We start from the raw sequence: 57,671 nt of genomic DNA on the forward strand, positions 1-57,671 counted from the left end.
AAGAAAATTAAGAGATTATCGAAAAACCCTTCTTTGCGATCTTTGCGGAAACTTATTACACCTTTGCGGTAAAACTTAGACACAAAAAATATATACCGCAAAGAAAAAGAAGAGTTACGCGAAGAACGCAAAGGTAGTTACACTTCAAAAACACGTTAATAAAGCGCTATTCAAACATCAAAAATTATTAAGAACTTTTCTTTGCGATCTTTGCGAAAACTTCATCAACCTTTGCGGTAAATTTAAGTGCTATGAAAAGATTCTAACCGCAAAGAAAATTAAGAGATTATCGAAAAACCCTTCTTTGCGATCTTTGCGGAAACTTATTACACCTTTGCGGTAAAACTTAGACACAAAAAATATATACCGCAAAGAAAAAGAAGAGTTACGCGAAGAACGCAAAGGTAGTTACACTTCAAAAACACGTTAATAAAGCGCTATTCAAACATCAAAAATTATTAAGAACTTTTCTTTGCGATCTTTGCGAAAACTTCATCAACCTTTGCGGTAAATTTAAGTGCTATGAAAAGATTCTAACCGCAAAGAAAAAGAAGAGCTACGCGAAGAACGCAAAGCAATTCCCAAATAACCAGTTAGCCAAACAACTAATCAACTATATAATTCCTTAATGTTTAAATAAAGCCAAGCTATTTATTGAAAAGCAAATTCCTGCAATAAACAAACGCACAGCCCCGCCAAGCGCTCATACTGCACAGGCCTTAACCACAAGGCTGGTATCCGCTCATGTCGGGTTTAGAAGGCAAGTGCCGTGCACAGGTTTTAATTAAATAAACCCGATTGATGCGGAAATACTTTTTGTTTTACCTGTCATCCTGATCCCGAAGGTTCGGGAGAAGGATCTCTAAGTTAACATGCTCCAGCAGTAGATTCCTCGTTCCTCGGAATGACAGCACAAAAATCAAACAAAAAGATTGCAGCGAAAGCGGGGCTACCGCAGCCTACGAAACACCAAATAACCTTTTCCAAACCGCCTTTTGTCAGCGCAATTCAACAATGCGAACAAGCGACCTAGCAAACCACCAACCAACCAATTAATTCCTATATTTACCGCAAACCAAATGGCATTTTACATGTTGCTATTTAAGTGAAGTGATATACTTTTTAACTTTACACTTTTGACTTTCAACTTAGTTTGATATGGAACACAAAAAGAAAATCGTAATTATTGGCGGTGGTTTTGGCGGGATCGAGTTGGCTAAAAAACTGAAAAGTGAAAACGTTGACATTGTCATTTTAGATAAACATAATTACCATACTTTTCAGCCCCTACTCTATCAGGTGGCTACTGGCGGACTGGAAGCTGATTCGATTGCTTTTCCTATCCGAAAGATTTTTAAGGGGCAAAAAAACCTCAAATTCCGTGTGACAGAGGTAAAAACGGTGGTTCCTGAAGAAAACAAACTAACAACCACCATTGGCGACATTGAATACGATTACTTGGTAATTGCGACGGGTTCTACCAGTAATTTTTTTGGGCAAACTGAGATTTCTCAGAACGCCATGCCCATGAAATCTATTCCCGAAGCACTTAACCTGCGCAGTTTGATTTTACAAAATCTTGAAGCAGCCATTATTGCGAAGGATCCTGAAACAGAACACGAGCTACTTAATTTTGTGGTGGTTGGTGGTGGTCCAACGGGTGTAGAAACTGCTGGGGCCATTGCCGAACTTAAAAAGCATGTACTTAAAAACGACTATCCTGAGCTTGACCTGAATAAGGTAAATATCTATTTGATAGAAGGTTCTCCAGAACTGCTGGGTGCCATGTCGGTACAAGCCCAACAAAAATCGAAAGCCTTTTTAGAAGAACTTGGCGTAACCGTGTACACTGAGGCACGTGTGCAGGGCTACGATGGCAAAACACTCTCCTTGGTGGATGGCAGAAACATCGGCTCGGCCACGGTAATTTGGAGCGCTGGGGTTAAGGGGGTGGTTTTAGAGGGTTTAAATACCGAAATTATCGTGCGAGGAAATCGTTTAAAGGTCAATGATATTAACTTGGTAGAGGGCTATCAAAATATTTTTGCCATTGGCGATGTAGCGGCCATGATTACCGATGAAACGCCTAACGGGCATCCTGGAGTAGCTCCCGCAGCTATACAGCAGGGCAAGCAATTGGCCAAAAACTTGGTGAACATTATCGAAAACAAACCGACTACGCCTTTTAAATACTTTGATAAGGGCGCCATGGCCACCGTGGGCAGGAACAGAGCGGTAGTTGATATCAATAAAATAAGATTTCAAGGAATATTTGCGTGGTTTACTTGGATGTTCGTACATTTAATGACCTTAGTGGGCTTTAGGAACAAACTGGTGGTATTTGTGAATTGGGTATGGAGTTACTTTAGCTACGATAGAGGTACCCGATTGATCATTAGACCGTTTAAACCTTATAAAGAGTACAAAAAAGCGCATGACCCAGAAAAAACTTGAAGCCAATAAAACCATTGCCCTTGTAGCACACGACCACCGTAAAGATGATTTGATTAAATGGGCTGCCACCAACAAAGAGGCACTTGCCCAGCACAATTTAATGGCTACAGGAACCACTGGTAGGTTGATAGAGGAACACCTGAACTTGCCTGTAAGGAAGTTATTGAGCGGTCCGCTGGGTGGCGACCAACAAATTGGGGCATTGATTGCGCAAGGTGAAATTGACGTTCTGATCTTTTTTTGGGATCCCATGGAGGCGCAACCTCATGATCCTGATGTGAAAGCTTTATTGCGTGTAGGCATTGTTTGGAACATTCCAATGGCCTGCGATGTGGCTACGGCCGACTTTCTCATCTCTTCGCCGTACATGAACGGCACTTATACCGCTGCACTTACCGACTATGATGAATATAAAAACCGAAAACTCTGAAAAAGCCATTAAACTGGTAGAATGTCCTCGCGACGCCATGCAAGGCTTGCATGATTTTGTACCTACCGAAATTAAAGTACAATACTTAAACTTGCTGCTTAAAGTGGGTTTCGACACTCTCGACTTTGGCAGTTTTGTTTCGCCAAAGGCTATTCCGCAAATGCGGGATACGGAAGCCGTGCTGGCCCAATTAGATTTACCTAGTAAAACGAAACTACTGGCCATTGTGGCCAACTTAAAAGGGGTAGAAAATGCGGTTAAACATGCAGAAATTAGCTATTTGGGCTTTCCTTTTTCTATCTCCGAAACTTTCCAACAACGTAATACCAATTCGAGCATTGCGCAATCCTTAAATACCGTCGAAGAAATGCTTGAACTTTGCCAAAAGCACAACAAAGAAGCCGTGGTGTATCTTTCTATGGGGTTTGGCAATCCTTATGGCGATGAATGGAGCACTGATATTGTGACGCATTGGGCTCACCAACTGGTAGAAAAAGGCGTGAAAATTATTTCAGTAGCCGATACGGTTGGTGTTTCAACCCCTGAAAAAATAACAACCATCCTCCCTCCTTTGGTACAGCAATTTCCAGCTATTGAGTTTGGTTTGCACTTACACAGTACCCCACAGCAGCGTTTAGAAAAAATTGAAGCTGCTTTTAGTGCTGGCTGTACCCGTATGGATAGTGCTTTAAAAGGTTTTGGTGGCTGCCCTATGGCTGCTGATGATTTGACTGGCAATATTGCTACGGAAGACGTAATCTATTATTTGAACGGACAAGGCACCAAATTAGGTTTAGATCTAGAGAAATGGCAGGAAGCAATGTTGTTTTCTAGCCGTATTTTTCATTAGTTTTTCGGGACCTAATGGCTATCAATCATTATATGCTGCATCCAGATCGCTTCGATGCTGCATCCAATTGACTTCCATGCTGCATCCAGATCGCTTCGATGCAGCATCCAGCTCATCTCCATGCTGCATCCAGTTCGCCTCCATGCAGCATCCAGTTCGTCTCCATGCTGCATCCAGCTGACTTCCATGCTGCATCCAGTTCGTCTCCAAGCCTTATCTAGCTTTTTTAGGCGAAACAGCAGGTGTTTTTAGCATTGCTATTGGAAACCTATGGAATACGTAAACACATTATTTTTAGGTGCGGTATTTTCCATTAGTCATTTTCTGTGGTATCTGCTTGGTTAGTGCGAGTTAACGACAGCATTTTATTACCATATTTTTCTAAGATATAAATGGTTACTGGTTTTAAAATTTTGTCCCCATTTACTGGATGTTTACCTTTTGAAGTAAAAAACTCAACTTCATTGTTAATTTTCGAATACCAAACCCTCTTCAAAGAGTTAAACGTCATGGTATCTGGCAAGGTAATTTTCTTAAAATGATCTAGTTTTTGCTGATTCAATGCTATGACTTGTGCGTCTTTAATTTGAACATCACAATCTACGGCCTTATATTCGGTGCCAGTCCAATACATGCATCCATCTGGAGGCACTCCTTTCCAATAAGCAACGCCCATGATAAGCCCTAGCGTGGCAACAATACCTGTGCGTTGAATGAAGTTTAGTTTTTTTATGCTTTTTTGTGGCTTATCCAATAACCCTATAGGTGTATTTTCTTGAACAACGGGAACATCCACTAAATTCTTTGCAGAAGAAGAAGCTCCTATTTCCTCTCTCGCTTCAACATCATTATTTTCTTTACTTGTTTCTCCATTCAATCTCTCTAGCTCACTATTTCGCCACGTTTCAAACGGTCTCGGCTGAAAATCTATAAACCAAGCAACAAATTCAACCACTCTTATGGTTGGTTCATTTGTTTTCCCAATTAGGAAATTTTGTACAGGTTTGAACTTGTCTATATCTAATTTTCCATTTTGTTCTCCATTTTTAGTGAAAAAACGGAGAATATCAGCTCCCTCCCTACCATTTTTGTCAAATGCTGCAGCTTCATCTCTCAAGCTAGACGGCGTTGGATTAGCCAAAACAATGCTAGTTCCTTTCGATTTTAAATATTCGGCATAAACTTCTGCCTGATACTTTTCATACATTTTAACAGAATTTTCAGTCAAAAATAAACCAGAATTTCTGGAATTTTTACGGTTTTCCAGAATTCCGCAAGGAACAATCAGAACGAGCGGAATTCCTTCTTTAAAAGCGCTTTAACAGCCACATCTTTGCTTCAGAAACAAGTCGTACATCGATTAGCTATCGAGTAAATGTACAAAACTAGTTTCAAAAAACGAGCGGATATCGCGGTAGTGAAAAACCGATTTGGGAAGCAGTTATAAGCTCCCGCGATTGAACCTCACCACTTCCCAAAAATTTCAGAAGGCCTTCTGAATAACCCGCAGTAAACCTAGCGCATGGTGCGCTAGGAACTGCAATTATTCTAAAACTTTTTAAATCGAGGGAAATCTCATGTACTTACCAATTTTTATTGCCATTCTTTTAGGTTTTATGGCACCAAGCAACAATACATCTACCAACAAAAGAGGCTGTGTTTATGTAAATACCAACGAACCACCTAGATATTCGACGTTTGACACAGACACGACTTCCACAGGAGTTGGGGGCGGTACTGGTGGCGACACAGGGCATGTTCCTCCACCAAGACCAAAACCATAATCTAGAAATAAGGCGGGGCAACCGCCTTATTTTTTTTCAAGAGTATTCAAAAAACAGCATGTAGCATTTTTTTTTATAATTTAGATAATTAAAAATAGCACTCTTGAAACCACTTATATTTCTATATTGTTCATTACTATTTCTATTTTCTTGTTCAAAAAATAAGATTGAGAAAATCCAAAAGGAGGACAATCCTTCACTTAGTAAAGCTTTTCAATATTATGATGAAAAAAAAGTTGACAGTGCTTTTTTTTATTTCAATAAAGCCAAAGGAGAATTAATTCAAGAAAACGATAGTCTAAATATTGGTGTAAGCTTGTTGTATATGGCAATAATATCCACCGATCAGGGAGATCATTTTGGAGCTCAAGAAATTGCATTAGATGCTCTTAAATATTTAGATAAAAATAAAAAAGAAAATTTTCCTTATCTACAATCATGCTTTAACACACTCGGTGTAGCCTATACAAAACTCAACGATTATGCTAAAGCGATAAATTTCTATACCATTTCTTTGAATTATGCAAAAGGATCCTCTTATTATTCTACCATAGAAAATAATATAGGGAATGCTTACAGTGAACTCAAAGACTATAAAAAATCGTTGGCTATATATAGTAGAATTCTAAATGAAAAGCCTAAAAGCGAAGAAGATTACGCAAGAGCTCTAACCAACATGGAAATTACCAAATGGTATCAAAATCCATCGTATAAAGCTTCTAATGAACTATTAAAAGCAATGCTTATTCGTAAACGAATTAAGGATAACTGGGGATTGAATTCAAGTTATAAACATTTAGCAGATTATTATTCCAAATACAAACCCGACTCTGCACTTTTATATGCGAATAAAAGATACCAAATGGCACAGCTAATCAATAACCCAGATGACAAATTAGAAGGGTTAGAGAAATTGATCAGATTAGCACCAACTGTCAACAGTAAAATTTATTTCGAGCGATACCAAGAACTTAATGATAGCATTTTAGCTGCACGTAATGCCGCTAAAAATCAATTTGCAGTAATACGCTATGAAGCAGAAAAGCACAAAAACGATTTTCTAAAAGCGGAAGCGGAGAATACTAAGAAGCAAAATAAAATAGTGCTACAATATTTGGCACTAGTTATACTACTCCTATTAATTGGCTTTGGCTATTTCTGGTACAGAAGACGTAAAAAAATACTTCAACAAGAAAAAGAAATAGAGGTTAAAAATACTGCCCTTACTTTTTCTAAAAAAGTGCATGATCGTGTAGCCAATAAAGTTTATCATGTAATGACAGAAGTAGAATACAGTCCAGCGATCAATAAAGAAAGTATCTTGCAAAAACTTGATGTACTTTATAATATTTCAAGAGACATTTCACACGAAACAACTGACTTAGAAGAAGACAAAGCTTTTAATCGTCAACTTTTGGAATTGCTAATTTCCTATCGTTCCGAAGATAGAGAAATCAACATTATCGGTAACCATGATGAGTTATGGTCCAATATCTCCGAAGAAGTGAAAGATGAAGTCTTCAACATTTTACGAGAGCTCATGACTAATATGAAAAAACATAGTCAGGCTACGGAGGTTACTATTCAATTTCAACAATCTGCTCAACATATTCAAATTACCTATATCGATAATGGCATTGGCATCCAAGAAAATGCTAAAAAGGGTAGTGGGTTAAAAAATACGGAAATCCGTATGAATAATATTTCTGGCACTATTACTTTTGAAACAATCCAAAATGAAGGATTAGAGATTTCAATTTCATTTCCTATTCAATAATTAAAAGTATTATGTTTCAAAAAGTATTGATCGCCGAAGACTTTCCTAGTGTTAATTATTCTGTTCAGCGAACCTTAGAAGAATTAGGCATTGCACATAACATCAAAAACCATGTATATTACTGCGATCATGCGCTCGCACGTATCCAAAAAGCATTGAACGAAAATGAACCTTACGAGCTACTAATTACCGATCTATCTTTTGATGATGATGCTACACCGCAAGAAATTAAGGATGGTGCAACGCTAATCAAAGCAGTAAAAGCCTTACAACCAGATTTAAAGGTTTTGGTATTTTCAATAGAAAACAGATTTGCCGTTGCCCAAAAACTTTTTAATGAGTTGAGGTTGGACGGTTACGTGCCCAAAGGACGTAGTGATGCTCGTGACCTACAGCTTGCCATAGAAACTATATACGAGAATAAAAAACATCTTTCGGGTAATTTGAAGAAAGTACCGAGCGATGATATAGTTTATGATTTCACTACTAGAGATATTGCTATTATCACACAAATCTTAGCAGGTGCCACTCAAAAAGAAATCGCTGAGTATTTAGAAAAAAATAATATCACTCCATCAGGATTAAGCAGTATTGAAAAAAGATTAAAAGCCATTAAGGATGATTTAAATTTCAATAATAATCAACAGCTCATTGCTTATTGTAAAGACTATAATATTATCTGATTTACTAGAATAATTTTCTTCACCTCATCTCTCTCGCAAGGATTAAATGCATTAGACAAAATCCAGCTATACGATAGTTGGATTTTTTGTTTATAGCCCATTGATTTTCTCAGTTCTCAAAGATTTCAAAATCATTTCTCCATTTACGGTTTCCCGTAAATATCTGTTTCTAAGCCTAGCTACATTTGGATAGTTAAACAATTTAATTTTTAATTATGAAACAACCAATCGGTACAAAAGCGAGAACTGGAGAGAACTGTCCAGAATCAGGTGTATGGAAAGTAGTTGGGGTTCCCTCTACAACAGCTCCTATTGCTAAAGGTAATAGAATGCCTCCATATGATGGAAAAGCTGTTACATGGGAATTAATCAGCTACGCCTAAACTATCACACTCTATAGGCTGGGTTTCTCCAGCCTATAATTTTTCCATTATCAAAACATTAAATATTATGCAAACACAAGAAGAAACATTATTCTATAAAGATCACAATGTTACAGTGACACAATCAAGATATGTCACTAATTCCAAAACATATGCAATGAGAAACATATCCTCTGTTCATGTTTTTGAGATAGTAAAGAATCATACCCTACCAGTTGTGTTAATAATTGTTGGTGCTATAATGCTAATCACAGATGGGGGCAAAGTAATAGGAGGAATAATAGCACTAATTGGTTTTTTAGTGATCATCTTCAACAAGAATCAATACGCAGTTAGAATAAGTACCAATTCCGGTGAAGCAAACAGCATAGTTTCTAGAGATAAAATCTACATACAAAAAATTGTTGACGCATTGAATGATGCAATTATACACCGAGGCTAAAATAAAATCCAATGGACCTTAAACTAAAACTAGAACAGCTTCATCAGCGTGTGATCCACCTAAAAGATCAGATCAACACCGAAGAAGCGACCAAAAATGCTTTCGTGATGCCTTTCATTCAAATTTTGGGCTACGATATTTTTAACCCTACAGAAGTGGTACCAGAACATATCTGCGACATTGGCACCAAAAAAGGCGAAAAAGTAGATTATATCATCAAAAAAGACGACGAACCTATCCTCATCATCGAATGTAAGCACTGGAAAGAAAGTGCAGACGCTCACAACTCTCAACTACATCGCTATTTTCATGTTTCTAAAGCGCGATTTGGCGTACTCACCAATGGCTTAACCTATAACTTTTATACCGATCTGGAGAAGCCAAACATCATGGACGAGAAGCCTTTTCTAACCATCAATATTGAAGATTTAAAGGATAACCCCATTAAAGTATTGGAAAGCTTCACCAAAAAAGACTACCATTTAGAAACCATCCTCGACTCTGCAGAAGCCTTAAAATACATCAAAGCCATTCGAAAAGAATTTGAAAAGGAAATAGAAACCCCATCTGACGAAATGGTAAAACTATTGGTGAGCCGTTTTTTCGAAAAGCCACTGACCGCCAGTCGCATGGTTGCCTTTAAAGAATATACCAAAAAGGCTTTGGCAACTTCTATCAACGACTCGATCAGCTATCGTTTAAAATCTGCGCTGAACATTAACGAGAAAATTGAAGTACCAAAAGAACAAAGAGTAGAACCTGTAGACGAAAACAACGATCAGCCTAAAGTGATCACTACGGATGAAGAAGTGGAGGCTTTCCATATCGTCAAAGCAATTTTAAGAGAAAAGATTTCTGCCGAACGAATTGCGGCCAGGGACACTCAATCTTACTTCGGTGTATTGCTAGACGATAACAACCGTAAACCTTTGTGCAGGCTACATTTTAATAGCGCCAATAAATACATTGAGCTATTTCACAACGGGAAAGATGCTGGCGAGAAAAGGCAATTGGCTAATCTTGATGAGATTTATCAACACAGGGACGAACTCCATCTCACCATTCAAAACTATCAATAATGAAAGCGCTGTTTGTTTTCTGTGGCATCTGCTGCTTCATGGCTTTGGCCAAATGGCCAATAGAATACTATACTTTTTTAAGAATAGTGGTTTCGTTAGGTGCCATCGCCGCCATCTACCGCTTCCTTATTCAGAAAGACCATTGGTGGGCAATCATTTTCGGGATTATCTTATTCCTTTTTAACCCTATCCTACCCATCTATTTATACAGAAAAAGCCTTTGGATGCCACTGGACATTATTGTTGGTTTATTGTTTTACGCATTGGCTTTTCTAAAAAAGAAAGAAATAAACATCACTAAAAGCCCAGCTAAAGCAACTCCTGCGAAAATTCATACCAGAGATCGAATTATTTCACCTAAAAAATCAAATCCTTAACATGGAAACCATACAAATATCAGAAAATTTAAAAGCCCATTTTCTACGCCTTTATCAATTGGCTATCTGCGACGACAATTTCAGTTCGCTAGAGCTCAAAATGCTCTACAAATTCGCAGAAGAAAGAGGAGTTACGGCCAAGAATCTAGACGAGATTTTGCTCAAACCAATCGATTCAAAAAACATCATTCCACAAGCATTGGAAGAAAAAATTGACTATTTATATGATCTCACCGTAATGATATGGGCCGACCAGCAAATAGATGACAACGAAAGATCTGCCTTGGAAAAATACATTAAACTTTTCGGCTTTGTGGAAGAAAACGCCACAGCAATAGCTGACTACTTTCTGGAAGCCATACAGAATGGAAAATCCAAACACGAAATTATTAATGAACTCCAAAACTAAAATGTGATGACTACACAGATCAAAAACATCTTTCGGTTAAAATCAATCTTACCGACCACAACTTCCAATGAAAAGCCAGAAATCAATACCGAAGAAGTAGAAGAAGCAAGACGAAGAACCTATCATGAAACAGGTTTTAGAGACAGTTCTAGAAATATGGGAACGTCACAAGTACTTTCTATTTGTTTGGATGCCATTTATGCTAAATTTCAGAATGAAGAGAAATTGTTGGTAGATAAGCAAAGACAAGCCAAAGAGCCTTATATCAATGAACAGAAAAATAAGGAAACGGAAATTAAGGCACTTACCGTGAGTAAAGAAAATAAGGAAGAACAGATCACCAGACTGAACGACAATATTAAAACGGTTAAAGAAAACATAGAGTCGTTAAAATTTGAGATTAATGATTTACCACGGAATCCAGAAGCGTATCATGTAAAAGCCGAAAAAGGTGCTACCACCAAGTTTTGGGTGGGACTGATTATTCTTATTCCAATAACACTCTATTTGTTTACTTTTTATGTGTCTACCTCATACTCTGCTTTCTTTAAGACCTTTGATCCTGAAAGCAATTTAATGGCCAATGTACTGGATCCAAAAGCTTTTGAAAAAGCATGGGCAGACGGACCACTAGAAGGGGCCTTTGTAATGCTAATTCCCTTTGTGTTTCTGGGCTTAGGATATCTTATTCACATGTATAGTGAAAATAAAAGTGTTGCCAACTACTTTAAAATTGGTATCCTATTCCTTACCACTTTTGTATTCGATGCTATTTTGGCTTACCAGATAGAAGAGAAAATCTATGAGCTGAACAAAACATTTGAATCTGCTCCTTTTGATTTAGCTATTGCGTTTACTAAAATCCAGTTCTGGGGCATCATCTTCGCAGGTTTCGTCGTGTATGTAATCTGGGGTCTTGTATTCGATTTCATTATGAAAGAGCATAAAGAAAAAGATAGAATTAAGCACCAACAACATAAACGCCAGCAAGATATTCTTATTCATCAAGAAAAAATCAATGATTTCAACAAAGAAAAAGACACGCTGATTAAAGAATTAGACAGCATCAAAGAATTGATTGCGAAAGCTCATGGAAGAATTGCCGAATTACAAAGAATTATTGATGCTGTAATTATCCCAACCAAGGAATACGCTCTATATGCCTCAGAATATGTGCAAGGCTGGGTAACCTTTATTACCGAAAAACTATTTGTTTCACGAACTGAAAACCAAAATTTAGTGAAAGAATGTATGGAGGTTTACAACGGGCATTGCGAGAGCGTTGGTGCGACCGCCGATTCTCAAAATTCAGTTTACTTATCAGTAGTTTAAATTTACGAACATGAAAGCAAAATTACTCATACTCCCTTTATTGGCACTTTTAGTAACGAGTTTCAAAGCTGCCAAAGAACCAGTGCCACAGAAAACATCTAACAATCTTAACATCAGCTTACTGCTGGATTTATCTGACCGCATAGACCCAAACAAATATCCTGACCTTTACCAGAGGGACTTGCAATACATTAAGTTTGTGCAAAAAGCATTTACCAATCATATCAAGGGTAAAAAAATCATCCAGTTAAACGATCAGATGCAGGTTTTCTTTGATCCAGCACCACAAAACCCAACCATCAATGCGCTTAGCCAACAATTGAAAGTGAATTTCAACAAGCAATCGAGCAAGAACGAGATCAATAACGTAGAAAAAACGTTCTCTGAAATTCCAGCTAAAATATATCAGTCGGCAATTAAGGATAAAACATTTATCGGTTCAGACATTTGGAGATTTTTCAAGAACAACGTGAAAGATTACTGTGTCAAGGATAATCATCGTAATATTCTGGTAATCATTACCGATGGCTATATGTATCACCAAAACAGTAAATTCACTGAAAAAAATAAAAGCTCGTACATTACTCCGTCATTTATCCAGGCAAAAAAATTAACCAATTCAAATTACAAGGATCTTATCGAAAAAAATAGATTAGGTTTCATTCCTGCAACGGATAATTTACAGGATTTAGAGATTATCGTACTCGGTATCAATCCCTCGAAGAAGAATCCTTATGAAAATGATGTGATTAACCAATACTGGTCTGATTGGTTTAAGACAATGAGCGTGAGAAAATTCTATCTAAAAAACACGGACTTAGCTACTAATCTCGAACCAGTCATCCTTAAAATCATCTCAGGATAACCAGTAAAATTTATGAAATCATTCCTTTTTATAGCCACATTAATAATCGCCTTCAATAAGTTTCAAACCAAGCCAACTGTTTATCTTTGCGACAACGGAAAAACCAATAAATATCATCTATCTAAACAATGCCGAGGAATACGCAAGTGCAATTACAAAATTGTCGAAATCAGTTTGGAAAAAGCCAAGAAACAGGGTTATGGCCTATGTGGCTACGAGTATTAACCACATTGGTGTTACTATTGCACTGCAATTTTGCTTTCAGTCAGTTCAAACCCGTTCCCGCTTGGCAAAAGGCGCTTAGTAAAACCAGCTTTACGGCAAAAATCATCCGCATTTTAGACGGTGATACCATGGAAGCACTTTACCAAAACAAGCCTGTTAGAATTAGATTGTCGCATATAGACGCTCCAGAACACAAGAAAAAACAAGCTTTTGGCGTACAGGCGAAAAAGGCATTATCCAATTTGTGTTTTGGACAAACAGTTACCGTTCATAGTGAGAAATTAGATCGCTATGGACGGTTAATTGCCGTAGTGGTCAACAACAAAAAACAAATTGTTAACCAAGAGATGATCAAATTGGGAATGGCCTGGCATTTCAAGAAATATTCTAAAGATAAACTGTATGCTCAATTAGAAGCACAGGCCAGAAAACAACAAAAAGGTTTATGGCAGTTACCAAACCCAGTACCACCTTGGGAATGGCGAAAAAAAAGAACCTTACTTAGTGCCAACAACCTTCAAGGCCCTGTTCAAACTGCGCAAGGTAATCCCTAAATAAGCGGCCATATCATCCTTACTGATCTGTATGCCTAGTTTCTGCTGCAAATCCAAAAGTTTACCCAATCCGTGGTCAACCGTATACAACTGCTGAAAAGATGCCCTACTACTTGTATTCACGATACGCTCGGCCAATTCGTGTAGTAGTAGCTTGTTTAGTGTAAGATCTTTGGCCAACAACTCCTTAAAAACAGCCACAGGAATGGCATAAGCTTCCAAAGAAGTGAGTGCCGAAACATTACAAAGGCAATTGTTATTCCTCAATGTTTCTATCTCTCCCAAAATTTCCCCATCCCCCATAAACTCCAGGATATAGTCTTTCCCGTTCTCCTCTAAAAAGTAACACTTTGCAATCCCCTCTTTTACCACAAACACTTTAAGGCAAGTCTCACCCTGTGTAAGCAATAAATCCTCTCTTCTAAAACGCTGTAAAGTAATGGATGGATAACGTTTGCTTTGGTAAAGCGCATCCACGTAAGATAAAAATTCGGTGTTTGTTCTCAGCATATCAAGGTTGGGACATTTGTCCTTTTTTGCTTCAGGTATTTCCTTCACCTTTGCAACACTTACAAAGATAATGCGATGGCAAAGTATCGCAAATAAAATAATTAAGCCAAATGAAGAATCAAATTACCACCATTGCGTTTGATGCCGATGACACCCTTTGGGAAAACGAACAATATTTTAGACAGGCAGAAGATAAATTTTCCAAATTGTTTGAACACCTGATTGCTGAAGATGTCACTAAACAACTGTTCGATATTGAGATGAAAAACCTCAAAATGTACGGTTATGGTATTAAAGGCTTTATGCTGGGCATGATAGAAACACTGGCGAAACTTAGCGGCGACAAAGTCGATACCGCACTGATCTCAAAAATATTCGAAATTGGGCACGAACTTTTGAACAAACCGATCATCCTGTTAGACGGTATCGAAAAAACCCTGCAGCACCTATACGGAAAATACAGATTGGTAATGGCAACCAAAGGTGATTTACTGGACCAAGAAAGAAAATTGGAAAAATCTGGTTTGGCAAAATACTTTCACCATATTGAAATTATGAGCGACAAACAGCCCGCCAATTATCGTAAACTTATTCAGCATTTGGACTGCAAGCCTGAAAACTTTTTGATGGTGGGCAACTCTCGGAAATCGGATATTTTGCCTGTTTTGGCCATCAATGCCTTCGCGGTGGAGGTGCCTTATCATACCACCTGGATACATGAAATGCATGAAGAGGAAATTGTACATCCAAATTTCATTAGTGTGGAGAGTATTGATCAAGTGATTCCGTTGCTGTAATAATTTGCCACAGATGCACAGATAAAAAACACGATAAGCGATTTAAACACGCTAGTTTTCGATCCACCATCTCAGCCTTCATAGAGAATGGGCGAATTAAATTACCCTTCACTAAAAGAGTGCCTAAAGGCTGAGGTAGTCAATATTCATCTGTGCATCTGTGGCTAAAAAATTAAAAAAAGATATGAAAACAATCAACATAGAAACATGGAAAAGAAGAGACCATTTTAAACTCTTCAGTCAGTTTGAAGAACCATTCTTCGGCGTGGTGGTTAATATCGACTGCACTAAAGCCTATGCGCAGGCTAAAGCAGCAAAGAAATCGTTTTTCCTACACTACTTGTACAGAGCACTAAAAGCAGCGAATTCCATTGAAGAATTTCGTTACCGCATTTTAAACAACGACGTTATTCTCCATGACCAAATTAGTGTTTCCACTACGATCAACAGGCCAAATGGCACTTTTGGTTTTGGTTACTTCGATTATAATATCGATGAAAACATCTTCATCGCAGATGCTCAAAAAGCCGTAGAAGAAGTACAAAACACCGAAGGATTGATCCCTTCAAAAGCAGGCGCAAGTGAAATACATTTTTCGGCCATTCCGTGGATAGATTTCACCTCCTTATCGCACGCCCGCAGTTTCAGCTTTCCAGATAGTGCACCCAAAATTTCCTTTGGAAAAGTTACCGAACAAAACGGAAGCAAAACAATGCCCGTGTCTATTCACATCCATCATGGTTTGGCCGATGGCTACCACGTGGGGCTTTTTGTAGAGAAATTCCAAGCTTTAATGAACGAAGCTTAATTCTTGTCATTGTTTTGAAATATTAAATGCAACAACATTGCGTTATTAATTTAATGCGTATTTTCGTTTATACAATTAAACGAACATGGAAATTTCAAAAACATACGATGTCATCATTATTGGAGGCAGCTATGCAGGTCTATCAGCTGCAATGGCTTTGGGCCGAGCCGTCCGAACCTTATTGGTGCTGGACAATGGTAAGCCCTGCAATGCGCAAACGCCCCACTCTCATAACTTCCTTACTCAGGACGGAAAAACACCAAAAGAAATTGCAAGCGTAGCGAAACAACAGGTTTCAAATTACGAAACCATCAGCTTTGTTGACGATACTGCTGTAGCAGCTACCCAAACAAGCAAAGGCTTTCAAATCAGCACTGCCAGGGGCGATGTTTTTGAGACCAAAAAAATCATCTTCGCCAGTGGCGTTAAAGACGAACTTCCAAACATTGAAGGTTTTGCTGAATGTTGGGGCATTTCGGTCATCCACTGCCCTTACTGCCATGGCTACGAAGTGCGTAACCAAACGACTGGAATTTTCGCCAACGGCGATATTGCCTACGAGTTTACCAAATTGATTTGGAACTGGGCCAAAGATTTAACCCTGTTTACGAATGGAAAATCTACCCTAAGCCCAGAGCAAACTAAAAATCTTCGATCAAAGCAAATTAACATCATCGAAAAAGAAATTGTTAAGGTTTCGCATCAAAATGGAAAACTCGAACATTTAGTATTTACCGACGGCACTAAGCAACCTTTGGATGCCTTATACGCTAAATTAGGTTTTAAACAAAATACCGACCTTCCAGTTCACTTAGGTTGCGAACTATCTGAAAGTGGTTATATTAACGTAGACACGATGCAAAAAACTACTGTTGATGGTGTATTTGCTTGTGGCGATAATACCAGTATGATGCGCTCTGTAGCCAATGCCGTTTATAGTGGAAACATGGCAGGAGTTGTGGCCAGTAAAGAATTAATTGCCGACGAATTTAACAGCTAATTTAGCCTCAAACTCGTCATTCGATCATCCCAATAGTCACTTCATCATTATTGGGATGATCTTTCAAAACATATTACTAGCAATCTTTTGAAGGCTGTGTTTCATCAGACAATGTTTGCGCCAATTTAATCGCTTTTCTATAGTGCAATTTCTGCGCTACGTCAATAGAATGCGATTGATGGATGTTACTTTCATTTTTGGCCAACTTAGCCAAAGTCACATAAAACTTATGGAATTGATCTAGCTCCTCTTCCGTTAAATCTTCAATATCTACCATTCTATTGCTAGCTTTCTCATGTGCAGCAATCAACTCGTTCAGTTTAAGCTGTATGGCTTTGCTATCTTTATTCTGTGCTTTTTGGATCAAAAAAACCATTAAAAAGGTGATAATTGTCGTGCCCGTATTGATCACCAGTTGCCAAGTTTCCGAATAGTCGAAAATAGGCCCCGATAAGCCCCAAGCTAAAACAATAACTACTGCCGAAATAAATGCGGGCGAACTTCCTGTGAATTTGGTGGCGACGTTTGAGAAACGTTCAAACAATCCGATTTTATTGTTGCTCATATAAATATATCCTCTTGTGAGCTTCAATTTAGCATTTTATAATCAAAACCACATCATTGCGTTGATCGCAATTTATACGCTGCCTTTTGAAGAGATGCGGGATACCCTGAAAAAAACATCAAATTCATTCAACATAAGCAAATAACGCCTAAGGAGATTCAGAAAAGGGATAAAAAACGGTGTCTTTTGACCAGTACGTCTACCATAGAAAGTTTGCCCACCTTATTAAAAGTATGGGTCGCCAGCAAATTTCTTTCCCAATTAGGCATAATGTGCGTTACCTTTTCTTCTAAATATTCTTTTTCGTTTAAGGTAATGATCTTATTTACAGACATTGCCCAACCATACCTTTTAGAACAATCTTGTGATGGTCTGTATAAAACACCTTCATCCTCAAAAATGTTACCTGCTGGTCTAGCACTACTTACATCGCTCACCACAGGATTAGCAGGGTGAGCAACCCAATTGTTGGATAGCAAATCGTCACTATAAAAAATATGCAGGTCTTTATTAGTGGTAATCCCCTGTTCAGGTTCTATCAAGGTAAACAGCCAGTATTTACCATCATGAAATTTAATAGTGGTATCGGCTGCAATTACATTTTCCATTAAAGCATTGCAATAACGCCACTTTAAGGGGAAATCTTCGCATTGATAAAGGTCGATTGTTTTATTCGCTGTACTTTCAGGAATCATGTAATAGGTATCCTGTAGTTTAAAAATAAAAGGGTAAGATAAATGGTAAGGCTTTTCTAAAATTTTTTGGCTTTTTAAAGGCTTACTTACACCTTCTTCAAGTTCAATTACTGAAATGTATCCTTTACCCTCTTCAAATTCTAATTCTTCTACAAAAACATAATGCACACCATTTTCTTCAACAATAAAAGGATCTGCCCAAAACCGATCTTTGGGAGGGATAATTTGCTGATAGGTATTCAACTGACCATCAAATCCAGTTTCAGTATTTTGATCAAACTTATATCGTAATTGCCATTGCTCAATGAACAACAATTCATAAATGATTTTCTTCCAATAAGTTAAAACCCTATGATAGGCAGATAGGATGAACATAGATCAATATTAGTAATCATTTAAAAATTAGCGAGGTAAGGCCAACCAATTTCAATTTATGCGCTAACCCATGTTAATGAATTAACCTTGTACACCGTTAGCAAAAAACAAGTATAGCATAACTTGTTCAAAATAAAAAACGCCGCATTTTTGGTGCGGCGTTTTGTTATCTCTTATTGAATTATAACTTATCGTTTACATTCACACAGTTCAAATCTTCGAAAGCCACTTTTAAGCGGGCTACGAAAGTTTCTTCCGCTTTGCGCAACCATACACGTGGATCGTAGAACTTTTTGTTAGGCTTATCTTCACCATCAGGGTTACCAATTTGGCCTTGCAAATAAGCCTCATTATTTTTGTAGAAACCTAAAATACCATCCCAAAATGCCCATTGCAAATCGGTATCGATGTTCATTTTAATTGCACCATATGAAATAGCTTCTCTAATTTCTTCTTGTGAAGAACCAGAACCACCGTGGAATACAAAATTGATTGGTTTTTCAGCCGTTAAACCGTATTTTTCCTTGATGAAATCCTGTGAATTTTTCAAGATGATTGGTTGTAATTTTACGTTACCAGGTTTATAAACACCATGTACGTTACCAAAAGCAGCAGCAACCGTAAACTGATCGCTAACTTTGCTTAGTTCTTCGTAAGCATAAGCTACTTCACTAGGTTGCGTGTATAATTTAGAGCTATCTACATCGCTATTGTCAACGCCATCTTCTTCACCGCCAGTAACACCTAACTCAATTTCGATCGTCATTCCCAATTTCTTCATACGCTCTAGGTATTTTGCAGAAATTTCAAGGTTTTCCTCAATCGGCTCTTCAGAAAGATCCAACATGTGCGAAGAAAACAAAGGTTTGCCAGTTTCAGCGAAGAATTTCTCACCGTGATCTAACAATCCATCAATCCAAGGCAACAATTTCTTAGCAGCATGGTCAGTGTGTAAAATCACTGCAATACCATAATGCTCAGCCAATAAATGTACGTGCTTAGCAGCAGAAACAGCGCCTAAAACACATGCTTGTAGGTTATCATTGTTTAAGGTTTTACCTGCATAAAATTGTGCACCACCGTTAGACAATTGGATAATTACTGGCGAATTTACCGCCTTAGCAGTTTCCATTACCGCATTAATCGTATTGGTTCCTGTTACGTTTACTGCTGGAAGTGCAAATTGATGTTTTTTGGCCTGCTCAAACAGTTCCTGTACAGCAGCTCCATGAATTACGCCTTTGTAGCCTTTTAAACTCATTTTATATTTAGTTTTAAATTGTTTCGAAGTTAGGAATTTTAATCTAACTATAGATGTTATTTGGCAAATGTAATCAAAAATTACTTATTGTCAATTATACACTAAGTTTGCTTTTAATCAGTGGTTAGGAGCTAGGAGCTAGGGATTAGTAATTCATTGGGATTTGATTATTAGTTCATTGGTTCATTGGTTCATTGGTTCATTAGGATTTGTTTAATTGGTTATTTGTTTAACTGTTTAATTGATTATTGGTCATTGCATATTGAAATCTGCTTGTTGGCTTCCAAACTAACCACTAACCACTAGTACCTAACTACTAACCACTAGTTCCTAGCCCCCTAACTCCTCCACTTCACTTTTAAGTTTGCGTTAATTTTTTTTTTCGTTTCTTTGTAGTCGCATTTTTAAAAAGTAACATGTCTTGGTTTAGAAGAGAGAAAAAAGGGATCAGTACCAGCACTGAAGAAAAAAAAGAAGCTCCTGATGGTTTGTGGAACAAATGTCCAAACTGTAAAAAGGCGCTTCACAGTGCCGACCTTCAGGAAAACAAGTGGGTTTGTCAATACTGTAGCTATCACCTCAGGGTAGGTTCTAAAGAATATTTTCACGTACTTTTCGACAATAACGAATATACCGAACTATTTGCCGATCTGACTTCGGGAGACCCGTTGCACTTTGTAGACAGCAAACCATATACCGATAGACTTTTAGAAACCACCAAAAAAACAGGGCTTAAGGATGCTATTCGTGCTGCCCATGGTAAAATTGAAGGCGAGGAAATTATGATTGCCTGTATGGATTTCAATTTTATTGGTGGTTCAATGGGTTCAGTAGTAGGTGAAAAAATTGCCAGATCTATCGATTACAGTCTTAAAAAGAAAGTTCCTTTCCTGATGATTTCCAAATCAGGAGGTGCAAGAATGATGGAAGCTGCGTTTTCATTAATGCAGATGGCCAAAACTTCAGCCAAGTTAGCCCTATTAAGCCAAGCTAAAATCCCTTACATTTCGCTATTAACCGATCCGACCACAGGCGGTGTAACGGCTTCTTACGCCATGTTGGGCGACATTAATATTGCCGAACCAGGTGCCTTAATCGGTTTTGCCGGACCTCGTGTAATTAAAGAAACCATTAAAAAAGATTTGCCAAAAGGCTTCCAAACGTCAGAATTTGTATTGGAGCATGGTTTCCTCGATTTCATTGTTGACCGTAGAGAAATGAAAGCTAAATTGGCTACATTCTTGAAAATGATGAAGAAATAAACTGTTCAGTAGTTCATTAGCTCAATAGTTCATTTGGATAATATACAAAACCAATGAACAAATGAAACCAATGAGCTAATCATATTAGAAAAGCAGGGTTCGGACATGTAACAATGTCAGCCCTGCTTTTTGGCTTTAGTTGCTCGCTACGCTCCGCAAGCTACCGCCGTCAATCAGGTTTATCACACATTAACCTATGCCACTAACCTATCTACTTTTGCCCCTTGCAAAAAATCTACGTTACTTACCATTATTTGGCCTCCTATTTTTTGGCTAGTTATGTGGAGTACATCCAAAACATTTCTTAACTTAACATCAAATAAAACAACGGTTCACAAGGTATGAAACACATCATCCTCTATTTAATTTTCTTCTCTGCATACCAAAGTGTTTCGGCGCAAACCAAACAAGATTCCCTTGCCATTAAACAAGCTGCATTAGACTATATCGAATCGCAACACCAGCCTAATCCAGTGCAAATGGAACGTGCCTTACATCCCCGAATGGTAAAAAGAACTTTTTGGAACGACAAAGCCACTGGCAAAGACTACGTGAGAGAAACCTCCACAGAATCAATGGTTTTACTTGCCGAAAGCTATAACAAAAAGGGAGATAAATTCCCCGCTGTACCAAAAAAAGAAGTGAAATTTCTGGACATTTCTGAAAAAACAGCATCCCTTAAACTCATCGCCGACGAATGGATTGACTACATGCACCTCGTTAAACTAAATGGTGCTTGGAAAATCATCAATGTTCTTTGGCAATACAACGACATTAAACAACACTAATCATGAAAAAAATTCTATTTTCCTTGTTATTAATTGCTTCCGCATTTTACAGCCAAGCGCAAGAAAAAGCAAAATACGACGAAGCCCTCGCCAAAAAACTGGGTGCCGACAATTACGGCATGAAAATGTATGTATTGGTGATCCTTAAAACGGGAAGTAACACCACAACCACCAAAGCGCAAACCGATAGTTTATTTAAAGGGCATATGAGTAATATGGAAGTACTTTCCAAAGCCAACAGATTAATCGTTGCTGGTCCTATGGGTAAAAACGACAAGCAATATCGAGGTATTTTTATTTTAAATACAAAATCCATTGACGAAGCAAAAACATGGCTAGCTACCGACCCAGCAGTAAATGCCAAACTGCTGGATGCTGAGTTATATAATTGGTATGGCTCTGCAGCACTTGCAGAATATCTGCCTTATCACGACAAAGTACAGAAAAGCAGTTTCTAGCAATAAAACATTTGCCATTGATAGGTTCATCATCACATTAGTCTATCATCATATTAGCCATTGATCACATCATCTCATTATCAGTAAAACATGCGTAGAACTTTAAAAACAGTACTTTACCTAGCCATTGCCCTGCTTCCTCAAGTAACTCATGCTCAAAAGAAATCAACGGTAGTCGTGTGGCAACCTTCTCATCAAACCGATACTGGCGTAGATTTCAATGAAGCCCAAACCTGCAATACCATGGTAGAGGCCGCCATGAAGAAATCGCCGATAAAAAAGGAATACAAAGTGTGGAGCTTAAATGAGCCGAACCTGCACCACGCCAATCAAGGGAGCAACACCTTACTTGCCCATACTGCTGATGTAATTGATGGTAAAATATCGGGCTATGCTTTCGAGCTCAATAAATCCAACGAACTAAAACCCGATGTTTTCATTTCTTTCCATAACAATGGCGGCACCAAACAACATGCCATTTGGGGCTTTATACACGAAGGTGATGCATATGAGAAAGATAATCGGGAACTAGCTGCCCGCTTAACGGCAGCCATAGCTTCGGTAACCGATTTAACCAACAAAGGTGTTTTTGGTGACAGTTGGCCTAACCGAAATGATTATAGGTGTAAAGAAACAGGTAAAAGAGCGTTTTACAGCCTAGATGAAAATGTAAACAAAGCTAAATACCGTGTGTTGCTAGAAGTAGGCGACATGGGGCAAAGTCGAGACTTTCTACTCAATAAAGACAACTTGGTAAAAATGGGTGAAGCTGTAAAAGAAGCCTTGTTAATTTGGCTAAAGGAAAAAGGCTTGTAGCCTTTGCAACATTTCTATTAATGAGGGTTTAAAACGGACTTATTGGCTACTTTTGAAGTCACTAATAAAGAAAATAAACCTAAAATGAACCGTCCATGATTTACGAAATCATGGTAAGCTCCATCTGACAACTAAAAAATAAATATATACAGATGAATAGAAAACTACTTTTACCAAGTTTATTGCTATTCACTTCTTCCTTCGTTTTTGCGCAAGATAAAGTGATAAACAATATTGTTAAAGAAGCCAACGAAAACTCACAATTAGAAAAATTAGCACATGAGCTACTAGATGTAGTTGGACCTCGTTTGGTGGGTACGCCGCAAATGAAACAAGCTAATGACTGGGTAGTAAAAAAATACGCCGATTGGGGTATTAGTGCTAAAAATGAAAAATGGGGCGAATGGCGTGGTTGGGAGCGCGGCGTGACCCATGTAGATTTAGTGAGTCCTCGTCTAAGAACTTTGGAGTCTACACAACTGGCGTGGAGCCCATCAACCAATGGAAAGCCAGTTAAAGCAGAAGCCATTATTTTACCCGAAAACATCACCGATTCTATTGCTTTTCAAAAATGGTTACCTACCGTAAAAGGTAAAGTAGTATTAATTTCACACAACCAAATTTCTGGCCGTCCCGATAAAAACTGGGAAGAGTTTGCCACTAAAGACCTTTTTGAAAAATACAAGAAGGAAAAAGCTGCCGCATTAAAGAAATTTAACGACAACCTAGCTAAAACTGGTTTAAAAGCGAAAGACTTAGCCTTGGCCTTAGAAAATGCTGGAGCAGCGGCATTAGCCATCAACAACTGGTCGCAAGGCTTTGGAGTAGATAAGGTTTTTGGTGCCAACACCAAGAAAATCCCTACCATTAACCTTTCTGTAGAGGATTATGGATTGGTTTTTCGTTTAGTGAAATTCGGTTCAAAACCTGTACTTAACATCGTTTCTGAATCTAAAGAACTTGGATTAGTACCGACTTTTAATACAGTAGCCGAAATCAAGAGCAAGGAAAAACCTAACGAATATGTAATGCTTTCTGCACACCTAGATTCTTGGGATGCTGCTAGCGGTGCGACAGATAATGGCTCTGGTACAATTTTGATGATGGAAACCATGCGTATCTTGAAAAAGTTCTATCCAAACCCTAAACGTACCATTTTAGTAGGACATTGGGGCAGCGAAGAGCAAGGCTTAAATGGTTCGAGGGCATTTGTGGAAGACCATCCTGAAATCGTAAAAAACCTACAAGCCTTATTTAACCAAGATAATGGAACAGGTAGAGTAGTAAATTTAGCAGGACAGGGTTTTGCTAATGCCGAGAAATTTTTAACCCGTTGGTTGGCAAAAGTTCCAGACACCATTAAAAATCAAATCAAAACTTCATTCCCTGGCATTCCAGGAGCTGGTGGTTCCGACTTTGCTTCTTTTGTAGCTGTTGGTGCACCAGGCTTTTCTTTAAGCTCAACCAGCTGGGATTATGGCACCTATACATGGCATACCAACCGCGACAGCTATGATAAAATGGTATTCGACGAGATTAAAAGCAATGCTATTTTAGCGGCAATTATGGTTTACATGGCTTGTGAAGATCCTGAAAGATTAACCACTGAGAGAGCAGATCTACCTGTAAATGAACGCACGGGTAAAAAACCTGTTTGGCCAGAGCAGAAAAAAGCAATCCGTAAAGGCGGTGTAGACTAATACGTTTCATTCAGAGCGTAGCGAAGAATCAATATTTTAAACCACCTAAGACATCTGAGTTCATTTTAGATGTGTTGGGTGGTTTTTATTTTTGAATTTTTAACCATCTAAGACACCTTAGTTCATCTTAGATAAAACATCTAAATGATATTATTAAAATCTTCTTCTAGCACTCCTATATTAATCTTAGTCTTCTTAAATATTCTAAAATGTCTAAGGTGGTTTTATTAGTGCGTATTTTTTTAACCACCTAAGACACCTTAGTCCATCTTAGATTTCTTAGATTTCTTAGATGCTCTAAAATGTCTAAGGTGGTTAATTATTCCTCTTTCTGCTGGAACTTATAAAACAAATACCCTAAAAACGGCAAAATCAATAAACTACCTAACACCAAGGCCCAACCCAAACTTTGTATCGTTTTATCGGGACCAATGGTCGTATACAAAGAAATCACCTCCCCTCCTTTCAAACGGATAAAATTGGGAAAGTGCGCATAACTAATGGCTACCAAAATCATCGTCACCTGAAACCCCGCCAATAAACGTAAAATCTTTGTTTTTCCCTTAAGCAATAGGTACCAAAGTAGCACTAGCGACAAACTGGCTAAACTTACGGCCGTTAATCCAACTTTGTTGTAAATCACCCAGTTCATTAAAGGCACATTTTCCATCGCAGCACTAAAAAATACCATTGCACCAAAAACTACTGCCGCAATATTCATATATTCTGCCTTTTTGATAAAGCGCTTCTTATCTTCAACCGTTTTACACTCGCCAATTAAATAAATTGCCGCTAAAAAGCCACAAAGTGCTGTGGTGAACAATCCTACGGAAATAGAAAACCAATTCAGCCAGCTAAAAATATAAGCATCCGCAAAGTTGTTGGCGTTCAAATCTATTTGTCCAGAAAGTACGCTACCCGCAATGATGCCTAAAAATAATGGGGTGATAAAGCTTGAATAAACAAAAACCTGGTTGTAAATGCCCTGCATGTTATCCTTCACCGCATCGTAATGCCTAAACACAAAAGCAGTACCCCTAGCAATAATTCCTATAAGCATAATGGCTAAAGGGATATGCAAATGCACCGACATCGTGGTATAAATAAGCGGGAAGCCCACAAACAAAATCACGATGGCAATAATGAGCCACATGTGATTAGCTTCCCAAACGGGACCTATGGCATGATACATGGTATTACGCGTCTTGCTCCTATTCTTCTCCGAAGTGAAAAGCTCAATAATACCCGCCCCAAAATCGGCTCCGCCCAATAAAAAATACAGCAGAATGGCCAAACACAAAAAGATAATGACTACTTGTTCCATGAGTCGGTATTTGAAGATTGATAAAGCACAGGAACCATTTTAATTTGTCGGTAAAGCAAAAAGATAACAATTAAACTAAGCGAGAAATAAATGGCCGAAAAGAGATAAAATGACCAAGCAATACCTGGCATTGGAGTTACTGCATCCTTGGTACGCATAATACCATTGATGATCCAAGGTTGCCTGCCTACTTCTGTCACTGTCCAACCCGCTTCCAAAGCAATGTATCCCAATGGGATGGCAAAAACGAAGAGCTTCAGTAACCATTTACTATTCAAAACGGTCTTCCTTCGCCATAAAACAATGATATAAGTCACTGAAATTACCATCATGATGGTACCCAAACCCACCATTATTTGGAAAGCATAATGGGTAATGGCTACTGGTGGATGCTCATCCTCGGGAATTTGATCGAGGCCTTTCACCTCCGCCTTGAAATCGCCATGCGCTAAAAAACTTAAAGCTCCAGGAATCTCAATCGCTTTGCTCACCGTTTTATTTTTTTCATCCACAATACCACCAATCAATAACGGTGCAGGCTTCTCGGTTTTATATAAGGCTTCCATGGCCGCTAACTTAGCAGGCTGTCGTTGAGCCACATCTTTAGCCGAAATATCACCACTTATGGGCTGTAATAATGCAGCAACCGTTGCAAAAGCAGCCGCAATTTTAAATGACTTATAATGGAAATCCGTATGCTGTTTCTTCAAAATCATCAAAGCATGCACACCCGCTACCGCAAAACCCGTAGCCGTAAAAGCAGCCAAACACATGTGTAATGCCTGCGTAAACCAAGCATCGTTAAACATCGCTTTAATAGGGTCAATATTGGTGTATTGTCCATTTACGTACTCAAAACCAGCAGGACTATTCATCCACGCGTTGGCAGCAACCACCAAAATACCCGAAGCAAGGCCGCTTACTCCTACCACCACGCCAGTAAACCAATGGAACCATTTATTGAGTTTTTCCCATCCATATAAAAAGAACCCTAAAGCAATGGCCTCAATAAAAAAGGCCGTACCTTCTAAAGAAAAGGGCATGCCAAATATAGGGCCTGCATGCTCCATAAACTTAGGCCAAAGTAACCCCAGCTCAAACGAAAGCATGGTGCCCGAAACGGCACCTGTAGCAAAGAAAATAGCCACCCCCTTGCTCCATGCCTTGGTAATGTGCTTATAAACTTCATTGTTTGTTTTTAACCACTTGTAGTGCGAAACCGCCATAAAAAACGGCATCACCATACCAATACAAGCATAAATAATGTGAAAACCCAAAGAGAGGGCCATTTGCGAACGGGCTGCTAAAAAATCATCCATAAGTTGGGGAATTGGATTAAACAAATATAGGACCTAAGCCATTAACTCGTCGGCAGTTAATCACCTTTCAAAGAGATATTTAAAATATAGAACGTTTATAAATTAAACTCTTTTTGGGAGAACCATTTTATATTCATTATTGGAAAAGCAAATTCAGCACCCTTTTGTAAAAGCAGTCCCGCTATCCGCTACAATCTTTTTGTGAATCTTACTGCTTTTAAACCTCGTAGGTTTTAAAAACCTACAAGTTTTCGTTAAGAATTACAACAAAAAGTATTTCCGCTACTATCGGGTTTAGTCAATTTACGATAATGAAGTTGTCGTGAAACTTGCCCATAAAAGAGATGTTTAAAATAGAACGTTTATAAATTAAGCAACTCATTACAATATTTGGGTGCGATGTTTCATCTCCAAGGTACATCATTTCTCCTCAGAGGCCCATTATTGCTCTTCTAAGGAGCAATGTTTCTCCTTTAAGGCACATCATTGCTCCTAAAAGCACCAACATTTCTCCTTTGAGGTGCAATTTTTCTCTTCAAAGGTCCATTATTGCTCTTCCGAGGAGCAATGTTTCTCCTTTGAGGTACATAATTATTCCTAAAAGCACCAACATTTCTCCTTTGAGGTGCAATTTTTCTCTTCAAAGGTCCATTATTGCTCTTCCGAGGAGCAATGTTTCTCCTTTGAGGTACATAATTATTCCTAAAAGCACCAACATTTCTCCTTTGAGGTGCAATTTTCTCCTTCGAGCAGCAATTTGCTCTTCGAAGAAGCCTAAACTCTTTTTTGGGATAACCATTGTTTATCTAACTACAATCCCGTATATACGGGATGAGGTATTTATAAAGAATACGCAAAGTTTGAAACACAACAAGACTATAAAATTCCTTAAATATTTAAATTATCTTAGATGGATAAATCGAATTAAACAACTCAAATGGCTTCTCGTTCAACGCTTCTGATTATACTTTGTCTTTTATCTAGTCACCTGTTTTCCCAAACCAGCATCCCCAACCATCTTTATACCTTTGGTCATGCCAGTGCCTTTATTGGAGGTTTATACGATGCACATATCAGCTATGGGCAAATAAAGCCTTACGGAAATTTTGGATTGGGAGCTCCAGATCAACTAGATGGCGAAATCGTTATTTTCAACAATAAATTCTATCAAACACAATCTTCTGGAAAAACCTTTGAAATTCGATACACGGAGAAAACTCCTTTTGTCATCATCAACCAATTCAAAAGTGACCAAAGCATCAAAAAAACAGGACCACTCACTAAAGACCAGCTATTTCAGTTATTAGATAGCGTTTTAACCAAGAAAAATGGCATTTACGCAGTACATGTCCGAGCAAAATTTGCCTTCGTAAAGACCAGGGCATTTCCTATTATTGCTGAAAAACCGTATCAACCGATGGCTCAGTTATTGTCTCTTCAAAAATTTTTCAATTACGAAAATGTTGAAGGCGATTTAATAGGATACCGTCTTCCAGCTTATATGGAAGGGCCAAACATTACAGGCTATCATTTCCACTTCCTTTCTGACGATAAAACCAAGGGAGGCCACTTAATTGATGTCATCCTCAACAATATGACTATCGAAATTGATGAACTGGATGGTTTTTCTATTTTCCCTCCATCAACAGAAGCTTTTCAAAAATTTGATTTAGAAAAAGACCGAAGAAACGAAGTAAAAGCAGTGGAACTTGGCAAGAAAAATTAAAACTATTTCATGGTAAGTTCTGCATAAGCCGCATTCAAGCTTCTAGCAATACCATCGCCTTGCCATTCTGGCGCCCCAGGAATTTCAGTTGCCTTCAGTATTTCGTCTTTAGTTTTTCCAGCTTTAATTTCCTTTCCTACAAAATCAAGTAGCGATTGCAAGTAGTTTTTAAATGCCAATACATCGGCTTTGCCACCTGTAATTTTTTCAGGGTCGCGGCTATGGCCAAAAATGAACATCGTATTGTTATCAAACTGTGCGACAATCCTATCTAAAACATTTACCCAATTGGCAATATTTGCGCCGTTTGCAGTATCAATAAATGGGTAACGACGGTTAAATACTAAATCGCCAACATGGGCTATATTCGCATTTTCAAAATGGTAGATACTATCGCCATTGGTATGCCCAGGGCCAAAATAATAGGCGGTAATTCTTTCTCCGTCTACTTTGGTCTTCCAACCATCATTCCCAAAAGTAAGGTCAGGCAACAACTGTTTATCCAAACTATTGGCTTTTTCTGCGGTTGCACGTTGATTTTTCAAGGAATTTTCGTGCGCCACTACGTGCTCTGCCAATCCCCTAAAAACAATATTTCCGCCTGTATGGTCACCATGATGGTGTGTATTGAGCAAGTATTTAAAAGGTTTGTTGCCTAGTTTTTTCAGTTCTTCAATCACATGTGGCGCAGAGTTTGGAAACTGCGAATCGACTACCGTAAAACCGTCTTTACTATTTAACCAAGCGATAGTTCCACCCTGTTCGGTAAAAACACCTACATTATTTCGTAAAGGTTTAAACTGATAAGCTTGCTGAAAAACACCGTTTGCAAAAGCATTGGATTTATAAATAGAAAGGATGGCTAATGCCAAAGCAGATTGTTGGATGAATTGTCGACGTTCCATATTGCAAAACAAAAAACCACGACTTGATCGTCGTGGCTTAAATTTAAATAAATATTTCTGATTAAAAGCCAGTACCTGGTGTAGTTCCTGGTTCATGACCATCACCCAATGGCTTATGCTTACGAGAATGGTTTTTGGCAAACTTGCTACTAATGGTAGAAGAAGGACTACTCTCTATATTTTCCTCAGTTCTTGTAGGTTTCGTTTTATCAATATCAATCAGGTCGTTCCTAACTTCCTTTTCTTTCTTATCTTTATTTTCCATGATCTTATAATTTTTATTTAACAGTGATGGAGCTATCCCAATAAACTGAGATGGTTCCATGATCTTAAATTTTGGTACGTTTATTTAACAAAACTCATTCAACGATTGTTTTGTAACATCACTAAACCATTTAACAGAATGAAAAAAGCAATTTTATTTGGGGCAAGCGGTTTTGTTGGGGGCTACCTGCTTCATGATTTGCTGCAAAGCGATAGCTATGAAGAAGTGATAGTGGTGGTGCGCAAACCCTTGGAAGTACAACATCCCAAATTAAAAACCGTTATTGCCCACTATGAAACTTTAGCCCAGTATCAAAATGAACTAGTGGCAGATGACGTATTTATAGCATTGGGCACTACCAAGAAAAAAACTCCCGATGAGAAAATCTATTATCAAATAGATCATGATTATCCTGTATTGGCGGCACAATTAACTAAAGCCAATGGTGCAAAATCAGTATTGATGGTGAGTGCTGTGGGCGCCAACGTCAATTCTTCTATTTTCTACGTTAAAACAAAGGGCGAAACTGAAAGAGATGTTATTGAAGTTGGTTTTGAACATACCCACATTTTTCAGCCATCAATGATTATGGGCAATAGGGCAGAAAGCAGACCTTTGGAGAAAGTTTTCATCGGTATCTTCAGCGTAGTAAACCTCCTTTTGATTGGAAAACTGAACAAATACAAAGGAATAAGTGCTAAAGACATTGCAAAGGCTATGTTTACAGCCGCGCAACAACCTGCCGAAAAAGTAAAGGTTTATCAATGGAAAGAAATGCAGCATTTATTGCAATAATTTTTTCGGACTGCCATAGGGTTGTCAGTGTGAATTTTATTTTTGCGGCAAACAATCCATCAAATGTCGCAACAGAAACCGCTTGTAGAAAAAGACTATCTCCTTAAAAAATTCAACGGGAAAGGTGGTTGGACTTTTATTGAACTCCCAGAAATAAAACCTGATAGGAAACGCTATTTTGGATGGGTGAAGGTAAGCGGCTTTATTGATGATTATGAACTTCAGCATTACCCTTTGCAATCTATGGGGAATGGTAATTTGTTTTTGCCTGTTAAAGCAGAAATACGAAAGCAAATCAACAAACAAGCTGGAGATTTGGTGAGGGTGGTACTATATAGCGACATAGATACCGATACCAATATTACAGAAGAATTAAAAGCGTGTTTGGAAGAAGTTCCCGAAGCTTATGAAAAATTCAACATGCTTTCAATTAGTAAGCAAAAAGCTTATATTGATTGGATTTCTACGGCTAAAAACGACGAAACTAAAGTTCAACGTATTATTAGTATCATTGACCAAATTTTGGCTTTAAAGAAATAATTAGAAACAGCGATTAACCATCAACAAATATGAGCTATTGCAGCGTTATCCCTAGCATGCAGCCCAACGAACGTAGGGCTTTACATTCCAACTACCATGACAATCATTATGGTTTTCCTATTCACGACGATAATGAGCTTTTTGGAAGGTTAATTTTAGAGATTAACCAAGCGGGCTTAAGCTGGGAAACCATTTTAAAGAAAGAAGAGGGTTTTAGAAAAGCCTATGCCAATTTTGACATTAAAAAGATAGCCAATTTTAACGAAGCTGATAGGGAACGTTTATTGCAAGACCTTGGTATTATTCGCAATAAATTAAAAGTAAATGCTGCAATAGAAAACGCTAAAACCATTTTACAACTTCAAAAAGAATTTGGCAGCTTTGAGAAATGGTTGGAAAGTCATCATCCCAAAACGAAGGCAGAATGGGTAAAATTGTTTAAAAAGACTTTTAAGTTTACTGGTGGAGAGATTGTAGGAGAGTTTTTAATGAGTATTGGCTATTTGGCGGGTGCGCATGATGCCAGCTGTCCTATCCATGGAAAAGTGCTGAAGAGTAATCCAAAGTGGGTTAATCAATAAGTTTTTTCTCCAAAAACCTCGTAGGTTTTAGAAACCTACGAGGTTTAAAGTCCACAAGAACAAAAAAGGGAAATCTATCAAGACCTCCCCTTTTTTATACATTAATATTTTGATTACGCCAAAGCGTTCTGCTTTACCACCATTTTAACTTTCTCCAACGTATAGTCAATTTCTTCTTTAGTCGTGTATTTACTAAAAGAAAAACGCACCGCAGGACGATTTGGATCGGCTTTGATGCCGTTAAGCACGTGCGAACCTATGTTAGAACCTGAAGAACAAGCACTGCCCCCAGACGCACAAATACCATTGATATCTAAATTGAATAATAACATATCTGCCATTTCCATTTCAGGAAAAGATACGTTCAAAACAGTGTACAAGCTTTTGTCCGCATCCGTTTCACCGTTGAAAGAAATCCCAGGAATTTCGGCAATTAACTGCTGTTTCATATAGTCCTTTAAGCCTTGTACATGGTTTTGGTGCTGTTCCATTTCGGCATAAGCAATTTCTAGAGATTTAGCTAAACCAACAATACCATATACATTTTCGGTACCACCACGCATGTTACGCTCTTGCGCACCACCATAAATCATTGGCGGAATTTTAATGCTGTTGTTCACGTACAAAAATCCAACACCTTTTGGACCATGAAGTTTATGTGCTGCACAAACAATGAAATGAGCTTTCAGCTTGCGCACATCATGTGGGTAATGGCCCATGGTTTGTACGGTGTCGGCATGGTAAATGGCATTATATTTTTCACATAAATCGCCTACTTTTTCCATGTCGGTTAAAGTACCTAATTCGTTATTGGCATGCATTAAAGAAACAAAACTGCGTTCGTTATTTTGCAAAAGCTCTTCTAAATGAGCGTAGTCTACATTTCCTTTTTCATCAATATTTACGAAACTAAGTTTATCTATCACGCCATCTTTAAGCAACATGTTCAACGTGTGCTCTACCGCATGGTGTTCAATGGTAGAAGTAATGGCATGTTTAATCCCATAAGCGGCAATTCCACAACGAATAGCGGTGTTATCTGCTTCGGTACCACCAGAGGTAAAGAAAACTTCTGAAGGAGACGCGTTAAGCAGTGTAGCTACTGTTTTGCGTGCTTTCTCTACCAAGGTTCTCACCTCACGACCCAACGCATGTATGGCAGAAGGATTTCCGTAGTAATTTTGCATTACGTTGGTCATTTCTTCCACTACAGCAGGGTCAAGGGGTGTGGTAGCTGCATTGTCTAAATAAACTCGTTTCATTTTTATTTGTGTGTTAGTTAGTGTTGTTTTCAGGGGTTAGGTGTTAGTGGCTAGTAGTTAGTATACAGTTAAACAATTAACCAGTTCTAACAATTAACCATCTTCCTAGCTGATCTGCAATATCTCTTTAATATCAGAGATGATCTTTTGTGCTAAATTTTCCGCTGTGGTTTCATTTTCAGCCTCGCTATAAATACGTATAATCGGCTCCGTATTTGACCTACGCAAATGCACCCATTCTTTATCAAACTCAATTTTAAGGCCATCTATTGTGCTATGAGGCTGTTTTTGATATTTCTCTTGCACTTTCTCCAATAATAAATCAATGTCCATCTCTGGAGTTAAGGTGATTTTATTTTTTGAAATATGATAAGCTGGATAACTTGCCCTTAGGATAGAAATACCTTTACCAAATTTAGCTAAATGAGATAAGAAAAGTGCAATTCCTACCAGCGCATCTCTACCATAGTGCGATTCGGGATAAATAATTCCGCCATTTCCTTCACCACCAATAATAGCGTTGGTTGCCTTCATTTGATTCACCACGTTCACCTCACCAACAGCCGCTGCGTTGTATGCCATGCCTGCCTTTTCGGTCACATCTCTTAATGCTCTTGTTGAAGATAAGTTTGAAACCGTGTTTCCTGGTGTGTGCTTTAACACATAATCAGCAACGGCTACCAAGGTATATTCTTCACCAAACATAGAGCCATCTTCATTTACAAAGCATAACCTGTCCACATCTGGATCAACCACTATACCTAAATCGGCATTTTTTTGTTGTACTACCTTGGCAATTTCAGTTAAATTCTCTGGTAGTGGCTCTGGATTGTGAGGAAACTGTCCGTTAGGCTCGCAATAAAGCTCATAAACAGTCTCAACACCCAATGCTTTCAATAAGGGTGGAAGAAAAATCCCGCCTGTTGAGTTAACACAATCGATAGCCACTTTAAAGTTTGCTTTCTTAATGGCCTCAACATCTACCAAAGGAAGCGCCAAAATAGCGTCTATATGTTTCTGAATGTAGGTGTCATTTTTAATGACTTGTCCCAAGTGGTCCACTTCGGCAAAGCTGAAATCCGAATTTTCGGCAATGTCCAATACTTCTTTACCATCAGCATCGCTAATGAATTCGCCTTTGGCGTTTAAAAGTTTTAAAGCATTCCATTGTTTTGGATTGTGGCTAGCGGTTAAGATAATACCCCCTGCGGCTTTTTCCATAGGTACGGCAATTTCCACCGTAGGTGTGGTAGAAAGCCCCAAATCAATCACTTCTATACCCAAACCTTGCAAGGTGCCTACTACCAAGTTGTTCACCATTTCGCCAGAGATACGTGCATCACGCCCAATAACGATTCTTTTAAATGCTGATTTGCTGATTACCCATGAACCAAAAGCAGCCGTAAATTTCACAATATCAATTGGGGTTAAACCTTCGCCAGCCTTGCCGCCAATGGTACCCCTAATGCCTGAGATAGATTTTATTAAAGTCAAGTCTTCTATTTTTCGTCAAAATTAAGAAAAATAAATGCTTTAACTTTAGCTTAATTATCATGATTTTGAAATATAAACTTCAAGTAAATCTATGAGTTAAGTAGTTGATTGTCCTTGTCGATAGCTTTTGTTTAGTGTATTTTTGGAAGTGCAAAGAAAACAAGGCATAATATTTTATTGCAACATTATTGCATAAATACTATATTTGTCGTCCTAAATTTGAATAGAAATGCAACGCAAATGGTTTCAATACTGGTTTAATTCTCCATATTACCACATTCTTTACGGTAACAGAAATGATGAGGAGGCAGAATTGCTCATCGATAATCTACTGGCCCATTTAAAGCCAAGCGTGGATAGCAAAATTATTGACATTGCTTGCGGCAGAGGCCGACACTCCATTTACCTTAATAAGAAGGGATATGATGTAACGGGCATTGACCTTTCTGAGCAAAACATTAAATACGCACAGCAGTTTGAGCAAAAGAACCTGCATTTTTATGTGCACGATATGCGCAAGCTGTCGTACATCAATTATTTTGACATTGCGCTTAACCTATTTACCAGCTTTGGCTATTTTGAAAGCGAAAAAGACCATGTGAATGCGCTGAAGGCTTTTAGAAAAAGCATGAAGGCTGATGGTACTTTTGTGATTGATTATTTCAACACACAGAAAATTATCAAGAACCTCACTAATCAGGAAATCAAAACCATTGACGGCATCGAATTTCACTTGCACAAATTTGTGACCGATGGAAAAATCATCAAACACATCAATTTCGAGCACAAATTAAAAGACTACGCTTTTGAAGAACGTGTACAAGCTTTTTTGTTGAGCGATTTCGAGACCATGCTTGAAAAAGCTGGAATGCAGATTATTGAGAAATTTGGTAACTACCACTTGGAAGCATTTGACGAACTGAAATCTGATCGTTTGATTCTTATCTGCAAAAAAGCATGATGCAAGAGCTTTTACAGTTTGATACCGAGTTATTTTTAAAGATACACCGCGGTTTAAGCAATGGCTTTTTCGATTGGTTGATGCCTTTGTTGCGCAATCGATTTTTTTGGTCGCCGTTGTATTTGTTTATTGTGATTTTCTGTATCAAGCAGTATAAAAAAACAGGCCTTTATATTATTGGTGGGGTATTGCTAACTTTTGCTTTGGGTGACATGATTTCATCTAGGATCATTAAACCAAATGTAAACCGTACCCGACCTTGTAATGAAATACGCTTGGCCGATCAAATTATTCATCGGGTGCCTTGCGGCAGCGGCAAAAGCTTTCCTTCATCGCATGCCACTAATCATTTTGGCATCGCTGTATTTTTAATTGGTGTTTTTTACCGAAAGTGGAGGCCTATTTTACCTATTGGCATTTTATGGGCTGCCTCCATCAGCTTTGCCCAAATATACGTAGGCGTACATTACCCTATCGACGTTTTTTGCGGCACTTTATTAGGTACAAGCCTCGGTTTGCTAACCACATTTATCTATCATAAAATAAAACCCGCTCAATAATGGAAATTTGGAAATTTTCGGTTTTGTTCTTTTCCGCCTTTTTGGGTGGATTGGCCATTTTTTTGGTTAAAAATGATAAATCGCAACTTCTAAAATTGATTTTATCCTTTAGTGGTGCCTATCTTTTTTCCATTACGGTACTGCATCTTATTCCTGATGCTTATAGTGGTAACGATGGGCATGAGATTGGCATTTACATTCTAATTGGTTTTTTGTTACAGGTTTTCTTGGAGCAATTCTCTGAAGGTGTAGAACACGGACATATCCACAGACATCATCATGAGCATTCTTTTCCTTACGGGATCATGATCAGTTTGTGTTTGCATGCTTTTTTAGAGGGGATGCCTTTAGCCAAAGATCATCACAATGAATTTATCTTTGGGATAGCCTTGCACCATATTCCAGCGGCATTTGCCTTGGCCAGCATCCTATTGCAAAACCATCTCAAAAAAGGTCCAATTATTTCCCTTTTAATCTTATTTGCAGTGATGGCACCTTTGGGTTATTGGGTAAGTTTGGGATTAAGCAATGGAAGCCTTGGAGGTATTGAAGCCTATTTCAATAAAATTATGGGTATTGTGATTGGTATTTTCCTTCATATTTCTACTACTATTTTATTTGAATCGAGCGCAGACCATAAAATCAACAAACGCAAAATGCTAGCCGTATTACTGGGTATAGGCGTTGCTTTAATTGGTTTTTATGCAGGTCATAGCCATTAGAAGACAACGACTTTAGATTGACGAATTCAATTAACCTAATAGATTACATTCCAAAATGTAGTTAAACGATTAACCAGATAAACAGTTAACCTTTTCCAACATTCCTGTCAAAATCTAAAATCATCAATCGTAAATTGTAAATCAATTTTATCTTTGCCATAATGCATTTAGCTCAACAGGTAAAACACTTAATCAAAAAGGAAATCATTTTAGAGTGGCGATCCAAGTATGCTCTTAATGGCGTGTTGCTCTACGTAGTGTCTACCGTTTTTGTTTGCTTCATGTCGTTCCAAATTATTGACAAAATTACTTGGAATGCACTTTTTTGGATCATTATGTTATTTGCATCCATTAATGCAATTGCAAAGAGTTTCCTTCAGGAAAGCAAAGGCCGACAATTATACACCTATACCTTAGTGAGTCCAGTAGCATTAATCATCGCTAAAACCATCTACAATAGCTTGTTAATGATGGTATTAACGGTAATTGCGTTGGCATTTTACTGTTTGGTTTTTGAGCCGAACAAAGACATTGATATTTTAATGTACCTGCTAGCAGCTGTGCTAGGCAGCTTGAGCTTCTCTACCATTTTTACCATGGTATCAGCTATTGCTTCAAAAACAGGTAACGGCGGAATGCTGATGGCTATTTTAAGCTTCCCCATCATTATCCCTGTACTGATTGTACTGATCAAATTTGCAAAAAATGCCATGGATGGCTTGGACCGAAGCGTAAGTTTGGATGAAATTGGCCTTTTGGCTTTGATAAATGTAATGGTGATGACAGTTGCTTTATTGTTATTTCCTTACCTTTGGCGAGATTAAAACAAATGATTAAATGAGAGAATTAGTGAATGAGTAGATTTTTAAACGCCTTTCGCTATTCAATCATTCAAAATTCATTCAATCAATAATTATAAACTGTATGTATAAAACTTGGTGGAAAATCTTAGCCGCTGTTTTAGTAGTGTATACCGCAATTGCGGGTTTATTGTTAGGTGTGCCTAGAATGGCTATCTTAAACGAGACCATCCGAAACTTGTACTTCCACGTACCCATGTGGTTTGCTATGGTAGTACTCTTTACCATTTCTGTTTTTTATAGTGTAAAATCCTTAAGCACACAAAGCGAAGCCGATGATATCAGGGCGGTAGAAAGTGCCAATGCTGGGGTCATTTTCGGGATATTGGGCATTGTTACAGGTGCCGTTTGGGCCAAATTCACTTGGGGCCAATTTTGGAGCTTTGATCCAAAACAGAACTTCGCGGCCATTTCCCTGCTGCTTTACTTTGCCTATTTTGTATTGAGAAATGCCATTGATGAAGAGCAGAAAAGAGCCAAAATAGCAGCAATTTACAACATCTTCGCCTTCCCTATGATGGTAGTATTGCTCTTCGTATTACCACGTTTACAAGACTCTCTACACCCAGGTAATGGTGGAAATCCAGGCTTTAACAGTTACGATTTGGATAGCCGTATGCGTTTGGTCTTTTATCCTGCTTGCTTAGGATGGATTTTAATAGGCTACTGGGTTTACACTTTACGTTTCAGAATAAAAACATTAGAAAATAAACACAACACTTTGTAATGAAGAAGATTTTAACTGTACTTATCCTCCTATTTTCGTCGCTTAATTTATTAGCTCAAAATAGCGATATTGAGATGGCCGACAAGCTGCGTGCTGATGGAAAAATTTACATTGTAGTGATTTGTATCGTCATTATTTTGGCAGGCTTGCTGTTTTATCTTTTCACGCTAGACAAACGTTTGAAATTGTTGGAAAAAAAATCAACTCCCAAAAACTAATTTTAAACGCATTAGGCACGTTTTTTTGAACCGAAACGCAATAGTGTTTACCATACACTAAGCAAAATATTCTTGCAAGAATGGTTTATTTTACTGCAATTTTGCACCCGTAAAAGCATAAAACCAAAATTCAAAAAAATGGCTAGTACAGCAAATGAAACAAGTTTTTTCAGCGATGTCTGCAAAAACTTTGACGACGCCGCCAAATTCACCTCACACCCTGAAGGTTTATTGGCACAAATTAAAGCATGTAACAGTGTATACCGTTTCCAATTCCCAATTCGTAGAGGAAACGGATTTGAAGTAATTGACGCATGGCGTGTAGAGCACTCGCACCACATGAGCCCTACCAAGGGTGGTATTCGTTATAGCGATATGGTTAACGAAGATGAGGTGATGGCTTTAGCAGCGCTAATGACCTATAAGTGTGCCATCGTAAACGTACCATTCGGAGGTGCAAAAGGTGGTATATGCATTAATCCTAAAAATTATACCGTTGCCGAATTAGAAACCATTACTCGTCGCTACACTACCGAGTTAATCAAGAAAAACTTTATCGGTCCTGGTATCGACGTTCCTGCTCCTGACTATGGGTCAGGCGAACGTGAAATGAGTTGGATTGCGGATACTTACATGACCATGAACCCAGGCTCTTTAGATGCCCTTGGTTGTGTTACTGGAAAGCCTATCGCATTACACGGTATCCGTGGACGCAAGGAAGCTACCGGCCGTGGCGTTGCCTATGCTGTTCGTGAGTGTGTAAGCCACGCTGATGACATGAAAAAGCTAGGTCTTACTGCAGGTTTGCAAGATAAAAAAATCATTGTACAAGGTTTGGGTAACGTAGGTTATCACTCTGCTAAATTCTTAACTGAATTTGGAGGTACTATTGTAGGTGTGTGCGAGTTTGAAGGTGCTATCTACAACGCAAACGGACTTAACATTGACGAAGTTTTTGCTCACCGTAAAAACACTGGCTCGTTATTAGGTTTCCCAGGTGCTACAGATTTCAAAAACTCTAAAGAAGGTTTGGAGCAACCATGTGATATCTTGGTTCCTGCTGCTTTAGAAAATCAAATCACTGCCGAAAACATCCGTAACATCAAAGCTAAAGTAATTGCAGAAGGCGCAAATGGGCCATGTACCCCAGAAGCTGAAGAAATCTTCACTGAAATGGGCGGGATCATTATCCCTGATATGTATTGCAACGCTGGTGGTGTAACCGTATCTTATTTCGAGTGGTTGAAAAACCTTTCGCACGTAGCCTTTGGCCGTATGGAAAATCGCTATGCAGAAAACTCAAACGCTAATTTGATTAACACTTTGGAAAGCCTTACTGGAAAAACTATTCCAGCGGAGCACCGTTTGATGATCGTTAAAGGGGCATCGGAATTAGAGTTGGTAAATTCTGGTTTAGAAGATACCATGATCCACTCATACCGTGAGATTAGACAAACTTTAATTGACAAGCCAGAAATTAAAACGTTAAGAACTGCTGCTTTTGTAAATTCAATTGACAAAATTGCCGTTTCATATATGAACTTGGGCGTTTGGCCATAGACTGGTTCTAAATAACATCAAAGCCCCGTAATTAATCTGTTACGGGGCTTTTTTGTTTATCAACTAATTGTCAAGATATAGAGAAAAGGGGTAGCACAATAGCCTAGCCTACATAGTTTTCCTATCTTTGCTCACTGTATTTTAAATCATATCAACACCATTTGTACAGATGAGAAAAAGTGCCATCATCGGTTTAATTACCATTGCCATTTGCATAGGCTTTTTAGTAAGCTTAAATGCCGACACCGACTCTTACGCCAACTTCAATGAAGCTGCCGAATCACAAAAAGAAGAACACGTGATGGGCTATTGGGAAAAAACCAAAGGCATGTACTATGATGCGGTTAAAGACCCTAACCACTTTGCTTTTTACATGAAAGATGAAAAAGGCACCGTGAATAAGGTAGTCCTTAATGGTTCTAAACCTCAAGACTTTGAGCGTTCTGAGAAATTGGTATTGATTGGAAAAATGGAAAACAACACTTTCTACGCTTCAAAGATTTTAATGAAATGTCCTTCAAAATATAACGATAACATGGTTGAAGTAAACCAGGACGGGACAGTTAAAGAGATAAAGGGGACAAAAGAATCAAAATCTTAATGGATATACAGTTTATTGGAGAGAACCTCCTTCCAGGAAAATTAGGCCAATTTTTCATCGTACTTTCGTTTGGCGCATCACTACTTTCTACCATCGCCTATTTTTTCGCCACCAAAAACAAAAACCTTGAAGACAATTCTTGGACTAAATTAGGTAGAATTGGGTTTCTGGTAAATGTTATTGGCATTATCGGAATTGGCGCTACGCTATTCTATTTAATCTTAAATCACTACAACGAATACTATTACGTATGGTCACACTCTTCTAAAGAGTTGCCTGTATATTATATCATCTCTGCTTTTTGGGAAGGACAAGAAGGTAGCTTTTGGCTATGGGCTTTTTGGCAATCCCTATTAGGTATTATCCTGATCTGGAAAGCTAAATCATGGGAAAATGGTGTAATGACCATTATTGCACTTTCGCAAGTATTTTTAGCCTCCATGCTTTTAGGCGTAGAAATTTTTGGCGCTCGTGTAGGCTCATCTCCTTTTATCTTGTTAAGAGATGCGATGGATTTGAAAGCTACAATCCCTATTTTCTCTGATCCTGAGAACTATAAAAATTATTTAACCTTTATTACTGATGGTAAAGGTTTAAATCCACTATTACAAAACTATTGGATGGTTATTCACCCTCCAACCCTATTTTTAGGCTTTGCCAGCATGATTGTACCTTTTGCTTACGGTATTACTGCACTTTGGCAAAAACGTTACAAAGACTGGGTTAAACCTGTATTGCCTTGGGTTTCATTCGCTGTAATGATTTTAGGTGCAGGCATTATTATGGGTTCATTTTGGGCTTATGAAGCACTTAACTTTGGTGGCTTTTGGGCTTGGGATCCAGTAGAAAATGCTTCTATCATCCCTTGGTTAACACTCATTGGCGGTTTGCACGTAATTATTGCCTATAAAAATACTGGTCATGCTTATTTCACTGCAATGGCATTGATATTGGTGAGTTTTATCCTGGTATTATATGCTTCTTTCTTAACCAGAAGTGGTATTTTGGGAGAAACTTCGGTGCACTCATTCACCGATTTGGGAATGTTCTGGCAGTTGGTAATTTACATCTTGGTATTTTTAGGTATTTCTGTATTCTGCATTGTCTGCAGATGGAAAGAGTTGCCAATCACACACAAAGACGAAGAAACTTATTCACGTGAATTTTGGATGTTCATTGGTGCCTTAGTAGTTACCGTTTCTTGTATCCACATCATTTTTGCGACTTCGGTACCTGTATTTAATGCTGCTTTTGGCACTAACTACGCTCCTATCAAAGATGCAGTAAGGTTTTACAACCAATGGCAAGCTCCTTTTGCAGTGTTAATTGCATTGATTTCGGGCTTCTCCCAATTTTTAAAATATAAGCGCACCGATCCTCGCAAGTTCTATAGCAGTTTAATCTCTTCTGTAGTATTCGCAATGGTCATTACAGCTGCCATGGTTTGGGCAACGGGTATTTACACCAACCTGATGTACATTATCCTAACCTTTAGCTGTATTTTCGCCATTTTGGCTAATGCTAGATTATTAACGGGTATTTTCACTAAGAGAGGCAGTAAATTGGCAGGTTCGGCTATTGCCCACATCGGCTTTGCCATCTTGTTAATTGGGGCTTTGGTTGCCGCAGCAACTAGTCAGCCAATCTCTATCAATGAAACTAATTTTATTCCTGTTAAAGATTTCGAAAAAGCAGCGAAACCAGGTGAGAACATCATGTTATATAAGAACGAGCCTAAAAAAATGGGCAAATACACCGTTACTTATATCAGTGATACCACCATCCAGCCAAATACCTACTATAAACTTAACTTTAGGGTAATTGATGAGGAAACAGGTAAAGTAAAAGAAGATTTCTCAGTTAATCCTAGCATCCAAGAAAATGGAAAAATGGGCTTAATTGCTTCTCCAGACACGAAACATTACCTATTGAGAGATATTTACACCCACATTACCAGTGCAGCACAGAAAAAAGAAGAGCATGCTGATCATGAAGGACATACCGAGGAAGAAAATTACAAAGCTCCTCGTATTGTTACCTTAAAAGTGGGCGACACTGTTCATACCAGCAGCGGTGTGTTAACGGTAAAAGCACTGAACAACAAACCTGTGGTTAGGGACTTAAAAATCGAGAAGGAAGATTTAGCAGTGAGCTTACCGTTGGAAGTGAATGTGAGTGGTAAAATTTATAATGCAGAGCCATTATTCTTAATTAAAGGCAATAACACTTTTGATTTTGCCCGTAAGATTGATGAACTAGGCTTAAGGGTTAGATTTACGAAGATCATTCCTGATGAGAATAAGTTTGAGCTTCAAATCTTCGAGAAACCTCAACAAGCAAAAGACTGGGTGGTATTCAAATCTATCGAATTCCCATATATCAACTTATATTGGATTGGTACCATTGTGATGGTGATTGGTTTCTTGATGTCTATTATCAGACGGAAAAAAGAACTGAAAACTGATTAATGAAAGTCTCCATCATAGGTTCTGGAAATGTAGCTACACATTTAGCCAAAGCTTTGTACTATGCCCAGGTAGAAATAACAAGCATTTGGTCGCATCAATTTGAAAATGCGGAGCTACTGGCCAATCAAGTTGGAGCAAAGTCGATCAAACAAATTTCTGAAATTACCGATGATGGTAGTGACATTATTCTAATTTCAGTTAAAGATGATGCCATTGTCGAAGTTGCCACACAACTAAAAAACTATCGCGGTGTGGTAGCACATACCTCTGGAGCTGCAGGATTAGACGTACTAAATGGTAATGCTCATTACGGAGTGTTTTATCCGCTACAAACATTTTCAAAACACACAGCATTGGATTTTTCGCAGGTGCCATTGTGTTTGGAAGCTAACGATACACAAAGCCTGCAACAATTAAAAATGCTGGCTACGCTCATCAGTAAAAATATTTACGAGGTAGACAGCGCACAAAGAAAGATATTACACCTCTCGGCAGTATTTGCCTGTAATTTCCCCAACTACCTATATGGTGTTGCCCAACAATTGCTGGCACAACATCAACTTGATTTTGACATCATCAAGCCTTTAATTGCCGAAACCGCCAACAAGGTGCAAACGGCCCTTCCTATTGAAGTGCAAACTGGTCCAGCGGTTAGAAATGATGAGCAGACCTTAAAAAAACATGAAGATTTGCTCAAAGAGCACACTGATTGGTTAATGATTTATAAACTATTGAGCGAGCAGATTAAAAAAACCAGATAATACCGTTTTTTTGATTTTAGCTGCTTACTTTTGCATTGTATTATGAGTATTTTCAAACTAAAGATAAATTTCGAAGAAGAGGGAAAAGAACCTGTTGAACTCCCTATTGCTGCTGGTGAAGATGTATTAGACGTAGTATTGGACAATGGCATTAAGCTACAGCATAATTGCGGTGGTGTTTGTGGTTGCAGTACTTGCCATATTTATGTGACTAAAGGCATGGATAACATTCAAGAAATATCCGAAAAAGAGGAAGATTTTGTTGACCGTGCGGTAAGACCAAAAATCACCTCAAGGTTAGCCTGCCAATGCATCGTGTTGGATGGCGATATTGAAGTCACGATTCCAGATCAATCAGGCTTTTTAGGACATTAGACAGTTTTCAGTTAACAGTGGCCAGATATCAGTTAACCGATTAAACAAATCAACAGTTAACCAACACAAACATTACAACAACAATATGAACAACGATAAATTTGCACTCCCTATTTACTGGAAAGATCACGAGGATATTGCGCTTGAGCTTTACGAAAAATTTGGGGATGCCTTTGATGAGCCAAAAATCTACAGAATCAGGTTTACGGAATTGATTGAGTGGGTTTTAGAATTACCTAATTTTGCAGGCACCAGAGAAGAATGCAACGAAGGTCACTTAGAGCAAATTCAGTCTGCTTGGGTATACGAGTGGAGAGATAATCAATAACTAGTGGAAAGTAGTTAGTAGCTATTAATTGGGACTTACCGACTAAAAACCGTAACTGAAAGCACGTAACTTAACGATGTTAGAAAACCTTAAAAACATCACCACTTTCGTTTTTGACGTAGATGGTGTATTAACCAACGGGACGGTGATTGCTACCGAGAGTGGCGAGCTGCTTCGTTCCTTTAACATTAAGGATGGTTATGCACTACAATTGGCAGCCAAAAAAGGTTACCATATTTGTGTCATTTCGGGGGGTAAAGGTGTAGCCATGCACAAGCGTTTTGAGAGTTTGGGCGTTGCCGATGTTTTTTTGGGCGTTAGCGATAAAGTAGAGATTTTCAACAATTACCTTCAACAAAAAGGTATTAACCCTGAGCAAGTACTTTACATGGGCGACGACATTCCTGATTGGGAAGTGATGAAGCTCGTGGGTATTGCCACTTGTCCATCTGATGCTGTTGAAGAAATTAAAGCCATCAGTCATTATATTTCTCCCCGAAAAGGTGGCGAGGCCGCTGTTAGGGATGTGATTGAAAAAGTACTTAAAGTGCAGCATAACTGGCACGGGAGTATACCTTCCGCAGCAGAAGCCAGTAAATAATTACGATTTATCTTTCATTGCCGATAACATCATTAACGATAATTAAGTCCAATAGATCTATCAAGATGTGATAGATCTATTGGACTTAACACTTTTTAACAGAATTATCTTTCAAACAGATTAAACCTATCCATGCTTTTGTGCTCCAAAGAAGAGAAACAAAAACAATAATTCTAAACACATGAAAAAATTGATGATGATTTGCGGGCTATTATTTGGTATGGTAGCATTTGCACAAGCACAACAAGAAGGTGGTCGTCCAGGCGGCCCTGGAGGTCGTATGGGTGCTAACCCAGAAGCTAGAGTAAAACAGTTAGATGAAAAACTTAAGCTTTCTGATGACCAAAAAGCAAAATTGACTACCATTTTTACCGAACAAGGTGAAGCACAAAAAAAGCTACGTGAAGAAGCAGGTGGCGACAGACAAGCCATGATGGAAAAAATGCAGAAAATGAGAGCTGACCTTGAAACCAAAGTAAGTTCAGTTTTAAATGACGAGCAAAAGAAAACCTATAAAGCAATGCTAGACGAGCAAAAAGCTGAAATGGAAAAAAGAATGAAAGAACGCCAAGGCGGAAACTAATTCAACCAACCAAAACATACAACAAAAGCGGCACTTTGCCGCTTTTGTTGTATAATGACATTTAGTGATACCAATGCTCAAAATCTGAATTTAAGAGCAATGACTTGCGTTTTTATTTCTAAATTTGGACCATAGTCATAACATATGCTTCAACTTACTGCACCAATTATATTAGTATCCAAATCGCCCCGAAGACAAGAACTTCTACGTTTAATGGGCTTAGATTTTTCTGTCGAATTAAAAGATGTTGATGAAAGCTATCCTGACACTTTGAGCGCTCCAGAAATTGCAGTTTACATTGCAGAAAAGAAAGCGAAAGCATTTATTGGTGACGCTAACCATATTGTGATTACCGCTGATACTATTGTTGCCATTAACGGAGAGATATTGGGCAAACCTAAGGACCATGCCGAAGCACAAGAAATGCTTGCCAAACTATCGGGCAATAACCATGAGGTTTACACAGGGGTCAGCATTAACCATCAAGGTCATATTACTTCATTTTATGACAAGACCACTGTGTTTTGTCGAGAGCTGAACAACGAAGAAATCAACTATTACATTGACAATTACCAACCTTTTGATAAAGCAGGTAGCTATGGCATTCAAGATTGGTTTGGCCTCACTGTGGTACAACGCCTAGAAGGTTCCTATACGAATGTGATGGGACTTCCTACGGAGAAGCTGTATGGTTATTTGTTGGATGTTTAGTTGGTTAGTTTTTTGGGTGTTTGGTAATGAGTAACGAGCAAAAGGCGACAGTATATAAAACTACCATCACCTTTTACCCTATCCTACTAGCTTCTAATCCCTAGTTCCTAATCCCTAGTCCCTAGCCCCTCTAATGCTCATGCCCGCCCGCATTGCTTAACTTAGCATTCACAAAAAAGGCTCCTTTTACCACAATCATACTGTTTTTGGGAATTTCGTTCAAGAAAGTTACCGCCGTATATCCCATATCAGATACACCTTTAAACACCTCTACCCTTTCAAAATTCAAATTGGGCTTATTATCTTTTTTAGACTTTTCCTCTTTTTCGTCATGGATGTGGCCTTTCTCCTCCTCATGTTTTTCACCTTCTTTGTTCGTTTGTAAAAACACGTAGTACTTTCCATCAGCCGCAACAATGGCGTCATTAGGTACGGCAGGTGTCATTACATTATTAAGGCTCACAATTCCCGTGATGTTCATTCCATCAATAAGGCCCTGTTTGTTTCCATTTACCTTACAATGCACGGCAATGGTTTTGCTATCATTCTCAAATGAAGAGCCTATGCTAAACACTGTGGCATCATATTCGGTAGTAGGATTATTGGTAAGCGTGAAATGAATGGTCTGCCCTACTTTCACCTGTGGCAAATCCTTTTCAAACACCTGCAAATCTAAATGCAGCGAACTGTTATCCACTACTTCTATCACTGGCGATGAAACATCCACATAGCTGCCTATCTTGGCAAAAACATTGCTTACCGTACCACTCAAGGGACTAGCCACCACCAAAGCCGATTTAAGGTTAGCATTACTTACCGAACTTGGGTTGATACCCATCAAAGTGAGCTGTTGGTGTAACGATGCCCTACGCGTACGCAAGGTATTTAGTTCTGTGGTGGCATTCTCTAGGTTTTTACCTGCACCAGCATTCCCTTGGTTCAATGTTTTTTGACGTTGCAGTTCCTGCTCGGCCAAAACAATCCTGCTGCCCACAGTTAAATACTCTTCCTGCAATTGTATGAACTGCGGATTAGTAATCGAAGCAATCACTTGGCCTTTTCTCACATAATCACCAATTTGAACGTTAAGCGATTTAACTACTCCACCATACAAAGAAGTAGCATTTGCTTTATTATTGTTGGGCACACTCAACATCCCATTGGCCCTAATGGTAGCCGTGAGCTCCTTCCGTTCAATGGGTGCCCATTTGACCCCAACGGTTTCTATTTGCTCTTGGGTAAGCGTGGCAATACTTCCACTTTCCTCTTCATGAGCTGCTGCTGGTTTGGACACCTCCGTGTTTTCCTTATTTGAGCTATCCGTTTGTTTATCACTATTGCAAGCGGTAAAAATGGATAAAGCTGCTAGGGCAAACCAAATTTTGTTTCTATTGATTTCGAATTTCATGGTGATTCGTTATTGATTAATGATGGAATAGATGTTAATGACAGATTGGTTGACTTGCTGAATACTTTTGAGGTAGTTCAGCTGGATATCGGTAGCCGTTTGTAGGGCATAAAGATATTCTAAATAGCTTGACTCGCCCGTTTTATAACCCAACTGCGCCGCCGAAAGGATCTCTTTAGCATTCGGTAAGGCATCTTTCACAAAATATTGATACTGCCTCATGTCTTGCTGATATTGTAGCAGTGCATTTTGCATTTGTGCCATTAGGTTCCGCTGCTGCTGTTGCGCGTTTGCCTCTGCCGCCTGTTGCTTATAGTCTAATGAACGAACTCTCGCCTTATTTGCACCAAAAGTTAAAGGGATGGCTAAACCTATGTTTACTGAGTTAAATCTGTTACTTCCGTTAAAGTATTTCTCCGTACCGTTTACATTTTGAAAACCTATTAAAGATTGGTTTACGTAACCCAAGGTAATATCAGGTAGGGTTTGCGACCTTTCTACCTTTTTACTCTGGGCAGCAATCAGTGCATCCTGATAAAAGGATTGCACTGCAGGATGATTGGCTACCGCAGTACTATCCAACAGGTTATTAATCTGTAATGGAGCAAACGCACTTTGGCTGGCTAATTCAAAATCCTCCTTAGTATTTAACAATGCAGCTAAACTGCTATAGGCATTGGCCAGATATACTTCATTTTGCTTTAATAGGAGATTAATTTCACCTTGTTTGGCTTGTGCCGTACTTACGTCTACCTTTTTAGTGTCCCCAGTTTTATACCTCAATTGGGCAATCTTTATAAAATCACTATAAAGACTATCCAATTGCCTTAGTTGTTGGTGGTTGTGCTGCAAGTACAGGATTTGATAGTAGTAGCTACGCACTTGGTTTTTGAGTTCCAACACGGTAAGTTTCTTTTGTAGCTGCTTGCCTTTTATTTCAGCATTAATCAATTGCTTCCTCGCTCCAAATAACGTTGGAAAAGGAATGGTTTGGGATACTTGGTACGACTGATCGAACTGGGTGCTATTGTATTGCCCCAGCTGCGCATTTAAATCAAGCTTGGGCAGTTCTCCCGCTGTCTTTTTTAAAGACTGACTGGCTTTAACCTCCAAATCTCCCGCTTTAACCACCAAATTATTATCTATCGACATTTGTATGGCTTGATCAATATTTAGCTGTTTTTTACTTTGAGCAATAGCACTTAAGCTAAATACAAACAGGAAGCAGGCAATAGACATTGTGCTAAAAAACTGGCTTCCTATATTATTTCTTAAAATATTTTTCATGATTCAATCTATTTCTGATGTGGTGTAGCGTAGGGTTCGGTATCCTTTGTATTACGATTAAAAATCATATAAAGCAAAGGCAATACAAATAGGGTAAGAAAGGTAGCTGTAATTAAACCACCTATTACCACGGTAGCTAAAGGCTTCTGCACTTCGGCACCTGCACTGGTGCTCAATGCCATCGGCAAAAAGCCCAAACTTGCTACAGTAGCAGTCATGAGTACGGGACGTAAACGGATTTTAGTTCCCTCCAGTACCCTGTCGAGCATATTTTTCCAGCCTTCTTTCTGTAATTGGTTAAAAGTGCCAATCATTACAATGCCGTTAAGTACCGCTACCCCAAAAAGAGCGATAAAACCAATACCTGCGCTGATACTGAAAGGCATTCCACGCAGCATTAGCGCAAATACACCCCCAATGGCACTCATCGGGATGGCGGTAAATATCAGGGCTGCTTGCTTAAACGAACGGAAAGTAAAATAAAGCAGCACGAAAATGAGCAATAGCGAAATTGGCACGGCAATCATCAACCTGTTACTGGCTTCCTGGAGATTTTCAAACTGACCTCCATAGGTGAAATAATAACCTGTTGGCAATTTCACTTGCTGATTAAGCTTTTGTTGGATGTCTTCCACTACGCTTTGTACATCTCTGCCCGATACGTTGAAACCGATGACAATTCTTCGCTTTCCAGCTTCTCTACTAATTTGGGCAGGCCCTAATTTGTACTCAACGGTAGCTACTTGCGATAAAGGAATTTGATTCCCAGTTGCCGTAGCCATCATGAGGTTGCTTACATCTTCGATACTACCACGATGAGTGCTGTCCAAACGTACGACTAGATCAAAACGTCTTTCGTTCTCAAATACTACCCCTGCACTTTTCCCAGCAAAGGCTGTACTCAGCACATCATTTACATCTTGAACGTTTAGCCCATAATTGGCAATTCGTGTACGGTCGTAGGTCACATTTATTTGCGGCAAACCACTTACACGTTCTACTTGAGGCGATGTAGCACCGTTTACACCCTGTATCACTTTGCTTGCCTGATCGGCATAAACAGCGAGGGTATCTAGGTTTTCGCCAAATATTTTCACGGCTACATCTTGCCTAACACCCGTCATCAGTTCGTTAAATCGCATTTGTATGGGCTGGTTCTTTTCAAAAAACACCCCTGGTATGGCTTCCAGCTTTTCATTGATGGCATCAGCCAATTCCTCGTAACTCCTATCGCTTTTCCACTCTTTCTTTGGCTTTAACAAAATCATCAAATCTGTAGCTTCTGGAGGCATAGGGTCAGTAGGTACTTCCGCAGCTCCCGTTTTGCCCACCACCATTTTCACCTCGTCAAATTGCTTGATGATTCTTGAAGCTTGCATAGAGGTTTCAATACTTTGGCTCAATGAACTTCCCTGTGGCAAAATACAGTGAAAAGCAAAATCACCTTCTTGTAATTGGGGAATAAACTCGCCACCCATGTTTTTAAATAGAAAAAGACAAAACGCAAAAACAGCTACCGTAACCCCAATGAGCCAATATTTGATCCTCATGGCTTTTTTTAGCAATGGCGTATATCTGTTTTGCAGCCAGCTCATCATCCTATCGGAGAAGGTTGCTTTATGTGAGGCTTTTTTAGAAAGGAATAAAGCACACATCATGGGAATGTAGGTAAGCGATAAGATTAACGCACCAAAAATGGCAAAGCTTACGGTTTGTGCCATAGGGCGAAACATTTTTCCTTCAATACCTACCAAAGTAAGGATAGGGATATACACGATAAGGATAATGATTTCACCAAATGCGGCACTGCTACGAATTTTAGAGGCAGATTCGAAGACCTCTTGATCCATTTCTTGTTGGCTAAGCTTATTTACCGATTTTCGAAGTCCCAAATGGTGCAAGGTGGCTTCCACAATAATCACCGCTCCATCTACAATCAATCCAAAATCGATGGCTCCCAAACTCATCAGGTTAGCACTTACGCCAAACACGTTCATTAGCCCCAAGGCAAACAACATGGAGAGCGGAATGGCGGAAGCAACAATAAGGCCTGCCCTTAAATTACCCAAAAACAGCACCAGCACAAAAATCACAATCAGGGCACCTTCTATCAGGTTCTTCTCCACAGTGTTAATAGCTCTTCCAACTAAATCCGTACGATCTAAATAAGGTTCGATCACAATATCATCTGGTAAAGATTTTTGGATGATGGGCAATTTTTCCTTAATGCGCTTTACCACTTCGTTACTGTTTTCACCCTTCAGCATCATCACCACACCACCCACGGCATCAATCTCGCCATTATAGGTCATGGCCCCATACCTGATGGCATTTCCAAAGCGTACTTCGGCCACATCCTTGATAAAGATTGGAACGCTGCCTGTTTCGTTTTTAACGCTGATGTTCTTTACATCTTCCAACGAAGTGACCAAACCTATCCCCCTAATGAAATAAGCATTCGGTTTTTTATCAATATACGCTCCGCCCGTATTTTGGTTATTTTTTTCAAGGGCAGTAAAAACTTCCGAAACGCTCACCCCCATTGCCCGTAAACGGTTAGGATTAACAGCGACCTCGTATTGTTTGAGTTCTCCACCAAAACTATTCACTTCGGCGATGCCTGGTGTACCATAAAGCTGGCGGGCCACAATCCAATCTTGCATGGTGCGCAGGGCTTTGGCATCATATTTTTTCTCACTTCCTTTTTTAGGGTGGATGATGTACTGATATACTTCGCCTAATCCTGTACTTACTGGTGCAAGCTCGGGCGTACCAATACCTTTGGGAATATTTTCCTCTGCCTCTTTCAATTTTTCGTTGATAAGCTGTCGTGCGAAATAAATATCCACGTCATCCTTGAATACCACGGTAATCACAGAGAGTCCAAACCTCGATATACTTCGGGTTTCTTCTAAATTGGGAACATTGGCAATACTTTGCTCTATGGGAAAGGTCACCAACTGCTCTACCTCCTGCCCAGCCAAAGTGGGGCAAACGGTAATGATTTGCACCTGATTATTGGTAATATCGGGCACAGCATCAATAGGCAATTTGGTGGCGCTCCAAACTCCCCATATCACTAGTAACGAAGTCATTGCGCCAATAACAAGCTTGTTCTTTATGCTAAATTTTATAATATTGTCTAACACGGTAATGTCGTTTAATTTTTTTAAAGTATGGACAAGCCGCTATCAAATAGCGGCAATGGATAACCTTAAATGCTCTTTGAGATTTGATGAGGTAAGCACCAAAAAGAGAATATGCGGCAGCTTATGGCCACAGACAGACCGTTCGCGTTTTATGAATGTACAAAGCCAACAGCCTTGCCTAGGTCAAATCAACCAAAGCATAGGTTATCTAAAAAAATTAAGCGGTAAGTTTGGGCGGGTTCCAAATGTTTCCGTAGTAGTTGGAAACTAATTGATGGTTACGCAAAGTGACTTTCTTTTCAGCAAAGGCCACTTTAGGCTGCGTAACTTCTAAGAGTTTAAAATCAAAAGAGGCAAAGCTTACGCTGCAGCAACTGCAATAACAAAAAGGAGCACAGTTATCGTCCTTGTCTTTCTCGTGGCTATGCGCCTTAACGGTTTCTACTTTAGGGCCATTATCTTTACATTGGTTGCTCGCATCGCTACAAGGCAACGAAGCAAGCGCCAACAAATAAACAGCCCATATGGTAAGTAACCATTTCATTATAACACAAATATAAAGTATTTTATGGCTTCAGTACTTCTTTTTTGACACTAAAAAGTAAAAGTACCGAACCTATTGCTAAAAGAATCCATCCCCATTGGAAATGAATAGTCTTGCCCAAAAGGTTATCAGCAAACTTAAGGTTAAAGTAATGAGTTGACTTAAAATATACGGCAGCGGCCATGAGCAAGATCCAAATAAATAATACCCTAGTGAGCAATCGGTAAGCTTTAAGTTGTCTTACAAAAAAACATAATGCCGCTATGGCAACAATTGCATAGGTAATTAAAAAGAGACGGGGATCTGTTTTATACAATCCCCAAGTGACCAAATTGAAAAGAATTTTCACTTGTAACATAGGGCAAAAAGCCGCAGCAAACAGTATAATTAACCCTAAAAGGGCTATTGGTTTATTTACAATTAGCATATCAATGATTTAAGCTGCTAACTTAAAAAAATAGATTGGGTTTTGTCTTTGTATTTAACAATTTTTGGTGCCCATTTTCTAATGACCTCCTCTATTTCGGCAGGTTTAAATGGTTTGGCAATGAAATCCTGCATGCCAGCTTCCAAACATTTATCCTTACCATCGCCAAGAGCATTGGCAGTAAGTGCTATCACTACTGGATATTCGTAAACACGATAATACTTTCTGATTTCGGTAGTAGCTACCGTACCATCCATAATAGGCATTTGCATGTCCATAAAAATCAGGTCAAACTCGTTTTGCTTCACCAGTTCTACCGCTAATTGTCCATTGGAGGCTTTTTTACACTCGTAGCCCAGCTTGCTCAATGTTTTGGTGATGAGCATGAGGTTGATTTCATTATCATCAACTACTAGGATATTTAACGGATATAAGGTAGAAAGTGCTACATCCAATGCAGATGGCACACCTACAGCTGATTTAGGCTTTTGTCCGCCACTCATTTCTTTAGTAACGATAAAGAAAGTAAAAATAGAACCTTTTCCTACAATGCTGTCTACTTTCACCTTACCTTCCATCATAGAAATAAGGTTATAGGCAATATTAAGTCCCAAACCTGTGCCACCATACTTTCTAACAGTGGTATGATCTACCTGCACAAAAGGTTTAAAAAGAAACTTGATTCGATCTTCGGCAATACCAATACCAGTATCTCTAACAATAAAACCTAAACGTATAAAGCCGTTTTCATCCTTGTCAATCACCTTACATTCCAAAGTAATATTACCTTGTGACGTAAATTTCACTGCGTTGCCCAAAAAATTAAGTAACACTTGCTTTAGACGTATCTGATCGATGTAAACAAATTGAGGCACGCTCTCGTCTATCCAGTAGTCGATCTTTAATTGTTCAGAAGTTTTTTTGGGAAGAATGGCAAATGTTTGGGCAATAAGTTCACGGATATCTGTAGTGGTTTTATCCAATTGTACTTTTCCTGATTCTATCCTGGAGAAGTCCAACACATCATTTACAATGCGTAACAATGACTCGGCACTATTGTGAATAGTTTTGGCATATTCTTTTTGTTCTTCGTTTAAGGAACCCTCCATCAACAAATTCGACATGCCCAATACGCCATTCATTGGTGTCCTGATTTCATGGCTAATCATCGCCAAGTATTCTGATTTGGCATTATTTGCAGATTGGGCAGCAAGCTTAGCATTATGAATTTCCTTAGCGTGCGCCATTTGCTTTTGCAACGACTTTTGAGAACGGAAATAAAGGATGATGATCATAATCATGACCAAAATCCCTACGCTAACTACCAAAAAACCCAAGTTTGCATAAAAGCCATCATTTTGTGCAATCCGTGTTTTTAACTCATCTCTTTCTTTTTTAATCAGGCTATTTAACAGGGGATTTGTTGCTCCTGCCACTTCGCTAGTTTCTCCTAAAACATTACCCGTTTGCGCCAATTGGCTACTATAAAAACGGATTTCTGTTTCTAAACTACTTAATACGGCATTAGCTTCCGCTCTGTTATTTGATTCGGCGTCTTGGGACAATACTTCCAGCACTTCCTTTTCTTTTGACAGAGTAGTAACGTGAGTACTCAAGCTATCCGCCTGGGCCGAATCGGCATTGAGCAGATTTACATAGGCATAATTAGCACTTTGCAGTACACCGCTAAGTGATACCAACTGATCTACGACATGTTGCTTTTGTTTAAAATAAGCTGTGTTTTCCTTGTTATAAGAAAACAGGGAAATACCCCCGCCTATGATCACGAGGATAAGTAACAACTTAACCATAAAGTTGACAAATAACTTCTTCGACGCAGGCAGACTCATAATTTTTATCAAACTTTACAGGTTTTATTTGGGCTTAACCTTTGGTATTGATGCCCATTTTGTCTGCAAAATGTGCACAATAGTCCCTTAGGTCTTCAACAATGTTTTTTTCGCCTGTAGCTCTTAAAAAACTATCACCCATGGTTTGTAAAGTTTCATAAAAGAAACGCTTCATCTCATCAACTGGCATATCTTTAGTCCATAAATCTATTCTCATTGAGTTTTTATAGTTATGGTCCCAAAGTGCCAACATCATTGATTTTGCCACCATTTGGTCTTTGTTCTCCGAGTCTGTAGATTCCCAAAGGATATTTTCGGGAACATTTTTCTCATCTAACTCTACGGTAATCTTTATTTCTGCTTTTTTCATTTCTTTGTCTTTCTATTCTCTATAATGTTCGTTATCCGAAAACACTTATTTTTAAAACCAAGACGAATATGGCAGTTAAGACTACAAGCACAAGTTGTATTAGCCAAAGTCTTGCCAAACTTGGTATAAATTTTCTAAAAATTTGATCGCTTAAAAGGGACACGAAGAAAACCATCAAGCCTAAGGCTATAAAAACTCCCTTAAACTCATCATTAGCGGGCACCAAAAGCCAGCGTTTATTAATGATTAGGCTCACCACAGCCATAATACTCAAAGCTGATACAATGTTTAATGGGGTTAGTCTTACTCTCAAAGTTATCTACGTTTTGGTCTGCTAATTTTCTTCGAACTTTTTTTAGGGTTATTGCTAAACTGATTCTTCTTTTCGTGGAACGCCCCTTTGAAATCGGGATTTTCTTTCCTCTTTTGGGCATCAATTTCCCTTGCTATGGATTGTCTTTCCTCATATGGGGTTTCTTCTACAAATACCTCTGTTGGCAAAGGCTTTTCTGTAATTTGCTGTCTAATGAGTTTTTCAATTTTATTGATATAGTATTTTTCGGCTTCGTTGTAAAAGGTAATGGCCGTTCCTTCATTAAATGCCCTACCTGTTCTACCAATACGATGTACGTAATCTTCGATGACAATAGGTACGTCAAAGTTGATCACGTGGCTTACTTCACTTACATCAATACCCCTAGAGGCCACATCCGTAGCAACTAAAGCCCTAATATTTCCCTCTTTAAAGCTATTGATGGAGTTGATACGTGTATTTTGCCCCTTATTGGCATGAATTACCCTTACCGCTTCTTCCCCAAACCTTCTTGAAATGAAGTTGGTAATGTTATCGGCTACTGTTTTTGTTTTACAAAAAATGATGAGTCTTTTAAATTCCGCATCGTTTTTGAGCAAATGCTGTAGCAGGTTAATTTTGGTTTTGAAATTAGGTACAGCATACAATATTTGTGTAACCGTTTGCGCTGGAGTCGCTTGTGCCGCAACTTCTATGGTTAACGGATTTTTCAAGAAATCTCCTGCTATTTTCTGAACCAAATCGCTCATGGTAGCAGAGAAAAGCAAGTTTTGTCGCTTACGAGGCACTACTTCCAAAATACGGTGGATAGAGCCGATAAAGCCCATGTCCATCATTTTGTCAGCTTCATCCAACACTAAAAACTGTAGACTTCTGGTATTAATGTCGCCAGCGAGGTAAAGATCTAAAAAACGACCAGGGGTAGCTACCAAAATATCCAGCCCTTTTGCAATTTGCTCCTTTTGGGTTTTAGGACCAATCCCTCCAAAAATCACTACGGTTCTAAGATCTGTATAGGTTGAAAACAGTTTTACTTGTTCCTCTATCTGTAAAGCCAGTTCGCGGGTTGGCACTAAAATTAAAGCTCTTGGATTTTCGCCCTGCGCATATTTCAGCTTCATGAGCATAGGCAACACATAAGCAGCTGTTTTTCCCGTTCCTGTTTGTGCAATACCAAACAAATCCTGACCAGACAAAACTGGGCCTATGGCTTTTTCTTGTATCGGAGTTGCTTCTACAAAGCCCGCTTCTTCAACTGCGTTCAATAGCTGTCTGTTGAGTTTAAACTCATCGAATTTTTTTGGCATAGCTGCAAATTTACGATTATTAGTCAGAAGTCCGACGTTCGACGATAGAAGTTAGGAAGGATAGATATAAACTTACAACCATTCAACAAT

General features: G+C 38.7%; 60 protein-coding genes. 41 read left to right on the top strand and 19 right to left on the bottom strand.

Annotated features, from left to right (window positions below):
- Window positions 1–1,158: 1,158 nt before the first annotated feature.
- From DUT70_RS17300 to DUT70_RS17310, 3 genes are read left to right on the top strand one after another with little or no spacing between them, the layout of a single operon-like run.
- Window positions 1,159–2,454: an NAD(P)/FAD-dependent oxidoreductase gene (locus DUT70_RS17300; protein ID WP_113648624.1), complete on the top strand. Its 1,296-nt coding sequence runs from the start codon at window positions 1,159–1,161 to the stop codon at window positions 2,452–2,454.
- On the top strand, window positions 2,435–2,884 hold the full coding sequence (locus DUT70_RS17305; protein WP_113648625.1) for a methylglyoxal synthase: 450 nt from the start codon (window positions 2,435–2,437) through the stop codon (window positions 2,882–2,884). The genes DUT70_RS17300 and DUT70_RS17305 overlap by 20 nt, the downstream gene beginning before the upstream one ends.
- Entirely contained in the window at window positions 2,856–3,734 is an 879-nt protein-coding gene (locus DUT70_RS17310) for a hydroxymethylglutaryl-CoA lyase (protein WP_240432182.1), read from the top strand. The genes DUT70_RS17305 and DUT70_RS17310 overlap by 29 nt, the downstream gene beginning before the upstream one ends.
- A 313-nt stretch (window positions 3,735–4,047) precedes the next feature.
- On the opposite strand, the gene DUT70_RS17315 is transcribed toward DUT70_RS17310, so the two are convergent.
- A complete protein-coding gene (locus tag DUT70_RS17315) occupies window positions 4,048–4,962 on the bottom strand; it encodes a hypothetical protein (protein WP_128353383.1) in 915 nt (304 codons plus the stop codon).
- Window positions 4,963–5,311: 349 nt separating this feature from the next.
- On the opposite strand from DUT70_RS17315, the gene DUT70_RS17320 reads away from it, so the two are divergent.
- The 11 genes from DUT70_RS17320 to DUT70_RS17365 all read left to right on the top strand — a co-directional run bounded on the left by DUT70_RS17320 (window position 5,312) and on the right by DUT70_RS17365 (window position 13,644).
- A complete protein-coding gene (locus DUT70_RS17320) occupies window positions 5,312–5,518 on the top strand; it encodes a hypothetical protein (RefSeq protein ID WP_113648627.1) in 207 nt (68 codons plus the stop codon).
- Between the two features lie 103 nt (window positions 5,519–5,621).
- Window positions 5,622–7,295, top strand: a complete 1,674-nt coding sequence (locus DUT70_RS17325) for a tetratricopeptide repeat-containing sensor histidine kinase (protein WP_113648628.1) — start codon at window positions 5,622–5,624, stop codon at window positions 7,293–7,295.
- Window positions 7,296–7,306: 11 nt separating this feature from the next.
- Window positions 7,307–7,978: a DNA-binding transcriptional response regulator gene (locus DUT70_RS17330; RefSeq protein ID WP_113648629.1), complete on the top strand. Its 672-nt coding sequence runs from the start codon at window positions 7,307–7,309 to the stop codon at window positions 7,976–7,978.
- A 215-nt stretch (window positions 7,979–8,193) separates the two neighbouring features.
- On the top strand, window positions 8,194–8,361 hold the full coding sequence (locus DUT70_RS21225) for a hypothetical protein (protein ID WP_162926657.1): 168 nt from the start codon (window positions 8,194–8,196) through the stop codon (window positions 8,359–8,361).
- 67 nt (window positions 8,362–8,428) lie between these two features.
- Window positions 8,429–8,803: a DUF6232 family protein gene (locus DUT70_RS17335; RefSeq protein ID WP_113648630.1), complete on the top strand. Its 375-nt coding sequence runs from the start codon at window positions 8,429–8,431 to the stop codon at window positions 8,801–8,803.
- 11 nt (window positions 8,804–8,814) lie between these two features.
- Entirely contained in the window at window positions 8,815–9,882 is a 1,068-nt protein-coding gene (locus DUT70_RS17340) for a type I restriction endonuclease (RefSeq protein ID WP_113648631.1), read from the top strand.
- Window positions 9,882–10,259 (top strand): DUF6804 family protein, encoded by a 378-nt coding sequence (locus DUT70_RS17345; protein WP_128353384.1) that lies wholly within the window; start codon window positions 9,882–9,884, stop codon window positions 10,257–10,259. The genes DUT70_RS17340 and DUT70_RS17345 overlap by 1 nt, the downstream gene beginning before the upstream one ends.
- A gap of 1 nt (window position 10,260) precedes the next feature.
- Entirely contained in the window at window positions 10,261–10,668 is a 408-nt protein-coding gene (locus DUT70_RS17350) for a hypothetical protein (RefSeq protein WP_113648633.1), read from the top strand.
- A gap of 6 nt (window positions 10,669–10,674) precedes the next feature.
- A complete protein-coding gene (locus tag DUT70_RS17355) occupies window positions 10,675–12,000 on the top strand; it encodes a coiled-coil domain-containing protein (protein WP_113648634.1) in 1,326 nt (441 codons plus the stop codon).
- 10 nt (window positions 12,001–12,010) lie between these two features.
- The gene (locus DUT70_RS17360; RefSeq protein WP_205529832.1) at window positions 12,011–12,865 is read left to right on the top strand and encodes a hypothetical protein; all 855 of its coding nucleotides are present in this window, start codon (window positions 12,011–12,013) and stop codon (window positions 12,863–12,865) included.
- Between the two features lie 206 nt (window positions 12,866–13,071).
- On the top strand, window positions 13,072–13,644 hold the full coding sequence (locus DUT70_RS17365) for a thermonuclease family protein (RefSeq protein WP_113648635.1): 573 nt from the start codon (window positions 13,072–13,074) through the stop codon (window positions 13,642–13,644).
- Here DUT70_RS17365 and DUT70_RS17370 read toward each other — a convergent pair.
- The gene (locus DUT70_RS17370) at window positions 13,588–14,154 is read right to left on the bottom strand and encodes a Crp/Fnr family transcriptional regulator (protein WP_113648835.1); all 567 of its coding nucleotides are present in this window, start codon (window positions 14,152–14,154) and stop codon (window positions 13,588–13,590) included. The two genes, DUT70_RS17365 and DUT70_RS17370, sit on opposite strands and share 57 nt — an antisense overlap.
- Before the next feature lie 110 nt (window positions 14,155–14,264).
- Between DUT70_RS17370 and DUT70_RS17375 the strand changes: the two genes are divergently transcribed.
- From DUT70_RS17375 to DUT70_RS17385, 3 genes are all read left to right on the top strand, one after another.
- Entirely contained in the window at window positions 14,265–14,951 is a 687-nt protein-coding gene (locus DUT70_RS17375) for an HAD family hydrolase (protein WP_113648636.1), read from the top strand.
- A 184-nt stretch (window positions 14,952–15,135) separates the two neighbouring features.
- On the top strand, window positions 15,136–15,759 hold the full coding sequence (locus DUT70_RS17380) for a chloramphenicol acetyltransferase (protein WP_113648836.1): 624 nt from the start codon (window positions 15,136–15,138) through the stop codon (window positions 15,757–15,759).
- 85 nt (window positions 15,760–15,844) lie between these two features.
- A complete protein-coding gene (locus DUT70_RS17385; protein ID WP_113648637.1) occupies window positions 15,845–16,759 on the top strand; it encodes an NAD(P)/FAD-dependent oxidoreductase in 915 nt (304 codons plus the stop codon).
- Between the two features lie 76 nt (window positions 16,760–16,835).
- Here DUT70_RS17385 and DUT70_RS17390 read toward each other — a convergent pair whose 3' ends face one another.
- The 3 genes from DUT70_RS17390 to fbaA all read right to left on the bottom strand — a co-directional run bounded on the left by DUT70_RS17390 (window position 16,836) and on the right by fbaA (window position 19,655).
- Window positions 16,836–17,324 carry a low affinity iron permease family protein gene (locus DUT70_RS17390; protein WP_113648638.1) on the bottom strand — a complete coding sequence of 163 codons (489 nt, stop codon included), beginning with the start codon at window positions 17,322–17,324 and terminating at the stop codon, window positions 16,836–16,838.
- Window positions 17,325–17,482: 158 nt separating this feature from the next.
- Complete coding sequence (locus DUT70_RS17395; protein ID WP_113648639.1) at window positions 17,483–18,394, bottom strand: glucosamine inositolphosphorylceramide transferase family protein; 912 nt, start codon at window positions 18,392–18,394, stop codon at window positions 17,483–17,485.
- A 181-nt stretch (window positions 18,395–18,575) separates the two neighbouring features.
- Window positions 18,576–19,655, bottom strand: a complete 1,080-nt coding sequence (gene fbaA, locus DUT70_RS17400) for a class II fructose-bisphosphate aldolase (RefSeq protein WP_113648640.1) — start codon at window positions 19,653–19,655, stop codon at window positions 18,576–18,578.
- A 416-nt stretch (window positions 19,656–20,071) separates the two neighbouring features.
- On the opposite strand from fbaA, the gene accD reads away from it, so the two are divergent.
- The 5 genes from accD (at window position 20,072) to DUT70_RS17425 (ending at window position 24,679) form a co-directional block, all read left to right on the top strand.
- The gene (gene accD / locus DUT70_RS17405) at window positions 20,072–20,917 is read left to right on the top strand and encodes an acetyl-CoA carboxylase, carboxyltransferase subunit beta (protein WP_113648641.1); all 846 of its coding nucleotides are present in this window, start codon (window positions 20,072–20,074) and stop codon (window positions 20,915–20,917) included.
- Between the two features lie 341 nt (window positions 20,918–21,258).
- Entirely contained in the window at window positions 21,259–21,705 is a 447-nt protein-coding gene (locus tag DUT70_RS17410) for a nuclear transport factor 2 family protein (protein ID WP_113648642.1), read from the top strand.
- Between the two features lie 2 nt (window positions 21,706–21,707).
- Window positions 21,708–22,163, top strand: a complete 456-nt coding sequence (locus DUT70_RS17415) for a YciI family protein (RefSeq protein ID WP_113648643.1) — start codon at window positions 21,708–21,710, stop codon at window positions 22,161–22,163.
- A gap of 90 nt (window positions 22,164–22,253) precedes the next feature.
- Window positions 22,254–22,979: an N-acetylmuramoyl-L-alanine amidase gene (locus DUT70_RS17420; RefSeq protein ID WP_113648644.1), complete on the top strand. Its 726-nt coding sequence runs from the start codon at window positions 22,254–22,256 to the stop codon at window positions 22,977–22,979.
- Window positions 22,980–23,131: 152 nt separating this feature from the next.
- Window positions 23,132–24,679, top strand: coding sequence for a M20/M25/M40 family metallo-hydrolase (locus tag DUT70_RS17425; protein WP_113648645.1), 1,548 nt, complete (start codon window positions 23,132–23,134; stop codon window positions 24,677–24,679).
- A gap of 319 nt (window positions 24,680–24,998) precedes the next feature.
- Here the strand turns inward: DUT70_RS17425 and DUT70_RS17430 are convergent, their stop codons facing one another.
- On the bottom strand, window positions 24,999–26,003 hold the full coding sequence (locus tag DUT70_RS17430) for a cytochrome d ubiquinol oxidase subunit II (RefSeq protein ID WP_113648646.1): 1,005 nt from the start codon (window positions 26,001–26,003) through the stop codon (window positions 24,999–25,001).
- The gene (locus DUT70_RS17435; RefSeq protein WP_113648647.1) at window positions 25,991–27,322 is read right to left on the bottom strand and encodes a cytochrome ubiquinol oxidase subunit I; all 1,332 of its coding nucleotides are present in this window, start codon (window positions 27,320–27,322) and stop codon (window positions 25,991–25,993) included. Before DUT70_RS17435 ends, DUT70_RS17430 begins: the two co-directional genes overlap by 13 nt.
- A gap of 937 nt (window positions 27,323–28,259) precedes the next feature.
- On the opposite strand from DUT70_RS17435, the gene budA reads away from it, so the two are divergent.
- Window positions 28,260–29,048 (top strand): acetolactate decarboxylase, encoded by a 789-nt coding sequence (budA, locus tag DUT70_RS17440; RefSeq protein WP_113648648.1) that lies wholly within the window; start codon window positions 28,260–28,262, stop codon window positions 29,046–29,048.
- A gap of 2 nt (window positions 29,049–29,050) precedes the next feature.
- Here the strand turns inward: budA and DUT70_RS17445 are convergent, their stop codons facing one another.
- Entirely contained in the window at window positions 29,051–29,953 is a 903-nt protein-coding gene (locus tag DUT70_RS17445) for an MBL fold metallo-hydrolase (protein WP_113648649.1), read from the bottom strand.
- A gap of 61 nt (window positions 29,954–30,014) precedes the next feature.
- Window positions 30,015–30,218 carry a hypothetical protein gene (locus DUT70_RS17450; protein WP_128353385.1) on the bottom strand — a complete coding sequence of 68 codons (204 nt, stop codon included), beginning with the start codon at window positions 30,216–30,218 and terminating at the stop codon, window positions 30,015–30,017.
- A 138-nt stretch (window positions 30,219–30,356) separates the two neighbouring features.
- Between DUT70_RS17450 and DUT70_RS17455 the strand changes: the two genes are divergently transcribed.
- From DUT70_RS17455 to DUT70_RS17465, 3 genes are all read left to right on the top strand, one after another.
- Entirely contained in the window at window positions 30,357–31,013 is a 657-nt protein-coding gene (locus tag DUT70_RS17455; protein ID WP_113648651.1) for an oxidoreductase, read from the top strand.
- Window positions 31,014–31,076: 63 nt separating this feature from the next.
- Window positions 31,077–31,553 carry a YdeI/OmpD-associated family protein gene (locus DUT70_RS17460; RefSeq protein WP_113648652.1) on the top strand — a complete coding sequence of 159 codons (477 nt, stop codon included), beginning with the start codon at window positions 31,077–31,079 and terminating at the stop codon, window positions 31,551–31,553.
- 29 nt (window positions 31,554–31,582) lie between these two features.
- A complete protein-coding gene (locus DUT70_RS17465; RefSeq protein ID WP_113648653.1) occupies window positions 31,583–32,134 on the top strand; it encodes a DNA-3-methyladenine glycosylase I in 552 nt (183 codons plus the stop codon).
- Window positions 32,135–32,247: 113 nt separating this feature from the next.
- Here DUT70_RS17465 and DUT70_RS17470 read toward each other — a convergent pair whose 3' ends face one another.
- Window positions 32,248–33,396: a cysteine desulfurase family protein gene (locus DUT70_RS17470; RefSeq protein ID WP_113648654.1), complete on the bottom strand. Its 1,149-nt coding sequence runs from the start codon at window positions 33,394–33,396 to the stop codon at window positions 32,248–32,250.
- 105 nt (window positions 33,397–33,501) lie between these two features.
- Window positions 33,502–34,890, bottom strand: a complete 1,389-nt coding sequence (gene glmM, locus DUT70_RS17475; RefSeq protein ID WP_113648655.1) for a phosphoglucosamine mutase — start codon at window positions 34,888–34,890, stop codon at window positions 33,502–33,504.
- A gap of 229 nt (window positions 34,891–35,119) precedes the next feature.
- On the opposite strand from glmM, the gene DUT70_RS17480 reads away from it, so the two are divergent.
- The 15 genes from DUT70_RS17480 (at window position 35,120) to DUT70_RS17550 (ending at window position 46,926) form a co-directional block, all read left to right on the top strand.
- Window positions 35,120–35,851 (top strand): class I SAM-dependent methyltransferase, encoded by a 732-nt coding sequence (locus DUT70_RS17480; RefSeq protein ID WP_113648656.1) that lies wholly within the window; start codon window positions 35,120–35,122, stop codon window positions 35,849–35,851.
- Complete coding sequence (locus DUT70_RS17485) at window positions 35,848–36,411, top strand: phosphatase PAP2 family protein (RefSeq protein ID WP_113648657.1); 564 nt, start codon at window positions 35,848–35,850, stop codon at window positions 36,409–36,411. The genes DUT70_RS17480 and DUT70_RS17485 overlap by 4 nt, the downstream gene beginning before the upstream one ends.
- Window positions 36,411–37,133 (top strand): ZIP family metal transporter, encoded by a 723-nt coding sequence (locus tag DUT70_RS17490; protein WP_113648658.1) that lies wholly within the window; start codon window positions 36,411–36,413, stop codon window positions 37,131–37,133. Before DUT70_RS17485 ends, DUT70_RS17490 begins: the two co-directional genes overlap by 1 nt.
- A gap of 161 nt (window positions 37,134–37,294) precedes the next feature.
- Window positions 37,295–37,957 carry a heme exporter protein CcmB gene (locus DUT70_RS17495; RefSeq protein ID WP_113648659.1) on the top strand — a complete coding sequence of 221 codons (663 nt, stop codon included), beginning with the start codon at window positions 37,295–37,297 and terminating at the stop codon, window positions 37,955–37,957.
- A 100-nt stretch (window positions 37,958–38,057) separates the two neighbouring features.
- The gene (gene ccsA, locus DUT70_RS17500; RefSeq protein ID WP_113648660.1) at window positions 38,058–38,720 is read left to right on the top strand and encodes a cytochrome c biogenesis protein CcsA; all 663 of its coding nucleotides are present in this window, start codon (window positions 38,058–38,060) and stop codon (window positions 38,718–38,720) included.
- Window positions 38,720–38,938, top strand: coding sequence for a CcmD family protein (locus tag DUT70_RS17505; RefSeq protein WP_113648661.1), 219 nt, complete (start codon window positions 38,720–38,722; stop codon window positions 38,936–38,938). The genes ccsA and DUT70_RS17505 overlap by 1 nt, the downstream gene beginning before the upstream one ends.
- Window positions 38,939–39,076: 138 nt before the next feature.
- Window positions 39,077–40,498, top strand: a complete 1,422-nt coding sequence (locus DUT70_RS17510) for a Glu/Leu/Phe/Val family dehydrogenase (RefSeq protein WP_113648837.1) — start codon at window positions 39,077–39,079, stop codon at window positions 40,496–40,498.
- Between the two features lie 169 nt (window positions 40,499–40,667).
- Complete coding sequence (locus DUT70_RS17515; RefSeq protein ID WP_113648662.1) at window positions 40,668–41,099, top strand: cytochrome c maturation protein CcmE domain-containing protein; 432 nt, start codon at window positions 40,668–40,670, stop codon at window positions 41,097–41,099.
- Window positions 41,099–43,567, top strand: coding sequence for a heme lyase CcmF/NrfE family subunit (locus tag DUT70_RS17520; protein ID WP_113648663.1), 2,469 nt, complete (start codon window positions 41,099–41,101; stop codon window positions 43,565–43,567). Before DUT70_RS17515 ends, DUT70_RS17520 begins: the two co-directional genes overlap by 1 nt.
- Window positions 43,567–44,328, top strand: a complete 762-nt coding sequence (locus tag DUT70_RS17525; protein WP_113648664.1) for a Rossmann-like and DUF2520 domain-containing protein — start codon at window positions 43,567–43,569, stop codon at window positions 44,326–44,328. Before DUT70_RS17520 ends, DUT70_RS17525 begins: the two co-directional genes overlap by 1 nt.
- A gap of 42 nt (window positions 44,329–44,370) precedes the next feature.
- On the top strand, window positions 44,371–44,703 hold the full coding sequence (locus DUT70_RS17530; protein WP_113648665.1) for a 2Fe-2S iron-sulfur cluster-binding protein: 333 nt from the start codon (window positions 44,371–44,373) through the stop codon (window positions 44,701–44,703).
- Window positions 44,704–44,788: 85 nt separating this feature from the next.
- Window positions 44,789–45,031: a Fe-S cluster assembly protein IscX gene (iscX, locus tag DUT70_RS17535; protein WP_113648666.1), complete on the top strand. Its 243-nt coding sequence runs from the start codon at window positions 44,789–44,791 to the stop codon at window positions 45,029–45,031.
- 76 nt (window positions 45,032–45,107) lie between these two features.
- Window positions 45,108–45,632, top strand: coding sequence for a KdsC family phosphatase (locus DUT70_RS17540; RefSeq protein ID WP_113648667.1), 525 nt, complete (start codon window positions 45,108–45,110; stop codon window positions 45,630–45,632).
- 181 nt (window positions 45,633–45,813) lie between these two features.
- A complete protein-coding gene (locus DUT70_RS17545; RefSeq protein WP_113648668.1) occupies window positions 45,814–46,215 on the top strand; it encodes a hypothetical protein in 402 nt (133 codons plus the stop codon).
- A gap of 144 nt (window positions 46,216–46,359) precedes the next feature.
- The gene (locus tag DUT70_RS17550) at window positions 46,360–46,926 is read left to right on the top strand and encodes a Maf family protein (protein WP_113648669.1); all 567 of its coding nucleotides are present in this window, start codon (window positions 46,360–46,362) and stop codon (window positions 46,924–46,926) included.
- Between the two features lie 130 nt (window positions 46,927–47,056).
- On the opposite strand, the gene DUT70_RS17555 is transcribed toward DUT70_RS17550, so the two are convergent.
- From DUT70_RS17555 to DUT70_RS17595, 8 genes are all read right to left on the bottom strand, one after another.
- Window positions 47,057–48,334 (bottom strand): efflux RND transporter periplasmic adaptor subunit, encoded by a 1,278-nt coding sequence (locus DUT70_RS17555; RefSeq protein WP_113648670.1) that lies wholly within the window; start codon window positions 48,332–48,334, stop codon window positions 47,057–47,059.
- Between the two features lie 9 nt (window positions 48,335–48,343).
- The gene (locus DUT70_RS21355) at window positions 48,344–49,621 is read right to left on the bottom strand and encodes a TolC family protein (protein ID WP_113648671.1); all 1,278 of its coding nucleotides are present in this window, start codon (window positions 49,619–49,621) and stop codon (window positions 48,344–48,346) included.
- An 8-nt stretch (window positions 49,622–49,629) separates the two neighbouring features.
- On the bottom strand, window positions 49,630–52,770 hold the full coding sequence (locus DUT70_RS17565; protein WP_205529833.1) for a CusA/CzcA family heavy metal efflux RND transporter: 3,141 nt from the start codon (window positions 52,768–52,770) through the stop codon (window positions 49,630–49,632).
- 217 nt (window positions 52,771–52,987) lie between these two features.
- A complete protein-coding gene (locus DUT70_RS17570; protein WP_113648672.1) occupies window positions 52,988–53,314 on the bottom strand; it encodes a DUF6660 family protein in 327 nt (108 codons plus the stop codon).
- A 22-nt stretch (window positions 53,315–53,336) separates the two neighbouring features.
- Window positions 53,337–53,741 (bottom strand): hypothetical protein, encoded by a 405-nt coding sequence (locus DUT70_RS17575; RefSeq protein ID WP_113648673.1) that lies wholly within the window; start codon window positions 53,739–53,741, stop codon window positions 53,337–53,339.
- 17 nt (window positions 53,742–53,758) lie between these two features.
- On the bottom strand, window positions 53,759–55,552 hold the full coding sequence (locus DUT70_RS17580) for a response regulator (RefSeq protein ID WP_162926658.1): 1,794 nt from the start codon (window positions 55,550–55,552) through the stop codon (window positions 53,759–53,761).
- Window positions 55,553–55,625: 73 nt separating this feature from the next.
- Entirely contained in the window at window positions 55,626–55,961 is a 336-nt protein-coding gene (gldC, locus tag DUT70_RS17585; protein ID WP_113648675.1) for a gliding motility protein GldC, read from the bottom strand.
- A gap of 315 nt (window positions 55,962–56,276) precedes the next feature.
- Window positions 56,277–57,581, bottom strand: a complete 1,305-nt coding sequence (locus DUT70_RS17595) for a DEAD/DEAH box helicase (RefSeq protein WP_113648677.1) — start codon at window positions 57,579–57,581, stop codon at window positions 56,277–56,279.
- Window positions 57,582–57,671: the final 90 nt, after the last annotated feature.

The sequence above is a fragment of the Pedobacter chitinilyticus genome, from assembly GCF_003313385.1.
Lineage (GTDB): Bacteria > Bacteroidota > Bacteroidia > Sphingobacteriales > Sphingobacteriaceae > Pedobacter > Pedobacter chitinilyticus.

Excerpts from the sequence above, each read along its gene's own strand:
- DUT70_RS17300 (WP_113648624.1), top strand. The coding sequence starts at position 1,159 with ATGGAACACAAAAAGAAAATCGTAATTATTGGCGGTGGTTTTGGCGGG.
- DUT70_RS17305 (WP_113648625.1), top strand. The coding sequence starts at position 2,435 with ATGACCCAGAAAAAACTTGAAGCCAATAAAACCATTGCCCTTGTAGCA.
- DUT70_RS17310 (WP_240432182.1), top strand. The coding sequence starts at position 2,856 with ATGATGAATATAAAAACCGAAAACTCTGAAAAAGCCATTAAACTGGTA.
- DUT70_RS17320 (WP_113648627.1), top strand. The coding sequence starts at position 5,312 with ATGTACTTACCAATTTTTATTGCCATTCTTTTAGGTTTTATGGCACCA.
- DUT70_RS17330 (WP_113648629.1), top strand. The coding sequence starts at position 7,307 with ATGTTTCAAAAAGTATTGATCGCCGAAGACTTTCCTAGTGTTAATTAT.
- DUT70_RS21225 (WP_162926657.1), top strand. The coding sequence starts at position 8,194 with ATGAAACAACCAATCGGTACAAAAGCGAGAACTGGAGAGAACTGTCCA.
- DUT70_RS17335 (WP_113648630.1), top strand. The coding sequence starts at position 8,429 with ATGCAAACACAAGAAGAAACATTATTCTATAAAGATCACAATGTTACA.
- DUT70_RS17340 (WP_113648631.1), top strand. The coding sequence starts at position 8,815 with ATGGACCTTAAACTAAAACTAGAACAGCTTCATCAGCGTGTGATCCAC.
- DUT70_RS17345 (WP_128353384.1), top strand. The coding sequence starts at position 9,882 with ATGAAAGCGCTGTTTGTTTTCTGTGGCATCTGCTGCTTCATGGCTTTG.
- DUT70_RS17350 (WP_113648633.1), top strand. The coding sequence starts at position 10,261 with ATGGAAACCATACAAATATCAGAAAATTTAAAAGCCCATTTTCTACGC.
- DUT70_RS17355 (WP_113648634.1), top strand. The coding sequence starts at position 10,675 with ATGACTACACAGATCAAAAACATCTTTCGGTTAAAATCAATCTTACCG.
- DUT70_RS17360 (WP_205529832.1), top strand. The coding sequence starts at position 12,011 with ATGAAAGCAAAATTACTCATACTCCCTTTATTGGCACTTTTAGTAACG.
- DUT70_RS17365 (WP_113648635.1), top strand. The coding sequence starts at position 13,072 with ATGTGGCTACGAGTATTAACCACATTGGTGTTACTATTGCACTGCAAT.
- DUT70_RS17370 (WP_113648835.1), bottom strand. The coding sequence starts at position 14,154 with ATGCTGAGAACAAACACCGAATTTTTATCTTACGTGGATGCGCTTTAC.
- DUT70_RS17375 (WP_113648636.1), top strand. The coding sequence starts at position 14,265 with ATGAAGAATCAAATTACCACCATTGCGTTTGATGCCGATGACACCCTT.
- DUT70_RS17380 (WP_113648836.1), top strand. The coding sequence starts at position 15,136 with ATGAAAACAATCAACATAGAAACATGGAAAAGAAGAGACCATTTTAAA.
- DUT70_RS17385 (WP_113648637.1), top strand. The coding sequence starts at position 15,845 with ATGGAAATTTCAAAAACATACGATGTCATCATTATTGGAGGCAGCTAT.
- DUT70_RS17390 (WP_113648638.1), bottom strand. The coding sequence starts at position 17,324 with ATGAGCAACAATAAAATCGGATTGTTTGAACGTTTCTCAAACGTCGCC.
- DUT70_RS17395 (WP_113648639.1), bottom strand. The coding sequence starts at position 18,394 with ATGTTCATCCTATCTGCCTATCATAGGGTTTTAACTTATTGGAAGAAA.
- fbaA (WP_113648640.1), bottom strand. The coding sequence starts at position 19,655 with ATGAGTTTAAAAGGCTACAAAGGCGTAATTCATGGAGCTGCTGTACAG.
- accD (WP_113648641.1), top strand. The coding sequence starts at position 20,072 with ATGTCTTGGTTTAGAAGAGAGAAAAAAGGGATCAGTACCAGCACTGAA.
- DUT70_RS17410 (WP_113648642.1), top strand. The coding sequence starts at position 21,259 with ATGAAACACATCATCCTCTATTTAATTTTCTTCTCTGCATACCAAAGT.
- DUT70_RS17415 (WP_113648643.1), top strand. The coding sequence starts at position 21,708 with ATGAAAAAAATTCTATTTTCCTTGTTATTAATTGCTTCCGCATTTTAC.
- DUT70_RS17420 (WP_113648644.1), top strand. The coding sequence starts at position 22,254 with ATGCGTAGAACTTTAAAAACAGTACTTTACCTAGCCATTGCCCTGCTT.
- DUT70_RS17425 (WP_113648645.1), top strand. The coding sequence starts at position 23,132 with ATGAATAGAAAACTACTTTTACCAAGTTTATTGCTATTCACTTCTTCC.
- DUT70_RS17430 (WP_113648646.1), bottom strand. The coding sequence starts at position 26,003 with ATGGAACAAGTAGTCATTATCTTTTTGTGTTTGGCCATTCTGCTGTAT.
- DUT70_RS17435 (WP_113648647.1), bottom strand. The coding sequence starts at position 27,322 with ATGGATGATTTTTTAGCAGCCCGTTCGCAAATGGCCCTCTCTTTGGGT.
- budA (WP_113648648.1), top strand. The coding sequence starts at position 28,260 with ATGGCTTCTCGTTCAACGCTTCTGATTATACTTTGTCTTTTATCTAGT.
- DUT70_RS17445 (WP_113648649.1), bottom strand. The coding sequence starts at position 29,953 with ATGGAACGTCGACAATTCATCCAACAATCTGCTTTGGCATTAGCCATC.
- DUT70_RS17450 (WP_128353385.1), bottom strand. The coding sequence starts at position 30,218 with ATGGAAAATAAAGATAAGAAAGAAAAGGAAGTTAGGAACGACCTGATT.
- DUT70_RS17455 (WP_113648651.1), top strand. The coding sequence starts at position 30,357 with ATGAAAAAAGCAATTTTATTTGGGGCAAGCGGTTTTGTTGGGGGCTAC.
- DUT70_RS17460 (WP_113648652.1), top strand. The coding sequence starts at position 31,077 with ATGTCGCAACAGAAACCGCTTGTAGAAAAAGACTATCTCCTTAAAAAA.
- DUT70_RS17465 (WP_113648653.1), top strand. The coding sequence starts at position 31,583 with ATGAGCTATTGCAGCGTTATCCCTAGCATGCAGCCCAACGAACGTAGG.
- DUT70_RS17470 (WP_113648654.1), bottom strand. The coding sequence starts at position 33,396 with ATGAAACGAGTTTATTTAGACAATGCAGCTACCACACCCCTTGACCCT.
- DUT70_RS17480 (WP_113648656.1), top strand. The coding sequence starts at position 35,120 with ATGCAACGCAAATGGTTTCAATACTGGTTTAATTCTCCATATTACCAC.
- DUT70_RS17485 (WP_113648657.1), top strand. The coding sequence starts at position 35,848 with ATGATGCAAGAGCTTTTACAGTTTGATACCGAGTTATTTTTAAAGATA.
- DUT70_RS17490 (WP_113648658.1), top strand. The coding sequence starts at position 36,411 with ATGGAAATTTGGAAATTTTCGGTTTTGTTCTTTTCCGCCTTTTTGGGT.
- DUT70_RS17495 (WP_113648659.1), top strand. The coding sequence starts at position 37,295 with ATGCATTTAGCTCAACAGGTAAAACACTTAATCAAAAAGGAAATCATT.
- ccsA (WP_113648660.1), top strand. The coding sequence starts at position 38,058 with ATGTATAAAACTTGGTGGAAAATCTTAGCCGCTGTTTTAGTAGTGTAT.
- DUT70_RS17505 (WP_113648661.1), top strand. The coding sequence starts at position 38,720 with ATGAAGAAGATTTTAACTGTACTTATCCTCCTATTTTCGTCGCTTAAT.
- DUT70_RS17510 (WP_113648837.1), top strand. The coding sequence starts at position 39,077 with ATGGCTAGTACAGCAAATGAAACAAGTTTTTTCAGCGATGTCTGCAAA.
- DUT70_RS17515 (WP_113648662.1), top strand. The coding sequence starts at position 40,668 with ATGAGAAAAAGTGCCATCATCGGTTTAATTACCATTGCCATTTGCATA.
- DUT70_RS17520 (WP_113648663.1), top strand. The coding sequence starts at position 41,099 with ATGGATATACAGTTTATTGGAGAGAACCTCCTTCCAGGAAAATTAGGC.
- DUT70_RS17525 (WP_113648664.1), top strand. The coding sequence starts at position 43,567 with ATGAAAGTCTCCATCATAGGTTCTGGAAATGTAGCTACACATTTAGCC.
- DUT70_RS17530 (WP_113648665.1), top strand. The coding sequence starts at position 44,371 with ATGAGTATTTTCAAACTAAAGATAAATTTCGAAGAAGAGGGAAAAGAA.
- iscX (WP_113648666.1), top strand. The coding sequence starts at position 44,789 with ATGAACAACGATAAATTTGCACTCCCTATTTACTGGAAAGATCACGAG.
- DUT70_RS17540 (WP_113648667.1), top strand. The coding sequence starts at position 45,108 with ATGTTAGAAAACCTTAAAAACATCACCACTTTCGTTTTTGACGTAGAT.
- DUT70_RS17545 (WP_113648668.1), top strand. The coding sequence starts at position 45,814 with ATGAAAAAATTGATGATGATTTGCGGGCTATTATTTGGTATGGTAGCA.
- DUT70_RS17550 (WP_113648669.1), top strand. The coding sequence starts at position 46,360 with ATGCTTCAACTTACTGCACCAATTATATTAGTATCCAAATCGCCCCGA.
- DUT70_RS17555 (WP_113648670.1), bottom strand. The coding sequence starts at position 48,334 with ATGAAATTCGAAATCAATAGAAACAAAATTTGGTTTGCCCTAGCAGCT.
- DUT70_RS21355 (WP_113648671.1), bottom strand. The coding sequence starts at position 49,621 with ATGAAAAATATTTTAAGAAATAATATAGGAAGCCAGTTTTTTAGCACA.
- DUT70_RS17570 (WP_113648672.1), bottom strand. The coding sequence starts at position 53,314 with ATGAAATGGTTACTTACCATATGGGCTGTTTATTTGTTGGCGCTTGCT.
- DUT70_RS17575 (WP_113648673.1), bottom strand. The coding sequence starts at position 53,741 with ATGCTAATTGTAAATAAACCAATAGCCCTTTTAGGGTTAATTATACTG.
- DUT70_RS17580 (WP_162926658.1), bottom strand. The coding sequence starts at position 55,552 with ATGGTTAAGTTGTTACTTATCCTCGTGATCATAGGCGGGGGTATTTCC.
- gldC (WP_113648675.1), bottom strand. The coding sequence starts at position 55,961 with ATGAAAAAAGCAGAAATAAAGATTACCGTAGAGTTAGATGAGAAAAAT.
- DUT70_RS17595 (WP_113648677.1), bottom strand. The coding sequence starts at position 57,581 with ATGCCAAAAAAATTCGATGAGTTTAAACTCAACAGACAGCTATTGAAC.